This is a genomic window from Pseudanabaena cinerea FACHB-1277 (assembly GCF_014696345.1).
GTDB classification, from domain to species: domain Bacteria; phylum Cyanobacteriota; class Cyanobacteriia; order Pseudanabaenales; family Pseudanabaenaceae; genus Pseudanabaena; species Pseudanabaena cinerea.
Genome location: NZ_JACJPY010000001.1, coordinates 1 through 42,500 on the forward strand (window position 1 = coordinate 1; position 42,500 = coordinate 42,500).

The following is a 42,500-nucleotide window of genomic DNA, read 5'->3' on the forward strand; positions in this document are numbered from 1 at the left end:
TTCAATGCTTCTTTGATGGCTTTAAATCTGGCTAAGTTCGATGCTTGGCAATCTCATCTTGCCGCTCATCCTCACAAAACTTTTGTCTTTTCGATGGCGAGTTACAAACGCTTGGCTTTCAATCGCCTTCTCCTTGACCGCTTTATTTCCCTGTTAGATTTAGACCTTACTTCGATTAAATTACACCCTAATTTCCACAAGCTTTGCTCTTACGGCTCTATCTCTGACCAATTTTGTCCGTAGTATTGATCTAGGTAAAAGTGTTTAATATTTCCTCTAGACTCATAAGCTTCGGCATACTTTTTGTTTAGTCGAATTGCTCTTGTATAGTCATTAATTGCACCTTGATAATCTTTTATTATCGTCTTTGCCTCTCCTAAATTATAATAAGCTTCGTGTTTGTTAGGATTGAGACGAATTGATTCATTATAGTCAGCAATTGCTTTTCGATATTTCTCTAAATTGAAATTTGCATCCCCACGAAACAAATATACTTCAGAGCTATTTGGATTAAGTCGAATTGCCTCACTATAGTCAGAGACTGCACCCCTGTAATTACCTGCGTTATTCTTAGCGTGACCAGACATTACGTATGCATCAGTATCATTTGGATTAAGCCGAATTGCTTCACTATAATCATAGATAGCTCCTTGGTAATCTTCCAAATCAAATCGTGCTTCAGCGCGGTATAAATAGCCTCTAGCATGGTTTGGTTCAAGGCGAATAGCTTCACTATAGTCAGAAATCGCATCACGCTGTTCTCCTAAATCAGACTTCACGTTCCCTCGATTGAAATAGGCATCAGAATAATCAGGTTTGAGGCGGATGGCTTCGTTGTAGTCGGAGATCGCTCCTTGTTTGTCTCCTTTTTCTGCTTTTTCGTAGGCGCGATCAAAATATTCACTAGCTGACAAAGAACGCTGCGGCATTGGAGGAGGGCTTGAGGGCTTTGTTGGAACGGGACTAGATTGAGAAAACGAATCACCCTTCTTTCTTAAAACGAGAATTTGAGAAGCTTGATCGTTTGCCAAATCAAACTCGATCGCCACCTTACCACATTTAAGAGCACTTTCATAACCCTTCCCTGCCCCGATCGCATCGTAAAACCCCTGCGAAAACTTAATCGCCACATTATCCTTGACAACATCGCGCATCCCAATCGTAAAGGGAATATTTGCCGATATCGCATCACCCTGCACATCGGAATAACAAGCATTCAACACCACACATTCCAAATGGTCATCACAAAGCTGTAACAAATTTGCTAACGGCTTTGCAGGTACAAATTTAATTTCGTTACTATCAGTCGCACGCGATCGCACCTCTCCACCTTCCGAACGATAGATCGCACTTGCCGACTCATCACTTACAAATAACAGTCCCCGATCTCCCGCACCATGACCGCTAAAATGCACAACATGGGGTTCCACATCTAACAAAGCACGGCGCAATTCGGAAGGAGTAGCCGCCAGCCGATATTCCACTACAAAATTGTCACGTTTGCGCGATCGCCTTAACGCCTCTTGAATTGTTTTCACCTCATGATCGAGTTTCAAAGGTGATGAGCCTAAAGGGTTTGCTGCTACTACCAAAATCCTGACGCGATCGCCCGACTGTGCAAGCCTTTCGGCAATACCGACATTGAGGTTCTGCACATTCACAGTACCGCCCTGCACGTTAATACCAATTTTTTCAGTCAAGGGATCGGTCATAATGTTATCAATCGCGAACTATCACATTATCCTTAGATTTCGAGTAAATTACAAGTATTTGTATAATTGGCAAAAGTAAAATCTAATTGAGGCAGCGATCTTCAAATTTCAGTTTTATTCAAGCGATCAGATTTCAATCTCTTTTTCAAGAATATCTAAAAGATCTTGAATACTCAGCACATAACCAGAAACAACATTTTCCTCTGACTCAACATGAATATGATGCGGAAAATTAGGCAGATTTGGAAAATGCGGCACATTGTCCCAACGTTTGCGTAAATTAGCGCGATCGCTGTCCATCCACTGATAGCGATATCTTGTTGTTGTCACAACATTATTCGTAATTTTGAAATACTCAGCAACTTCCAAGAAATCATCATTACTGAGCGTCACCCTTGCCCGAAAATAACCGCGATCGCCTAGATCTAATTCTTCAATAATCGTAAATGCAGCGATCGCATTGCTGGCAATAAGCCTAGATTTGATATCTTCAAGATATTCATTAGCCTCCATAATCTCTACTCAATTTTTGGCTGCAAGACCTTTAAGCGCTCTTGAGTAGATAGCCAAAGCTCATACAGAACACTCCATTCAAAATAACCGATCTCATCGCCTAAATTCCCATCGTTAAATTTGGGATAGAAAACATCGGAAGTCATTTGATATTGAAGTTCGTATATCTGTAATTTTGATTGCAATTCTGAAGCTTGTTTGAGGGTATTTGCCTTTTCTAACTCGATAATTTTGTTGAGAGCGCGATCGATTAAGCTATTGCGATAGCCATTGAGATAGAGAGAATCAAGGATTTTGAGGGGTTCAGGAATTTGTACAATCATAATGTTATCAATCGCGAACTATCACATTATCCTTAGATTTTGAGTAAATTACAAGTATTTGGATAATTAGCAAACGCAAAATCTGATTGAAGCAGCGATCGCCATGCCATCAACAATTCTTTTTATTCAAGCGATCAAAGCTCACCCCCTTGCCCAAGAATAACTAAAAGCTCCTGAACAAATATTGCGTAAAAAATAGTAGGTAATGGCAACGTCAGTTATCCATTACCCACTAAATCTTGTTCAATGAAACAATTGAGACGCACACATAAGATCCCATGAAGCGAAATGGCTTTTCATCAGCTAAAGCGCTTATTTGAAATGCTTTCTGTATCAGCATTTTGGCTTGATCCATACCAGATTTTTTCGATGCGATCGCTGATTGCTAAGGCGGTGTCATAGGTGGGCGCACAGACAGTGACATGACCGAGCTTGCGTCCAAGGGATGATGATTTGCCGTACCAATGTATAAAAGTATTTGGGAAAGAGGCGATCGCCTTACGTTGATGGAGATAGTCGGGATCATTGTCTGCATAGCCTTCCGTGCCGAGCAGATTGATCATGATTGCCACAGGCACAGCCATAGAGACATCCCCCAAAGGCAACCCACTCACTACGCGCAATAGTTGCTCAAACTGGGAAGTGTGACAGCCCTCAATGGTGTAGTGACCTGAATTGTGGGTGCGCGGCGCAATTTCATTGACAGTTACCTCTGCCGATGCGGTTAGAAAAAATTCAATGCCAATCACGCCGATCGCATCTAAGCTGACCATGATTTGCTTAGCAATTCTCTCCACTTCAGCCGCGATCGCAGGACTAACCCTAGCAGGGGCGATCGTGCGGCGGCAAACTTGATCGATTTGCAAAGTCTCGACCACAGGATAAATCACTATGTCACCATGGAGCGTTCGTGCTGCAATTACCGCCAATTCTTGCTCAAAGGGAATAAAGGCTTCGGCGATCGCTGGTGCTTGGTGTATAGATGTCCAAGCGGTTTGTAATTCCTCTACATTTTTAATCACCCAAGTTCCTTTGCCATCGTAGCCATGTCTGCGCGATTTTAAAACCAAGGGATAGCCCAAATTTGCCGCCGCATTGATTAAATCTGACTCTTGATCGACTGCATAAAAAGTGGGCGTGGGAATCTGATGGTCGCGGAAATGTTGACGTTGTTTGAGCTTATCAACGGAAATTTCTAAAGTGGCTAGGCGGGGTAGAAATTTAAAATTATGGTAAGCATGATGGAAGCGATCACTATTTTCTAAAGTTTGCAATGCCTCAAGATCCACAAACTCATTCTCAAAGGTAATGACTGGACAATGTTCTGCTAGTTTGGCTGTCGCTTTCGCATCGCTAACTTTGCCATAAACCACACGATCGGCGATCGCCACCGCAGGCTCTTGATCGTTGGCAGCTTGCACCGATAACTCAATGCCAATTTTCTGAGCCGCGATCGCCATCATCCAAGCCAACTGTCCACCACCAATCACACCGACTTTTTGCTGATTCACAACTTTAATTCTCCCGCGCCACATAACTACGGGCGATCGCATCACAACGCTCATTGTCTGGATCACCAGAATGTCCTTCCACCCAATGCCAGCGTACATTGGACGCATTTAGTTGATCCAGCTTTTGCCAATATTCTTGATTTTTGACAGGCTTACGATCCTTAGTTTGCCAACCGTTCTTTTTCCAGCCCTTGATCCATTTGGTAATGCCATCTAAAACATATTTACTATCGGTATATAGATCGACGGGCTGCGATTGCGGTTGCACAGCCAAGAATTCTAAGGCAGCGATCGCCCCTTGCAACTCCATTTGATTATTAGTCGTATCGCGCATTCCGCCACCGATCTCCTTAATCGAGCCATCGGCAAAATGCACCACCACCCCCCAGCCCCCAGGTCCTGGATTTTTTGAGCAGGCTCCATCAGTATGAATGCTCACAATAGTCGAGGTCAAGGCGCGATCAGCAACCTTGGCGGACAGGGTGGGCGTGGGTTTTGGCACTTCCGCGATCGCCGCCTGTTTCGGTTCTGTCGTAATATTCAGAGCCGCCCCCGCAATGTCCTTTTCGCTAGACTTGTAGCTAGATTTATTGCTAGATTGATCGTTAGGCTGGTCGCTAAATTGGGATGGACGCGATCGCCTAATCTCCACTGCCACCGAGCCTTGAAAGTTCGGGATGGGCGGACGCTTGATTACCCGCAATTCCACTTGAGCAATTTGGGGATCTTCTAACAAACTGTCAGCGATCGCTCCCGCCAATCTTTCGATCAACTTATATTTCTGGGTTTGAATTAATTTCTCAATTTTCTGAATGCAGGACACATAATTAACCGTGTCCTCAATTGCATCACTATAAGTAGATTTTTCAAAATCCACCCATAGAGTTGCATCCACCTCAAACCACTGCCCCAATACATTCTCTTCAGGCAAGTATCCCACATAGCCATAGGCTCTCACGCCCTTCAAATAGATTTTATTCAATGCTTTTGTAACTTATTAAGTAGTTTTCCTGATTACATTTATCCATTCTATGATCAAAGCCGCATCGACAGGCACCTGAACCTATCCATAATTTTCTAAAAATAATTCTTAACATATCAACAAGTCACGCAAAGACAAGGTATTCTATACGCAAATATCGTTAATAACTTTACTCTCCAAAATCTAAGCTCAAAGCTTAACCACAACTTAAATAGCCAATTACTCTCAGAAATTCAAGCTAACCAACTCTATAAACTATTGAGACCATAAAACTTTTATTTTTGTTTCTGCCATAACAGCACAAAGTGCTGAACTGTTGAGGGGAAAACATTAAGGGATGTTTATTGATTTCAACTATTTAGTTGAGAATTAGTTAAGAAATAGCGATTTGCAGTCAACTTCATAAGATGCAACTAAAAACACATGAGAAGAACAGGGTTAGGTAGCCGAAAACCACCAGAGCCACCTGATTTTGGCAAAGGTGAAGATATTGTTGAGCCACCTTCGTCAAATTTGGGATTGCTGTTAATCATATCTATTGTCAGTTTGTTAGGGATCGGCTCGATCGCTTTTTTGGCGTTTAATGCTAGTTCCATTGATTTAATTTGTAAGCCTCTTGGTAATTGCAAAAGGTTTAGAGAAGCATCGGAACAGGCTGGGAAAGCGATTGAATTGGCTCAAAGTAAATTTGAGAGCGGTAAGTCTTTAGCAGATCTAAACAGTGCTAGCAAATTAGTTAATGATTCTAAAAATCAATTATCAAGTATTGATGAAAATGCCAAGGATTTACCTATATCTCTGGCGGAACAAAGGGCAAAGGTCGATGAGCTTGATAAAAAAATAGCCGTCTCGGTGGCGTTAGAGGAAAAGGCAGACCAATCACTTAAGGCAGCGATCGCCAAAATCAAACAGGCGGATGCGCTCAATCGCGACCCACAGGGAGCAAAGGAAGAGCCAAACAAGGCACGGGATCGACTCATGCAACCCAAGACAATCTACATTGAGGCGCAATCTTTACTAAAAACAATTCCCGACAAGTCTCTAGTCGCTGCCGAGCGACAAACTAACCTTGCTCTAGCCACCGACAAAATTAAGGATTTGGATAACAAGTTGAATGCGATCAAAGCCCTTGATCCTTGCGTGATTAATCCTGATGCCTGCAAGCCAGTTGATCCCTGTGTTGCTAATCCTGATGCCTGCCGCCCAACTGCTCCTGTCAATGAGCCAGAACCTTACAACCCACCTGCACCCGCGCCTGCTCGCCCGCCCCTATTTGGACCTGGTTCCTATTAATCTAGCTAAACTCACAGTCAAATTCATAAATTAATGCTTACAAAGAAACTGCGATCGCTTTTAGCCCTATTTGTGGCAGGTCTGTTTACATCCCTGATGTTTGCTAGTTCTGTATGGTCGCTCAATGTTGATGGGTTGCGATCAGGCGATCGCCATCCTCAGATCAAAGACAATATCATCGCCTTTGGCAAATCGAGATCCCGCCAAAACTATCTTCAACAATTAGAGATCGCCGATCGCTTCTATACGCAGGGCGCAATTTCTGAAGCCATCAAAATTCAAAAAGAAGTCAAAGCCGATTTTACCAATACTGGTACTGGTCGCCGCCGCGCCATTGATGATCCTGAGCAACTATCAGGAGGTGCAAGGAGCTATTACCGCAATGGCAAATCAGGGTTAGATGAAAACTTAATTACTAAAGCCTTGATCCCATTGCAACGCCTTTCCGAAGACTATCCCGAATTTATCCAAGGGCATATTATGCTTGCCCAAGCCGCCCGCAAATTTAGTGAAGAGGATGCCAAGATTGTTTTAGGCAAGACTAAGTTGGAGGTGGAGTTAGAGGCATTGGAAAGGGGCTCATCAATATTTCCTGAACGCAAGGATCTATTAGACGCAAGGCTTAATGCCTTTCTGACCTATGACAAATTTATCGAAGCCTCTGTCACTGCCCGTCAGTTTGCCACCCTATTTCCCGATGATCCCGATAGTAATAGCTATCTAAGAAAAGCAGATCTTTACCTTGATAAACATCGCAAAGAAATCGCCGATAAGCTCCTAGCATTGGGGTTAGTGGGTTCTATATTTGGCGGTAGGAGGGCTGAGGTAAGTATCGCTGCGATTTTATCGCGCAGTGAATCTGAGTATGGTGCTTTTTTAGCTGAAAACTACAAAGAACAACTAGAAATAGTTAACGATCCTGAAATTGTCAATTACGTTAACCGAGTGGGACAAAAAGTTGCTAAATCAATGGGGCGCAACGAATTTAACTATGAGTTTTATGTTTATAAAGATGATAGTGACATCAATGCTTTTGCATTGCCAGGGGGAAAAGTTTTTATAGCTTCAGGTATTTTAAATGCCATAGGCTCAGAAGCAGAATTAGCGGGGCTATTGGGGCATGAAGTGGGCCATGCAGTACTTTCTCATGGTTATCTCAAAACAATTGAGCGAATTGCAGCAAAGTCTCTTGGTGGCTTTTTTGGAATTTCAGATTTGTTAGCCATTCAACTAGCAGAAAATGCCCGATCAACCGAAAAACAATCGGATATTTTGGGTACTAGAGCAGCCGTTGCTTCTGGCTATTCTGCCGATGGTTTATGGAACATCACTCGTGTATTTCAGGCAGCTTCTGGCAACCGTAGGCAAAGCTACATGGATACCCATCCTGCACCTAGCGATCGCGTAGGTTATCTTGAAGACTTTATTACTCGCAACGCCCTTAATCGCTATGCCTATGAAGGGGTATCTAACTATCGCAATGTGATGGCGCGGCTCGGTGGTGGCAATAACAATGCGATCGCCAATAGTGGCAGAAATAACGACAGCACCGCCTTTAGTGGAGATGGCAATGGCAGACCTGAACGGGATAGCGATCGCCCCCGCCGCAATGATCAACGTGAAGCTGCCAACTCATCAAACGCTTGCCCTCGCGGTAAGGTGTCCTTAGTGGCAAGACAAGAGCGCGATCGCGTCATCGTCAGACTTGATGGCGGATTTGTGGCGACCAGTTGCTCGTCCTTTAGTGCCAAGGTGCTAATTACCAACAACAGCGATCGCCCATTTACCTTTGTCCCTGGCTTTGTCAAAGTCTTTAAAAATAATAGTGATGATCTCAAAGCAAGGCTAACCATGAAAAAAGGTGGTCAGCCATCAGTGGGTGTGGGCGAAACCGTTGAGGCAGAGATTCAAGTATTCAATCATCGCTGGACTAACCAAGCCAGCCAAGATCTAGTACTTGAGTTAAAGGAAGGCAGTTCCGTGGCGCGGGTATTTAGACTCGCATTCTAAGTATTTCCCAAATAGCCAGTGGCATAGCCATTGGCTGTTTGCTAGTAATTCAAAATTCATTTGCAAAATAGAGAGGATCATTAAACCGATGAATATCAAACAAATTTATATCGGTCTAGCACTCACTTCAGGATTCGCAATCACGCTAAACCTGTCCAACCCATCGCCCACGGTTGCCCAAACCCCACAGGAAATCCAAAAAATTGCCCGCGAAATTACAGTACGCATTGATGATAATTTTGAAGGCGGTTCGGGAGTAATTATTGCGAAACAGGGAAATACTTATTACGTAGCGACTGCGGCTCATGTACTCGAAAGAACTAAGTCTGGTAATTACACTGCCGTTACCCATGATGGTAAGCGCTATCCGATCAATTCCCTTACTATCAAAAAACTACAGAATGGCGCGGTTGATCTGGCTGTCGTTAGCTTTGTGAGCGATCGCAATTATCCAGTTGCCAAAATATCCCGCTATCTTGCCCAAACCTACGAACGCCGATCCTTCAATAATGGGGTTTTTGACGGAGCAGCGATCGCCAACCAACAACAGGCAATCTTCGTGTCAGGCTATCCCAACTTATACGATGAATCTAATCCTGATAATTTTGGTAAGACATACATATTTAACCCTGGGCAAATCATCGACACCTCTGGCTCTGCCATCTCCGATCCTACCAACCGCTCCCGTGGTTACTATCTCACCTACAGCAATCTCACCCACGAAGGCATGAGCGGTGGTGCTGTGCTTGATGCTAACGCAAGGCTAATTGCTATTCATGGTCGCAATGATGGAGTTAAAAGAGTTGGGGATCAAATTATTGCCAGAACTTTAGATGAATCCAAGAAAAACTTTAATATTAATTTTGGCAACAGCATTGGCATTCCCATTACTATTTTTTTAGAATTACTGCCCAGCACAGGTTTGCAACTGAATTTAGAAGTCGAAAATACCGCCCCCAGAACTATACCTATATCGGCATTAGATTCATGGATGCCACCAATCCTAGCCGATGATCGCGTAAATCCTGTCTATTGGATCAACCGAGGTAATCAGCTATGGCGCATTGGCAAAATCAAAGAAGCTCAAGATGCCTTTGATCGCGCCACCCAAATTAATGACAAGGTACTTGACCAAAGCATTGCATGGTATGCCAAGGGCTTTGTGTCAGGATTTAACCGCGACTTCCAAGGTGCGCTAAAAAGTTGTACTCGCGCCGTTGAGTTATCGCCAGAAACCTATGATGGCTGGCGATGTAAGGCAGGAGCCGAATATCGCACTGGTAAACTTTCACAAGCACTAATTTCTATTGATCGTGCCATTGAGCTAAACACAAAAGCTCGCCCAAAAACAGGAACGCTTTGGCGCGAAAACCCTACCGACTACACCGAACGGGGCGAGATTTTATTTGTATTAGATCGTAAAGCTGAGGCGATCGCCTCCTTTAGAAAAGCGATTGAACTTGATGATCGCATGGCAGGTGCATGGTCAAATATGGGCTTTGTACAGATGAAAATGGGCGACTTCGCTGCTGCTGAAACTTCCATTGATCGAGCGATCGCGATCGATCCTAAATTCGCACCTGCATGGGCTAATCGTGGGCGTTTATTCTATGAGCGCAAGCGCTATATAGAGAGCATTGCCGCCTATGATGAAGCCGCAAAACTCAACCCCCAAGATCCAGAAATTTGGACGAATCGCGGCGCAGTTCTTTACTTGGCTGGCAATAAAAATCAAGCATTGCAATCCATCGATCAAGCCCTATCCATCGATCCCAACTACAAACCCGCCCAAGAAATTCGCAGTCAAATTGGCTCTAATTAACCTCAGCGCTTGGCGCTGAAAACTAAAACTAAAAAAGAGAAGCATCGCTTCTCCTTTTTTTACCAAATATTGCGATTATTCCTTGGCGGCGTTTCCACACCAGTTTGCCGATTATTCGGCACAGGGATCACCGTAGAATTTTGCGAATTATTTTGCGGATTATTTTGTGTCGTCTTGGGATCAGTAGCAGGTGCAATCAACACATAGGGCTGACAAACCATCGGCAGGGTTTCCATAGGAGCCTTGCTCAAATGCTCTTGACAACGGATTTTTAAAGCTTGATCATAAGCCGCCACCGACTCCTGAAAACGATTCAGCCGATCCAACGCCCGCGCTCGTTCCACCCATATTTGTGCTATATCATTAGTCTGCAAATTGTCATTAACTCCCACCGATGACATCGAAGGCGATGCAACTGGCACAGCATTACTCGCCGACAATAACTTAACCGCTTGATCATAGGCAGTTAAAGCTTCGCGATCGCGCCCTAACTTTTTCAAACAATTGCCTAATAGCTGCCAAGCTAGAGGGTTATTAGGATTAGCATCGATCGCCATATTCACAAAACCCATCGACTTATCGTAATTGCCCTGATCAAAAAAGGTTTGCGCCTGCGAGAGATAGATTTGGGTTTTTGCCTTAACATCAGCATTCGCGTCCAAAACTACACCTTGCTGAGACTGAGCCAAAACAGGACTGACGCTAGCTGTCCCAAGCACAGCCGTAGCTAAAACCAACCCCATTAGTTTGGAGCATTGGTTTATTTTTAAAACCTGATAACTTTTAAACATATGCTTAGATTCCACTCAAGGTAATGATTATGGTTAGGGATTTTTTTTAGACTCGACTGTTTTCTTTGGCTCGACTGGTATTACCAGCGATCGCGGAATTAATTGAGGCACTGCTAATTGGGGCGCTGTTGATGGCGGCAATGCCACACAACCTAACGCTTGGCTCGCCCGACTTTGCAAAACATTGGGCATCATCTGACTGCCAATAAAAGGATTAAAATAAACCTGACCATTAAACGCTTGCTTCACCGTAGACAATGGCGTTGTCCTTAAATGAGTTATGGACTTAACCACCGTTTCCATAGGAATAGACCAACTCAAACTAGCTAAGGCATCCTGCATCGGCTCACAGGGTTTATTGCCATCAGCATAACGATAGACAGGCTTGCCCCATAGAGGATTAGCATGAACGCCATTAATGGCAATCACCCTACCATACATATCCATAACCGCCCCGCCACTCATACCCTTTTCCACATTACTGTTATAGCCAAAAGAATAGCCATACTGCAAAGGCTGCGGCGTTGATAATATATGCTGCCCTTCTGCAAACTTCCAAGCCTGCGATCGCTTAGGAAAGCCTGAAGCAAACACAAGATCCCCAACCTTTAAATCCTCAGATCTGCCTAAACGCGCAGTTTCGTAAGGCAATGTGCTTTTAAAAGCAATTAACTCTAAATCCAAATCTTTAAAATCAAAAGACTTAACCATCTCAGCAAGATGAACCTTGCCATCCATCGTCACTACCTGCATAGTCTTCACTTTTTCCAAGACATGACGATTGGTGATCACAAAATATACGCCTTTAGTCTTGTCAATAATTACCCCAGAAGCAGCATTGCGATCGGAAACCACTCTCACAGTTACATTCTTCGCACGCTGCTCTAACTGTTCAATGGAATAGGGCAGAAATGCTTCAACTGATGGACTAGGCTGAAAAGTAGATATTAAACCAGCTATAGGTAAAGTCCAAGCAAATCTATTCCTAACTGGACAGGGAATACCAAGTAAATAAGCAACTCCAAACGATTCTAAAAAGCACATTTAAAAAAAGCACATTTAATATTAGGAGTAATCAGAATTTAAAAAGGCTGGCTATGCCAACCTTTTTAAAGTTCGATAACTTTTCAACTTAGGCAATTACCACAAGCGAGGCTTGTTGGTAGAAGTTGGCGCTGCAACTGGAGTAGATGGGGCTACCTTCTTAACAAAACTAGCAGAACCCGACAACCTAGCTGCCCCTTTAGCGCAGCTTTCGTAAGCACCTTGGCTGCTACCAGCTTCGATCAAGCATTGAGTATTGACATAAGGTCGAGCTTCATTTTCCTCTAAAGCTGAACCTGCCTGCAATCTCACATTGATTAGCTCCTCTAGAGTCACGCGAGGGTTAACCCCAGGACGCACCGTAATCAGCAAACCTTCAGACTTGAGATCGCGACTACAATCGCCGCCTTCACTCCTAGTTACACAGATGACGCTCTGACCATTAATCCTGCCAATAGTCATGAAATCGATCTCCCGCAAGTCATTAAAGTATTGAAACCTTGAAGAGATCTCTTCACAACGTCTTTGGTTAGAAAATCCTGCACCTTCAAAAGCACCCGAACTATACCTGATAATTGGGGCTTCTGTACCATCAGGCATAACCGCAAGGGTAGCGGGTTTACCTTGATCAGTGCCACACACAAACTTTGTCTTTGATTGGGCATTAACTGACTGATCGGCAATTTGATTGCCCATTACCAAAGCCAAAGTCAAGAATCCAGTGTTTAAAACCTTAAAGCAAATCTTCATTAGTTTAGCCCAAAAATATTTACCCTATCCAACTTAAAATGTACCCTAATTTCAGCAATTAGTTACAACAATACCTGTAAATATCAAACAATTACTCCTTTGCCACCAGAGAATTATCCAGAGAATTATTAAAAGTAGCGTTTGGCACTGCCCTGAGTAAACTTGACAAATTTGTAAACTTTAAAAACCATTGTTCCCTGATATCAACAGCATCAAATGTTACATACCTAATGTAAAATAGTTTTCGGCTATTACTCAACCTGCAATGATCTCTAGTAACGATTTTCGACCCGGCGTAACAATTGAACTCGATGGCGAAGTCTGGCGTGTAGTTGAATTTTTACACGTTAAGCCTGGCAAGGGTTCCGCTTTCGTTCGCACTACCCTCAAAAGTGCGATGACAGGTAAAAACTTAGAAAGGACTTTTAGGGCTGGGGAAATGGTTCCTCAGGCGGTTTTAGAAAAAAGTTCGATGCAACACACCTACAAAGATGGTGATGGTTATGTCTTTATGGATATGCAAAGCTATGAAGAAGTAACCTTAACCACAAACCAAATTGGTAGTCGTGTTAAGTACATCAAAGAAGGCATGGAAGTTAATGTTGTCCGTTGGGGCGAGCGCGTGATTGATGTTGAGTTGCCAAACACGGTTGTGTTAGAAGTGATCGAAACTGATCCAGGACTCAAAGGTGACACCGCCACGGGTGGCACTAAGGCTGCCAAGGTGGAAACTGGCGCAAATATCAATGTGCCGTTGTTCGTGAACATTGGCGATCGCATCAAAATTGATACCCGTGAAGACACATATTTAGGGCGAGAAAATTAGGTGGAATTTAGCTTAGAGCAATTGCGGGAATTAGTGACGATTCTCAACAAGACAGACATCACCGAGCTAACTTTAGAATCGGGGGATCTGCGTTTGAGTATTCGTAAAAGTGAGACTAAGGTGGCAGCATTGCCAACCAATGTTTCAGCTTCTGCATTATCAGCACCAGTGATTGACACAGTTCAGCATAATGTACCGACACATAGCGCAACAATTGCCGACTCGTTGCCTGCAAAGAAACTCATCGAGATTACTTCGCCGATGGTTGGCACTTTTTATCGTTCTCCAGCTCCTGATGAGCCTCCCTTTATTGAGTTAGGGGATGTGGTCAAGAAAGGGAGTACTGTTTGCATCATCGAAGCGATGAAGTTGATGAATGAAATTGAATCAGAGTCTACTGGCAAAATTGTGGAGATTTTGGTAGAAAATACTCAGCCTGTAGAATATGGACAGGTTTTAATGCGGTTAGAGCCAATCTAAGACCTAATATTAATCAATTTAATCACTTAAAAATTATTTACACAAAGAAAGAATAGGGCAATGCCCTATTCTTTCTTTGTGACAACTCATACTTGTGAAGTATTGTGTCAAAATGTAAATATTTGTTAAGCTAGCGTCATAAAGTTTAGAACAAGTACAGAGCAACTAATGGAAACTAGGTTTAATTTCGATGGCGGAAGTTTATTCACACCGATCGCATTTCGCGAAGACTTTAACCAATTTGCCAGATTAAGCGCAACCCAAGCATGGTCTTTGTTTTTTACTGCCAGCCGTGAGGATAGTGCATTAGGGCTTAGCCGTGCCGCAGGTAGATTTTGGACTGGTCTGTTAGTTGCTACGGCGATCGAATCAATTGTGGGCGTAGTAATTTTCCAAGTTTTCTAGATGCAAACCCATTGCAGCAACTAAAGAGCAGAATTTCGTTGGCTCTCGATAATGTTTACGCGCCGCGAACGTTATTGAGCAGCCAGTTAAACTTTGCCTCCGCAAGCTCTAAATGACCGAGCATAGACTTGTCAAATCCACCAATATGTGACTCAAGATTGTCTCCCAAACCATAACCAAGACGAATCACCGTACCGCGCAAGCGATCAGAGAGACAAAGACAAATTGCACGATAGAAGCGAGAAGAAAAGCTAACATCCTGTTGTAATTTGTTTAGTAACTGTATCCTTGGGATGGATAAAACAACAGACTGCTCAATCGCTCTCACTGTAGCAAGGGGGAGACGGGTATCGATAAACGACACTTCACCAAGGATTTCTCCCGCAGATATTATGGCTAATTCTTTGTGATCCTGTGATTCGATCGCCACACTAAATGATCCATTAACAACAATATAAAGAGCATCACTGATCTGCCCTTCACGAATAAGGACGCGCTCTGGAGTGATTGTTTCCTTTTTGCCTTTCTGCACAAGCCAGTCAAGATCGCTATTATTCAGTTCACTAAAGAAAAGCAATATCTTCTTCACATTCAACCTCTGTATACTTTGTAGCGGCTACAAAATTAATAAATATAGCGTTTTGCTTTCAGCGCCTTGCACTTAAATCCAGACCAAAACTTTTATTTCGGCTTGTTAGTTCGGCGATTGCCGTAGGTCAAACATAATACCCCTACAATAGCGATCACTATGCAATAGTCTTAACAAAACAAATTGTTCCTGTAATAAGGTTTTGTAATTACAGTCTACTTAGGCTTTGAGGAATACAAAAACACCTTTAAGCATCGGCACAAAGCACCGATGCTTAAAAATATCTTTGGGTTTTAAGTTGGCGCAGAGCAAGGCAATCTCTCAACTTAGAAAAATTGAGATAAGCCATTAGGACGCAAATCTCTGTAGTCAAGAATTTTGCGAACTACATCAAAGGTTTGAGCATCATTTACAGATATCAATGGTGTGAGCTGACCTGGCAATATTTGCATCGCGGGCGGCATATCACGGGTAAAGACATTGATGGCACGATTGATCAGAGTCCGATTTCCTTTGATAAAAGCATTGGTGTATGTCAATCGATCAGGGACTGAAGGCAAGCCAGAAATATTAAATAAGTTAGTTGGAATACCTTGCGTAGTGGTTAGAAATCGCACAACAGTCTGAGTAATTGTGCTAGAAGTTTGAATCTGAGTAAAGTAATCGTAAACTCGCGCATTTTGATCGATCTTACCCAAGCGCTTAGAATCAATGCCAGAGACAGTGCGTAATGTACCGTAAGCAATAGGATCACTTGGTAAGATCAAGTTAATTGTTGCAAAGTCCTTTAACAATTGTACTTCGGTGTAGCCGAGGGGACGGTTTTGCAAGTCAAATAAACGCACAACGAGGCGATCGCCTGAATTAAGTCCTTTAACAAAAGAAGCGCGTTGATTAAGATTAAAGCGATAGTCGCCTAAAAATCGCTCGGCTAAAAATCCATTAGAACGCTTAGACTTCAACGATAAACGGGCGATTACTTGAGAAAATCTGGGCTGATTTTGACGAATCACTAAACTGAAATGTCCGCGATGAGGGTTAGCTTTTGACAGCTCAACCCCATCTGGAGTCTGCCGCCGCCGATTAGAACGCCGACGATCGCGATCTCGATCATCATCATCATCATCATCATCATCATCATCGTCATCGTCATATTCATCATCATCATCATCCTTTCGAGACACAACGACGGTATTGATAGGCTTCTGTGATGACTGTACAGTTGTGGTTTGGATCACCTGAGAGCTAGATGATTGTGTGGTAATTCCCAAGTCTTGATCGGACAGATTTGTGTCACTGGAGGAATTGTTAGAAGTATTGTTGGAGGTATTTGTAGAAGTATTTGTAGAAGTATTGTTGGAGGTGTTTGTAGAGGAATTGTTAGATGTGTTTGTAGAGGAATTGTTAGAAGTATTGTTGGAGGTATTTGTAGAGGTGTTTGTAGAAGTATTAGAGTAAACAGAGCTAATTCTGCCTGAAGTAATTTCCGTAGCACTCACCGTGACAATTGAACTAAATGCGCGAACTGAGTCAATCTCAAATCTAGCATCCTTTACGCCACCAGGTAAGTCATAACGAATGCTCGTAACAGCTCTCAATTCACCATTGTAAATATCATCAAGGGAAATGCGATTACGTAGCAAACTGATGGGAATCATCTCCACAAAGGTAGATTGGCGACCAGCACTGCGACTCAAGAGCCTTGCTCCCGAATTGGTATAGATTTCTTGCCATCCTTCAGGACGCTTGACATAGAGTTGATAAACCGCATTGGCATAGCTTGTCTGAGGTTTATTAACAACATTGAGCAAGATGCCAATGTTTGCAAGACTGCCAGAATTATCAACTACTCTTAATAGCTGTACCGCAGTTTGCCAGTCTTGCGAAGTTTGTGCCAACAGGGTAGTTGGCTGTTGCTGAGGGGCCGCGATCGCCTCGTTGATGGTCAGTAACGAAAGAACAGGGAATGTAGCAGAAAGCAGGCAAAGAGAAGTTCTTTGGAGGTTCTTACTCCATTGGGTGCGAAAGTTTTGACGAAAAACAGCCATTATGATTTGTCCCCAATTTGGTGAAGTTTATATGAATCACAGAATCATTAATAAACTCCAGCTATGACGCATTAGAGATGAACTAGTTCCAGACCTAATTTCATGCCTAATTTACTAAGGAAATCTTATAGCGCTTTGCGCCCAAGCCCAAACCCAAAAAAATATTGAGAAATTTGCTTAGCAAAGCTTCCACCAATGTTTCCCCTGTGATTCGTTTGCTCTAAAAAAATCTTGATAACTGAATCTGCGCCCAAAAATTTTGCAAGCGATCTCCGAAGCTAGGATGGGGAAAGTTAGTCTGTATTTGCCATTTTTCTAATAGTAAATGCCCCATAGGAGTCAAGCGGAAACTATCCGTAATTCCCTGACCATCCACTTCACGGCGCAATATCCCCACTTGAATTAGCCATAAGAGCGCATTCTCAACCACAATCAAATTACGGCTCTCGTGCAAATAGCCATTCTTTATCCCTTCATTCCCACAGATCCCCCGCAAACTTACCCCTTGCACTGCCATATCTGCAAACAACTTTACGGCAAACGGTGAACAGCGTAAAGCGATTTCAGCACGTTTAATATTCTGCGGCGTATGAGCAGATATACTTGCAGAACGGTCTTGAACCTGAGAATTTTCCAAGTCTTTACCCAACATCTAGGATTTTACGTAGGCTTTTAATCGTGGTAATTGACATACTTTTGAGAAGAGCCTATTGAGGCTTTGAGTGGTACAGAAATATTTTTGCAAGCGCCGCTTTCAAAAATATTTCTGGTTTTTAAATAATCGCAAAGCGCTGTAACAAGAATGATTGCAAGCAATAAAGGCTAGCCATCATTCCTGTTTAAGTAAATTTAAGCGTTAACTTTTCCGTAAAATACGCCACGGATAAGTACTTCCTTAGGTTCTACACCACCAAGATCATTATCAGAAGTTTGCTCACATTCAAACGTGCCAGCAATTTCGCCAGTGTCAGCATTTAGCTTCGCAACCTGTAGAGAGAAAGTACCCTTAGAGGTAGAGTCATCCTTAATGCTGCGATAGTCAAAGCTGTTACGCTTTGCAGGTAGAGCTTCAGCAGCATCATAACCGATCGCCAAACCTCGTCCCTTAGGATCGATAAATCCAGAACCGCGATAGGTAGGAACCTCAGTAGTACCAACAAAATCAACTGAGGTCGTAATGCCACCAACACCAGGAGCAGTAGTAGCTTTAAAGCTCTTGATAGTAAACAAAATCGCCACCAGCTCGCCACCAGGCATCTTTACCGTGATAGGTTGATAGTCTAAGCCATCGGTTTCCACCAAGCTTAAGCTACCGTCAGCATTACCAGTGACTGTTGCCTTCACAAAATCGAGACTAGAGGTTGAACGAGTCATCAATCTGCTAGCTACAAAGTCTGATTTTTTGCGCTTATTGTTAGATTCTTCTTTGACAAAAAATGCAGTTGGTTCTAGGCAAAGATCGGTAATCTGCACAGATCTGCCAACACCAACGGGGATAAAATTACGTCCACCACGAGATGAACTCAAAATGTCGCCACACTTATTAGCTAAGCCAGTGTTTACAATTTGATCATAGGTTAACCCTGGTGGTACAGCAGCGATCGCAGTACCTGTAAACATACCGCTTGCCAAAACCATACATAAGCTGATACACAATGTAAAAATTGCTTTCGTAAAAATACGAAATTTCATAAATAACCTCTTCTTATACAAACGGGTAGTACTTTAGACATAGTAAGACTTAGGTAGTTAGACTCGATTAGGTATAACCAGACTTGAGCTAGGTCTAATTTAGATCAATTAGATCTTTAAATAGATCGTTAAATTAGATCGATCATCAATATTATCGCGCACGAGGGCAATTAGCTTGGCACAAACTGAAATCCAATCACAGAGAGAATCGCAACAAGTCAGTGACTTATTGGCAATTGATGAACTGTGCGATCAGCTATGGCAGATTGCTCAAAACCATAAAGACAATCCCCATGAGCTTTTGAGTATTTTGCGTACCTTAGAAAAAGTCCACAAAGACATCAGGGATGATCTATTTCAACCCGCCTTACCAATCAGCCGTCACGAGTTGTTTAATTTACTTCGAGATATAGAAACCAACGGTGGATGGCCGCATATCTACCGCATGAAAATCAATGAAATTTGTCGTTATTTAGAACAAACAGAAGAAACATCTAAGCCCCAGTAACACCAAGCCCCGATTGACTGACAAATCTCGCCCGAAGGCGGGCAGGCTGTCCGCGCTACAGGGATTTTGAATTTGCAGGTCAGATATCTTGCCTGACGTTTACTGGATTATTTCCCAAACGAGTTTGCGGTGCATGGCGCAGCAAACTCGTTTGGGGCAAATATCTCACTAGACCCTGCGATATTGCTGATAAGCAGCAAAAAACAAACCGCCTAAAGTAATGAAGATAAGACCGAGGCAAATGCCTGACAAAATTGGTTCTACCATAAAAAAATTATTGAAACTATTGCAAAGGATGAAAATGGATACTGCCAATAGCTTACCAAAGAAACGGGTTAACTAACTCCATGCTTCTAAGTCAGACCTATGGCAGTTGCCGATCAAAAAACATAAGGTTGCCGCTAGGTTTTACACAAGAATACGGCATAGCCATTTCCTTGTTTGGGACGATTAGCTTAATGGGCGTTGGGGAGGCACAGCTTCAGGGTTTAGAGGGTTTGGCGCTGGTTGTACTAAAAATAGCTGTTCGAGATTGTCATAAAGCCGTTTTGCCACTAGATCATTAGCCACTTCAGTTAAATGAATGGGATCAATAAATGCCTGTTGCTTACTGTCTTGAAACAACTGATAGAAATTAAGAAATTTAGTCGCACCTAACTTGCCATTGAGCGACTGATTCGCCAATTGATAGGACGCGATCGCGCGATCGCGATAGTCATTCCCCAATGCTTGCAAGATATTTTCTTCATCAGTTGTCAAAGACTTCAGCTTACCCGTAATTTCTGGCTGCAAGACCAAGATCATAGGAATATTATTCGCCAGTTTTGCCATTTGCTGAACATTTACCAAATAACGATTAAGTCTGGCTTGAGATTCATTAGCATCCTTGCTTAGCTGATCAGCGCTAAAAACTTGATAGTCAGAACTAAATGTAGTCACACTGGCGGGCGCAACCCACTTTTGCCAAGCTTTGACTAAATACAAGGAGTTAAGCCAATTACTAAATTGCTGCCCTTGGTGCTGACGATATTGGGCAATGGGATCACGCAACAGTTGATCAATATTACCGATTTCTTTGGCAACCTGATTGCTAGGCGATCGCATATCTTCATAGCCATCCAAAACCACTAATGCATTAGGACTATAAGCCATGACGCGATGGGCAAGCAAAGCCAACTCATTGCCCGAAGCATAACCAGGCACCGCCGCCGCAATTACCCGATAGCTGCCATCCCGAATGCGCGGCGGCAAAGCTTGCATTGACTCAATTTGATCGGCAAAATAGGGGGTCTCCTTGGGCTTAAATCTTTCGGGGTTACTGTTTTGAGCGCGAACTCGATCATTTAGCAATTTTTCGATCTTAAATGCCAAAGCCTTTTGATTCTGCTCCGCCATATTCGTAAAGGCAGTTGATCCTCCCATCAAAAATACTCGAATCTCATTGGCAGGCTTATCCAATGGTACAGCCGAATCTTGACGGAACCCTTGAGCATTCACCTGCCAAAATTCACTATTCTGATCAGGCAATAGCTCATAGCCCAGCAAAGGGCTACGCCGCACCCGCAATTTGCCTGCATCGGGTAGCCCTGGATAATTATTACCATTGCTATCCTGCAATCTAAAGGCATAGGACTGGGCGATCGCAATAGTCTTGTTAGGAGTTAACTGATTGACTCCCCCTGTTGCCAATACCGCCCCTCGTGCAATCAACTCCGCCATCAGCACCAATAATGGCAAAGCAATTACAACAATTAACAAAGTATTTCGCAACCAAGATTTACGCTTGGCTTGCCAAGAGGGAGTATATCGGTATTTACGCATGACAGGACTATATTTGTGGGTTTTTACAGGAATAAATCAAGAAAAACAAGAAGGCTTGAAAAATTAGCTTCTTCAGCCAACTTAAATTTTTTCACTATTTTTAAGTTGAATTAATTCAATTTTGTAACCATCAGGATCTTCGACAAAAGCAATTTCCGTAGTACCATGCTTCATCGGACCTGGCTCACGACTAATCTTGCCACCTTTAGCACGGATTGCATCACAGGCAGCATAAATATTTTCCATACCTAAAGCAATATGCCCATAACCAGTACCGATTTCGTAAGCATCGGTATCCCAATTGTGGGTTAGCTCAATTACAGCTTGGCTCGATTCATCACCATATCCCACAAAAGCTAAAGTAAATCGCCCCGCAGGATAGTCCTTGCGCCGTAGCAACTGCATTCCCAGCACATTAGTATAAAAATCAAGCGATCGCTCTAGTTCTCCGACCCGCAGCATTGTATGTAAGATCCGCATATTTGACCTCCACCTATAAATTTCTTAGACATGATGCCTTTGCACCACACTTAACTATTATCGGTCATAGTCTTCATCATCCAAACTTTTTGGCTCCACTAACCAATCAGAATTTTGCCCACCAATAATTAGTTCATTAATAGCAACATACTCCCGATCAAACTGCCGCATCGCATTTACCAACGTATCAATGGCGATCGCATCCGATGTCCCCAAGTCCACCCAAATTCTTGCCCATTGATTCTCATACTCTATATCCGCCATATTGTGCATCACCGACATCATTTCATCTTCCGCCGCCTGATTGTCATAATCAAAATAGCTCACATCCACCCCCGTCTCCTGCACCTGCATATTGCAAGCATTAAAACCACCCAACTTACCCAGCAAAAACCAAGAATTAAATACCTCCTCCAACAATTGTTTCTCCGACTGCGAAGGAACCTCGCTAAACTCTATCCAAATCCACAGATCAAACCAGTCACATTCGCGAAATCTAACTTCCATGGGGCTTCTGACAAAATAGACATGAGTACAAAATCAATTTACAGCGCTTTGTAGTGAAATGCTAATAAATTTTGACAAAAACATAGACATTAAATCATCAATGCTCTAACATAGATGATCGCGACTTTTTTGGCATTCCTTATGAACGCTGTTGAAATCATCCGCTCCATTGAAGCTGAGTACATCAAAACGGATCTCCCCAAAATCTATGTGGGAGACACTGTGAAGGTTGGCGTTAGGATCAAAGAGGGCGGCAAAGAACGTACCCAGCCATACGAAGGCGTAATCATTGCTATGCGTGGTTCTGGCATTAACTCCGTCATTACCGTGCGTCGAGTATTTCAAGGAGTAGGAGTTGAGCGAGCCTTCTTGCTACATTCTCCGCAAATTGAGAGCATCAAAGTGATTCGTCGTGGCAAAGTACGTCGCTCCAAGCTCTATTATCTACGCGACCTAGTTGGTAAAGCAACTCGCCTCAAACAAAGATTTGATCGTCCTCTGTAAAGCCAATTTGTTTTATGGCCATTTTATGGTTATACTAAATGCTAAGCGGTATCAATTAATCATGACGAATGTTTAAACACATTCCAATATGTAGTTGATCCAAAATACAGGTTTGATTCAAAATCTTGTTTAGCCGCGTGCGTCCTTAGTTCAGTTGGTAGAACGCAGGTCTCCAAAACCTGATGTCGGAGGTTCGAGTCCTCCAGGGCGCGCTTCACCAAATCTAGAAATCTAGGTTTCACTTTACATTTACCGATAACCTAAAAGTAACTGCATTCACTATAGATCTGCAAAGGGATTGCAAGAGTTGCCACTATGACAAAGAACGAACTGAAAGAGCAACCAAAGGAAATAAACAAGTCTGAATCAGATCAAAAACCTGATTCGGCTGGAGTGACCAAGTTGCTTGCTGAATCCAAAGCTGAATTTGGCAAAATTGTCTGGCCCACCCGCCAACAATTAATTAGTGAATCGGCATCGGTGCTTTTGATGATTGTGGCTGTAGCTACCTTTGTGTATCTGATTGATGCTTTATTTAAGGCGATCGCATTGCAGGTGTTTCAATAATGTTTACCGATGATGACCAACTACTGAGCGATGAGCGATCGGAGGTACTATTTCAATGGTATGCCGTGCAAATTGCTTCAGGTTGTGAAAAAAAGGTTAAATCAAGCCTAGAACAACGCATCAAAACCCTTGATGTTGAGGACAGGATTAAGCAAATTGAGATACCTCAAACACCAACAGTAAAGCTTCGGAAAGACGGCACTAGGCTCAACTCTGAAGAAAAAATCTTTCCAGGCTATGTACTAATCCAGATTAAGACTGTCAGAAACGAAATCGGGCAGTTAGAGGTCGATGATGATGCTTGGTTAGCCGTGAAGAGTACTCCTCACGTCATTAACTTTGTAGGTACAGAGCAGAAGCGCCACTATGGTCGTGGTCGTGGTCACGTCAAGCCTCGTCCTCTATCTGAAAAAGAAGTTGAAAGGATCTTCCGTGTCACCATCGAACAGGAGCCAGTTTTAAAAATCAACATGGCTCAAGGCGATAAAATCAAGGTGTTAAACGGACCATTCAAGGACTTTGAGGGAGAAGTGGTCGAAGTTAGTCCAGAGCGTAGTAAGCTCAAGGCTTTGCTATCAATTTTTGGACGAGATACTCCCGTTGAGCTAGAGTTCAATCAAGTACAAAAGCAAAATTAAACTCAACTCAAAAACCTATGTGGTGAATGAGTTAAGCTTGAACATCAACGTAAATTGGTCATTAAAATTCGTAATTATTTCTGAGTAGCTATTAAAAATGGCTAGGTAAAACCATGGCTAAAAAAGTTACAGCAATTATTAAGTTAGCACTCAATGCTGGCAAGGCAACCCCAACCCCACCCGTTGGTCCCGCCCTCGGTCAGCATGGTGTAAACATCATGATGTTTTGTAAGGAATATAATGCCCGTACTGCTGACCAAGCTGGTATGGTCATTCCTGTAGAGATATCGGTATATGAAGATCGTAGTTTTACCTTCGTTCTTAAGACACCTCCTGCATCGGTTCTAATCCAAAAAGCGGCAGGTATTACTTCAGGTTCCGCAGAGCCGAACCGTAAGAAAGTTGGGTCAATTACTAGGGATCAGTTACGTCAGATTGCTGAAACCAAAATGCCTGATATCAATGCCAATGATATTGATGCGGCAATGAAGATTATTGAAGGTACAGCTAAGAACATGGGCGTGACTATCGCTGCTTAAGTTTTTAATGCAACTTCAAATAATTTCCCAGTAAATTCTGACAAATATCAAGCAAACTTCCAACAAACTTCCAACAAACTTTAATTTGGGGGAGGAAATAGTTTTTCCGATCGCACCCCATAGGAGTAATCATGGCTAAAAAAATATCAAAACGACTCAGAGAAGCACAAAGCAAGGTTGAAGAGCGTGCCTATGCTCCCCTTGAGGCTCTAGAGTTAGTAAAGGCAACGGCAACGGCTAAGTTTCCTGAATCCGTAGAAGCCCATGTTAGGCTGGGTATTGATCCTAAATATGCAGATCAACAGTTGCGGACGACTGTAACCCTACCTAAGGGGACTGGACAGACCATTCGCGTTGCTGTTATCGCCCGTGGTGAAAAGGTGGCTGAAGCAACTGCTGCTGGTGCAGACATTGCAGGTTCTGAGGAATTGATCGATGAAATCAGCAAAGGTCGCATGGACTTTGACTTGCTAATTGCGACTCCTGACATGATGCCCCAAGTGGCAAAGCTCGGTAAGTTGCTAGGACCTAGAGGCTTGATGCCTTCGCCCAAGGGTGGTACGGTAACTACTGATTTAGGTGGTGCAATTAATGAGTTCAAAGCTGGTAAGCTAGAATTCCGTGCTGATCGTACTGGGATCGTGCATATCCTATTTGGGAAAGCATCTTTTTCTGCCGATGACTTACTTGCTAACCTCAAAGCTTTGCAAGAAACCGTAGATCGTAACCGTCCATCGGGCGCTAAGGGTCGCTATTGGCGGTCAGTCTATGTATCTGCAACTATGGGACCCGCGATCGAGGTTGATGTAAACGCCTTACGCGATCTCAAGTTGACAGAAGCTTAGTCCCTCTTAGTTCATAAGTGGGCGGCACAAAGGTTTTAAAGTTCGTTTTTAAAAGCTAAGTTAGATGGTTGTAAGAGCCTAGAGAATCAAAATTTCCACAACTAAATAGCTCCAAAGACAGCAGGTGCTAATGGCTTAAATTCCTGCCGAGGTGACTTTCAAGAGATTTTCTTTTTTGAATATCTTTTATGCCTCGGTCTGTGAAAGAACGAGGCTTTTTTAATGACTTTAAAATTCGCAAATCTCGAAATCAGTCGAAGAAATTGCATCGACTGATTTCCAAAAAATAATCACTCTAATCACAGAGAGGTGAACAATATATGGGTAAGACCCTAGAGCAGAAAAAAGTATTAGTCGGAGAAATGGCTGAAGAGTTTCAAGGAACTCAGATGGTCATGGTGATCGATTACGCAACCTTGTCGGTGGCAGAGATCACGAAGCTCCGTCGATCGCTCCGTGCCTGCGGCGCGGTATGCAGAACTACCAAAAACACCTTGATGAAAAAGGCGATTGCCGATGTACCAGAATGGCAGCCCCTATCAGGCTTTCTCACTGGCCCATCAGCCTGCCTATTTGTCAAAGATGATATTGGCGGCGCATTGAAGGCTTATCAAGCTTTTCAAAAGGAATCTAAGAAGACCGAACTGCGCGGCGGTGTCCTAGAAGGTCGGGCTTTAAGCCCTCAAGACTTGCAGGCGATCGCCGACTTACCGCCTAAGGAAGTACTGATCGCCCAAATTGCGGGTGCAATCAATGCTGTCACCGCCAAAATTGCGATCGGCATCAAAGAAGTACCGCAGTCTATGGGACGCGCTATCAAGGCTGTTTCCGAAAAAGAAGCTGCTTAAGTTTGGGTTGTTAGCTACTAGCGTTTAGCTGTTAGCTATGCAACCTATGAAAGTCCAAAAAGCTAATAGCTAATCGCTAATAGCCAAAAGCTAAAGAACATCAACCACTAAATTAACTAAAGAGAAAAACTATGTCTGAAAAAATTGCTCAAATCATTGAATTGCTTAAAGCTTTGAGCCTTCTTGAAGCTTCTGAGTTGGTCAAGGCGATCGAAGAAACCTTTGGCGTTTCGGCTGCGGCTCCTGTGGGCGGAATGATGATGGCTGCTCCTGCTGGCGCTGCGGCGGCGGTTGAAGAAGTTGAAGAGAAGACTGCTTTCGACTTGGTGCTTGACGAAGTTCCTGCTGACAAGAAGATTGCCGTCTTGAAGATCGTTCGCGAAATCACTGGCTTGGGCTTGAAGGATGCGAAGGAAATGGTTGAATCTGCTCCTAAAACTGTCAAGGAAGGTATGCCTAAAGCTGATGCTGAAGCCGCCCAAAAACAAATCGCTGAAGCTGGTGGTAAGGCTTCTGTCAAGTAACTACTTAACGGTTGTCTAGCTCTAAACACTAAATAAACTTAGAAAAGGAAGGGGTAAATCTAATTAATGCTCCTTTCTTTTCTGTAAGGAAGGGGTAAATCTAATTAATGCTCCTTTCTTTTCTGTTTTGAGTATGCTTTGTTATTTTTTTCAGTGATCGCAGCGCTAACCATAGTTTTCACGGGGCTAATTTGTCCTAGTTACTAAGTTATACAAAACATAGAGATTATGGGTCAAAAAATAGAACGATCGCAATGGCAACAAATCATCCAACAACAAAAAGATCAGATTATATTGCCTTCAGATTTTCCGAACGATGCCGAGTTAAGGCATACTTATCAAGTTGCCCGTGCGCTTGATCCACTACTTCTAGACTATTTCAATAATGTAAGTTTTACAATCGACAAAGAACAGATCCAACAAGGAACTGAGTCCATACTAACTCGCTTCAAAGCAGAAATTTTAAAGGGTTTACACACAAAAACACTCTCAGATCAAACAGAAAAAAATGCTAAAAATCAGCGATTCAGTAATATTTTTGAATTCGCTGGATGTAGAAAACTTTATCTTTCAAGCATATACACTCGCGTTATTTCTGAGAATCTAGGGCATAAAATTGAAGAAATTGCAAATCTGAGTCCCTACATCTTTAACCCTGAATCCGAGCTAAGTATTTCCCTAAAAGGAATCGATTTCATTGTTTTTTGGCAGACAGACTTATATTATGGACAAATGAAGACGAAAAAAGATACACTAACTGGAAGCCAGGGATCTAGGAGTATTAATGAATTACGGATTCATCCTCGCTCTATGTTTATCGCTGCTTTGGATATGGGAGCAGGTACAAATCCAAGTAAGAAGAAAGCTGAAGCAGCAGGAATTCGGCTAGAAGTTGGTGAATCATTTTGGTCTAAAATTGGTATTGGTTATTCCGAGATGCTCAATAAAATTGCTGCCACCTTACGAGATATTGAGCAAGAACTCTATGATGAGTGATGATTGTACGCTTAAAGTAATACTTACGATCTTTGTGATTTGACTTTATGAAAGCAGTCAGTTTAGAAGTTGCGGCTAGTACATTGGGAGTAAAGCCCAGTGATATTTATACATGGGAAAAGAAGCAACTGATCAGGAGTTATCTAGGCGATTGTAATAAAAAACGTGTGTTTGATCTGGAAGAAATTAACGCTTTTTATCAACGGCAGCACGGTAAAATCTTTCAGAATTCTTACAAAATTCTCAAGGCTCCAACGCAAACAGCACTTAATGCCATTGAATTATTTGCGGGGGCGGGTGGACTAGCATTAGGGTTTGAAAATGCGGGTATTCAGCATCAGCTTTTAGTGGAATACGATTGTGCCTGTTTGGAGACTCTGAGAAAAAATCGTCCCCAGTGGCCAATTATTGGGGCAGATATAAAAACGATCGATTTCTCACCATTTTATCAAAAAATTGAGATTGTCGCGGGTGGCTTTCCCTGTCAATCTTTTAGTCATGCGGGCTATCGCCGTGGTTTGGAAGATACACGCGGCACGCTGTTTTTTGAGTTTGCTCGTTGTCTTCGAGAAGTCCAACCCAAGATAGCGATCGCGGAAAATGTGAAAGGATTATTGACTCATAACAAAGGAGAAACCCTTCAGATCATGTTAGATGTTCTTGAAGACCTAGGCTATCATACAGAGTATCAGGTAGTCAGAGCGCAATTTTTGGATGTACCACAAAAGCGAGAACGACTTTTTATTATTGCCACGCGCAAAGATTTAAACTTACAACCAATCTTTCCAACCGAAAATGATTATATAATTTCCCTTAGAGAAGCGTTAAAAAATTGCCCCGCTTCGTCAGGATTAATTTACAATAAGCGTAAATACACTATTATGAAACAGGTTCCGCCAGGGGGCAATTGGCGGGATTTACCGATTGAGGTACAAAAAGAATATATGAAAAACAGCTATTATCAAGGGGGGGGACGAACGGGTTTTGCCAAACGTTTATCATGGGATGAACCTGCTTTAACGGTAACTTGTAGCCCAGCACAAACCCAGACGGAGCGCTGTCATCCTGATGAAACTCGCCCATTAACGGTACGTGAATATGCAAGGATTCAAACATTTCCCGATGATTGGGAGTTTAGCAAAAATCTATCAAGCCAGTACAAGCAAATTGGTAATGCTGTTCCAGTCAATTTAGCCTATCATATCGGTCGTTGCGCGATTGCGACTTTAGAAAATAAAATACCTCTAAAATCACAACAGAAATCGCCTCTTATTCAATTAATAATTCCTGGTTTACAAACTTAAACAAGGTTACTCTGTAACTGTCAAGTGATTAAATTTAGTGATTAAATTTATTGTATTTTTTAAATAAACTTAGAAAAGGAAGGGGAAATCTGATTAATGCTTCTTTCTTTTCTGGTTTGAGTATGCTTTATTACTATAGTGGTTAAGAATACATTGATCACGAAAATATCAATAAATACTATGAAATGGCGAGTTGTGCTTGAACCCGATCCAGAAACCCATGATTGGGCAGTTTGGTGTCCAGAGTTGTCTGGCTGCATGTCTGCTGGTGTTACTCAAGAAGATGCTTTAAGAAATATTTGTGAAGCTATAGAACTTTATTTACAGACACAAAAGACACAAAACTCAATATGAATGATCCTTTATCAGAATTATTTGCGGTGATTGTCGATCGCCGCGAAAATCCGCAAGAAACTTCTTACACCTGCAAGCTATTTGCGGGTGGTGATAATAAGATTTTAAAAAAAATTGGTGAAGAGTCTGCCGAAGTGGTAATGGCTTGCAAGGATGATGATCCTGATGCGATCGCCTCTGAAGTCGCCGACTTGTTTTATCACACCCTTGTGGCGATCGCCCACCACCATGTTGATTTGCAATTGGTATATGACAAACTAGCCCAAAGGCGTTAGCTCCTCTTTTTTAGTTAGATTCGCTTAGGTTTCAGTCAAGTGAATGTAGCTGGCTAGATGCGAAATTCTGTTTAATGCAGTAAGATTACCAATTAGTTGTATAAAGGGTAGATTGCTGTGGCATCGAATAGTATAGAGCGCTCTGAATCGCTTACAGGCAGTATTATCAAAGGTACGCTCAAGGCTGTTAGTGGCACTTTGTTGGGCGTAATCATGATTGGTGGTGCAGCAGTGGCTGGTAGTCTAGTGGGCTTAGCCCTTAGCTTTCGCGATCTGCCTGATGTTAGAGTACTCAAAGGCTATGTACCTGTAGAAACTACTTACATTTATGATGTTAATGGTGGTCTGATTGCCCGACTGCATGGGGATGTTAATCGGGAGGTTGTTCCCCTTGATCGCATATCGCCACACCTCAAGCAATCGGTACTGGCAATGGAAGACGCATACTTCTATACCCACAAGGGTATTGATCCCAGTGGTATTGGTCGCGCAATTCTAGCAAATTATAGTGCTGGCGGAACCGTTGAAGGGGGCTCAACCTTAACTCAGCAACTAGTCAAAAATTTATTCCTATCCAACGAGCGCAGTCTTAACCGCAAAGTTGCTGAAGCAGTTTTAGCGATGCGGGTTGAGCAGGTTTTCTCGAAAGAGCAGATCTTAGAAATGTACCTCAATCAAGTATTTTGGGGCAGAAATACCAATGGCGCAGAAACAGCCTCGCAAAACTATTTCGGAAAATCGGCGGCAGATCTTAACCTAGCAGAGGCTGCCATGCTAGCAGGAACAATTCAAGCCCCATCTGTATTTAACCCTGCCGATAATTACACAGAAGCAAAAAAGCGCCAAGCTTTAGTTTTAGATCGATTGCTAGAACTAGGATGGTCTACGCCTGCGGAGGTCAAGGCGGCAAGGGCGCAAAAGCTAACTATCAAGAAACAGGGTATTTCCTATGAAGCTAGTCGCGTTCCCTATGTGTCACAGGCAGTAACTGCGGAGCTCGAAGAAAAATTTGGGCGTGAGGTCGTTTTGCAGGGCGGACTCAGGGTACACACCACGATCGATCTCAAACTTCAACGGATCGCCGAGGAAGAAGCGGCGGCGGGACATCAAGAATTAGTCGATCGCGGAGCCTATGCCGATCAGCTGTCATTGGTGGCAGTTGATCCCCGCAGTGGATTTGTGAAAGCTTTGGTGGGCGGTGTCGGTGACTTTGACAAAAATCAGTTTAACCGTGCTGTACTGGCAAGGCGGCAGTTAGGATCTTCTTTTAAACCTTTTGTTTACTATGCTGCCTTTGCCACTGGCAACTATACCCCTGATTCTAGTATTGATGATAGTCCCATGTCGATCCCCGATGGTGATGAGCCTTATATTCCTCGCAATTATGACAATAAATTTTCAGGGTCGATGACTATTCGGCAAGCGATCGCTGTCTCCCGCAATATTCCTGCAATCAAGCTAGGCCTAGAGGTGGGGAATGACAATGTGGTTGCCCTCTGTCGTAAATTAGGCATTAATAGCCCTCTGCTCCCTGTTGTCTCATTACCCCTAGGCTCTGCCGATGTTACACCTATGGAAGTCGCGGGGGCATATGCAGTGTTTGCTAGTGGCGGGTACAAATCTAAAACCACCTTGATCGCCCGTGTCACCCATCGCAATGGCAATTTAATTCTTGACAATACGCCTAAACCCGAATTAATCCTTGATCCAGTCGCAGTTTCCTATCTAACCGATGCCATGCGAAGCGTGGTTACCAGTGGCACAGCTACAGAAGCGCAACTGTCTGATGGTCGCCCTGCCGCAGGCAAAACAGGCACAACCTCTGACTTCCGTGATGCTTGGTTTGTGGGTTATGTGCCGCAGTTATCGGTGGCGATTTGGATCGGCAATGATGACTATTCGCCGATGGCAAATGGGGTTACGGGTGGTGTATATGTTGCACCGATTTGGCGGAAATTTATGGAAAGGGCATTGGCAGGGCAGCCGATTGAGCAGTTCCCTGTTCCAAGTGAAATCCAAGACAAAGAAAGCGGTAAGAAGAAAAGCTAGGTCAAGTCATGCAAGAGTCAAACCTATTACCTAGAATTGTTTATATTTTGCAATTGTTATTGTATTCGGCGATCGCCTCAGCAATTATTAAGTACATCATGCCGCGCTGGTCGTTGCTTGGTGGACTAGTTCTGGACAGTGCAGCCAATGCCGATGTGATCAATGTAACCGCCTTATATTTAATTACCCTACCTGTATTGCTGCTGGCTTTTATCCTGTGGTTAAAACGGTAGCAGCTTATTCTAGGTGGGTCTAGGAAAATTTTTGGTCATTACAAAACAGTTGCGCCCATCAACGTCTGATTCGTAGTTAATATGATCGGCTACAGTTTTAGCAATGTATAGACCTCTGCCGCCCGTGGGAATATCGTCAATGTTGAGATTGTCCTGAGAACGTTGCATTCGACAAGTCGCCTTTTCAACTTCAGCATTTAGATCAAATGATTGCCCACAGTCCCAAATTCTTAGCTCGATCATGCCGCTATCCTTAGATATAGGATGGATTTTAATTTCAATATCGATGGGTGTTTCTTGGGGCATTCCTTCGTGGGCATAGGATACAACATTGGTAAACACTTCAACCAAAACTAGATTGCATTGCATCCAAGTGATGTTTGGCAAGAAAGGTTTAAACTGCTGAAACCAAGCTTGTAGCTTAGTAAGCTCGTAAATATCACTATTAAGTTGAATATGATATTTGTATGACACTGAGGGTTTGTCTAAAAGTTTAAGATTAGCAGCGTAAATATGGTCAAATGCAGTCGATTATAGTCAAATATGGCTAAATTATTGACGGTTGTACCAACGCATGATTGCACCTGCAAGGCTATCTGAGTCATGACAAACAGTTGCGTTGCTTTTTTCTTTCATGACGTTGGCAGTCAGCACGGCACAGCCAATATTAATAAGGTTATCACGATCTAACTCAGTGAAGTGTGAACCAAAGGAAGCATAGTGATCTAATGAGCGCTGTGAGGGCAAATGTTTCTGCACTAGCACGACATCAAATAGGCGCAAGCCTGCAACTTCGTCTAATACTCGCACATAGTCAGATACTCGATAGCCATCGGTTTCGCCCACCTGACTCATAATATTACAGAGAAAGATTGACGGAACGCGGCGATCGCGCAGCGCTTGACGAATTTCAGGGACAAGCAGGTTAGGAATAATACTGGTGTAAAGGCTGCCAGGACCAATCACAATCAAGTCTGCTTCATAAATGTCAGCGATCGCCTGTGGTAAGCCCTTGGGATTCTCAGGTTGGCAACCAATATATTTAATGCGCCCTTTTGCTTTGGGGATATTGGACTCACCCTCGACATAACGCCCATCCTCCATCTCTGCCCATAGCACCATATGGTCAAGGGTGGCAGGCAAGACGCGCCCCCGCACCGCCAACACCTGAGAACTAGCGGCGATCGCCTTTTCCAGATCCCCCGTGACTTCGCTCATCGCGGTTAGAAATAAATTGCCAAAGCTATGCCCTGAGAGTCCTTCCCCATTTTGAAAGCGATATTGAAATAACTCTGTCACCAGTTTTTCTTCATCGGCGAGGGCTGCCAAACAATTACGAATATCTCCGGGAGGCAGCACGCCATGCTCGCGGCGCAACCTGCCTGAGGAGCCGCCATCATCAGCCACAGTGACGATCGCCGTAATATTGGCGCTATATTGCTTGAGACCGCGTAATAGGTTTGACATCCCCGTGCCGCCGCCGATGGTCACAATTTTGGGCCCTCGATTTAGCTTGCGATGGGAAACGAGTAAATCGAGTAACTCCCGATCTTGATTTGGCAAGAGAACTTGGGTAATTGAACCAAGGGCGCGTTTCTGCCCCACCCAAAGCAAAACAAACCCCGCAAGCAAGGCGATGGGCGCACTAAGATTGCGGGGCAGAATCGTCACTAAAGCATCAAGGACATTACCAATCAGGCGGGAGATAAATAAAACTGGGGTCAGCCTTGCGGAAATCGCAATGCCAAGCACGATCAAAATAACGCCAATAATGCTGACAAATAGCCATCGCTTCACCAATAGTCCTGGCAACAACCACTGTAATCCCCGTAGCCATTTTTTATGCCTAACCGTGGATTTGTCGATAGGGCGATAGCGCCTAGCTTGAGGTTTCTTTGTGGTTTTCATCTGTCACTATCTAGAAATGCGCCAATTATGGACAATGCTACCACTGGTGCAGTGATAGCCGATAACACCCGATCGCCTAGACTTACTGGCTCAAACCCTGCGGCGATCGCTTTTGCCTCTTCCCGTTCTGTCCAACCACCTTCACAACCTGTGGCGATCGCGATTTGTGAAAACGCTGTGCCACAATTATTTTGTAACCCTGTCCACAAATGCGGTACACCACTATGGGTGACACAAATATATTTAGGATATTTGGCGCGATCTGGAGATATTGCTGTGATTTGGGCTAACCACTGCTCAAAGCTCATGGGGATCATAATTTTCGGCACATGACTTCGTAATGAAAGTTCAGCCGTCTCCTCTGCGATACGTTGCCAGCGATCACGCTTTTGATGACCGATATCAGTACCCACCTTGATCACAGTGCGATCGCTAAATAATGGCACAATTTGCCTGACACCAAGCTCTGTGCCTTGACGCACCACCGACTCCATATTGTTCCCCTTGGGCATGGCAATACCAAGGGTAATTGGCACGGATAGTTCTGAGTTGTTTTCTAGTTGAGCAATAATGTCCGCCCGATCTAAATTATTAGTCAATTGGGCAAGCCACCACCCCCCCTGGCGATCAAGGGCAATAAATTCAGAATTAGGTTCTAGCCTCAGCACATTGCCCAGATAATGCCTTTGTTCTGGAGTTAAGGCGATCGCCTGACTAATGCCTAAACCAGACTCGACCTGCTGTGGTTGCAATGTCACCCTTTGCAGTCTTCGTTTTTGCGTTTTCTGTGTCATCCCTTAATCCTTATAATCAGTGATCTAGGCTTATTTCGGGCTAAATAACCAACCTTTTTTCCAGAAATAAAATAATAGTCCCCCTGACACCGCCAGAATTACGCACCAAAAGAAGTAGTAGCCCAAGGGCATTTTTAATTCAGGCATATTTCCTGGGATATCGGTATCAAAATTCATACCATAGACCCCAGAAATAAAGGTGAGGGGAATAAATACCGTTGAGATCACGGTCAAAAAGCGCATGATCTCGTTGGTGCTATTACTCAGAGATGACAGGTAAATATCCATTAAGTTGGCAGCGAGTTCGCGATAGGTTTCCACCATGTCGATCACCTGTACAGTGTGGTCATAGCAGTCCCGTAGAAATATCTGTACTTGGCGATCGATCAAAGGGCTTTCTTCACGAATTAGGGCATTAATGGCATCCCGTTGTGGCCAAATGGCACGGCGCAGTAGTAACAATTCCCGCTTGATTTTATGAATTTTATCAAGGGTTTGGCGAGTCGGATTTTCCACAACCTCATCTTGCAAATCCTCTAACCGCTCACCATAGTCTTCAAGCACAGGAAAAAAGCCATCCACGATCGCATCGATCAGGGCATAGGTCAAATAGTCAGCCTTTTGCGATCGGATCACCCCACGATTGCGATGAATGCGTTGGCGAATCGGCTCAAACACATCATTTTCAGGCTCTTCCTGCACCGTCAAAATATAGTTTTTACCTAAGATCAAGCTTACCTGTTCGTCATAAAATCCACGCCCATCATCACGGCTTGTCACCATATGCAAAATGATCAACTCTTGATCTGCAAAGCTCTCAACTTTGGGGCGTTGAGGAATATTCACAATATCCTCTAATACTAGTTCGTGAAGATTAAAAACTTTGCCAAGCCGCTTTAATACATCCTCAGAACCTAGCCCCTGCACATCCAGCCATGAGACTGATTGGCTATCGAGATAAGGAATACAGTCTTCGGGCGTACTAAGTTGCACCCCGATCGCCTCATCCGCGTTGTAATCAATCAAAAAGATGTTGGGAATGCTTGCGTCTTCGTCAATGATTAATGTCCCTGGAGGACTACCTGGCTCAGGCTCATTAAAATCATAAAATTCTAATTCTTCATCATTCTCTTCAAAGTCCTTTTCGATGGGACTGGGCTTAAATCTAGTGGGATTATGAAGCATGACACAGCGCCAAGATGATAGTTAATTGTTTCTGTTAGTTTGCCACATTAATCTTCGTTTGCCTTTGAAGTATTGCAGATAAATTTTGGCAATCGCTGCAAAGCCAAGCTTGCTAAAGTTTCTTTGGGGTTCACAGCAGCGATAAAATAGACAAACCAATTAACGTGATAAACCGTGATGATAAGAAGGAAATGGTTGCCGATCGCCACTTGTGCTTACATGGGTGCATATATGAGTATGCCGTTCAGCATAACGTTTGAGGCGATCGCGGGAGCGTTACCTGACAAAAATCTTTGGGGTAAGCCTAGCTGTGATGTCAACCAAGCTGAGATTTTACGGAAGCATGAATTACGGAAATTAGCTCTAGTCAAGGAGACAACAGACAACGCCAAAATTAAAGCCCAAGCCGATTACGCTGCTATTTTGCAAAAACACAAAGCTGACCTGCAATCTTGCCGCGATCGCCAACCCATTCAAACCCAAGCCACCTGGCTGCGCCTCTATGCCAATGATGCTAAAGCAGGGGTTCTCGAAGATGTATTCGATCGCATCGTCAATCGCGGCTATAACCAAGTTTTTATCGAAGTATTTTACGATGGGCGCGTATTACTACCCGTCAGTGATAATCCCACCCCTTGGCGATCGGTGATGGCAGAAGCGGTTAAGGAGGGATCTGTCTCTGCTGATTACGATCTATGGCAAAAAGCCGTAAAGTTAGGCAAAGAGCGGGGTATCAAAGTCTATGGCTGGGCTTTTACAATGAACTTTGGCTATGGCTATAGTGAGGTGCGGGGCAAGGCATCGGCTTTGGCATTAAACGGTAAAGGTGAAAATAGCATTGCCAATACTAATTTCAATCGTCAGCAAGTTGCCAACGGTCGCGCCTTCTATGAAGATGCCTATGAAGTCGACCATCTATTCATTGATCCCTACAGCCCGATCGCCCGCAATGATCTCATCTCTGCCGTCAAAGCCTTGATGCAGCGCAACCCTGACGGCATGGTATTTGACTATGTGCGTTACCCCACCAACGCCACAGGCGCTCTCATCGATGATGTTAAGCAGCTATGGATCTATGGTCAATCCTCACGCTCAACCTTACTCAATAGCATTGGCGATCGCCATGTCCGCGCCCTCATGGAGCTATATCTCGCAAACGGCGCAGTTACAGGTAGTGATGTTATTGCCACCGAACAAAAGCTTGCCGATGCCATGCGGGTCAAACCCAACCCGATCCCCAATCCTAGCCAAGTTGCCATCACCACCAATAATTTTCTCTGGAATATGGCAACTAACCATGCTTATCAAGGTGTGCTTAATTTTGTTAGTGCAGTTACCACACCGCTTCAGCAAAATAATATCCCCATTGGCACGGTCTTTTTTCCCCAAGGCAACGATCGCCAAGGCAATAAGGTCGCCCCGAAAATGCAGCCTTGGGAACGCTTTCCTAGTTTTATGGAGCGTCACCCCATGACCTATGCCCTTTGCGCCGATGGCAAGTGCGTTGCCGAGCAGGTTGCCGAAGTCTTACAGCAGTCAGCCCCCAATACTCTCGTTTGTCCAGTTTTAGCTGGCACTTGGGGACAAAGTTTTGATGGACATCCCAGCTATGAGATCCAAACCCAAGCGATCAAAGCGCGTAGTCCGCAAATTAACTGCATTAGTCATTTTGTCTATTCATGGATGGAGCCTGACAGCGATCGCCTCCGCAAAGCAGGTACAGCCACAGGTTTGGAAAGTCCCACATTACCCAATTAACCATTACCCAATTAACAAAAATAGCAAAACTTTTTGAAAGCGGCGCTTAGCATCGTTTTCAAAAAGTTTACGGGGTTTTCCCTCCAATTCAAAGCGCTGTATAATCCCAATATGATTGGCAAGTTACTAGACGGCAGATATCGCATCAAAGTGGAACTAGCAGAAGGCGGCTTCTCGCAAACCTATCTCGCCGAAGATACCCGTTTGCCTAAAAATCCTAAATGCGTAGTCAAACATCTCAATCCCACCATTGACGACCCCATCTTCACCCAAAAGGCACTAGAGCTATTTAAAGCCGAAGCTGAAACTTTACAGGAACTAGGAAAACACGATCGCATTCCCCAGCTTTACGCATACTTTCAAGAAAACAAAGAATTTTATTTAGTTCAAGAATATATTGCAGGGCATCCTCTCAGCACCGAAATGCATCCTGGCAGCCGTATGGCAGAAGCCAGAGTGGCAAAGATGATCCAAGAAATCTTAGAAGTCCTCAATTTTGTCCATAAATACAACGTTATTCATCGTGATATCAAACCTAGTAACGTGATTCGCCGCCATAGTGATGGCAAGCTTGTTTTAATTGATTTCGGCACAGTCAAGCAAGTACAAATAGAAGTTGCCAATGCCCACCATAAATCAAGGGTAACTTTACCCATTGGCACACCTGGCTATATGTCCTATGAGCAGGAGCGTGGTCAATCGGTGGCAAGTAGCGATATTTATTCCCTCGGCATGGTGGCACTTCAAGCGCTCACAGGCAAGCATCCTAGCCAATTTACCCGCGATCGCGACAATGAAATTGTCTGGCGCAACCATGCAGGGCGACAGGTGGGGCGCGAGTTTGCTGCCGTCCTTGATCGCATGACCCGATGCAATCCCCGCGATCGCTATCAAACCGTTGCCGAAGTGCTTAAAGACCTAGGTAGGTTGCCGAAATTAAGCACAGAATCCCCAAAGATTATTGATGATCGACAGCCCCAAAAAACTCAACACTCTCTACGCTTATCGATGCTCATCATCGTCTTCGCCGCCATCTTCGCCGCCATTGGCATTTATCAAGCTATTCATCAAACCAGCGATCGTCCCCTGTCATTCCAACCATCAACACCTCAAACGATACCAACAACTCAACCATCAAAACCCTCAACTAGCCTAGATCAAGATCCCATCAGTTTTGATCAATTACGCAAACAACTCCAAGATCAAGACTGGGAATCCGCAGATCAAACCACAAACCTAATCCTACTTCGTGCCGCAGGCAGTCAATCCTTTAAAGATGGCACTTTTCATCCTGACGAGCTTAATCGCATTAGTTGTGCCGAGATCATCCTCACTGATCAACTATGGACACAAGCCACTAACGGCAGACAAGGGCTAACTGCTCAAAAGAAAATCTATGAAAGCACATTCAAAGATATTCGCAAAACCTATGAAACCATCGGATGGCTAAAACCATCAGGCGAATTAGCCATCAACACTGTCTATAATCGACAAACATCGCGCTGGGAATATCTCGAAGGTAGGCAGCCAAACTTCAAAGCTCCTCCCACAGGTCATCTCCCATTTCTATTTCGCGAACTATCTACCAAAGCCCTAGACAACTACACCAGCAAAACCTCAGATCGACTAGTAAATTTATACAGGTGTTTCTAAAATTTAGAGCGCATTTTGTTCAAAATATTGTGCTAATCTATAAAGTAGGGAATAGATTAAAACAAAAAATTAAAATTCATGCGTCAAAGCTTCAAGCCCCGATTGAGATCAGACTTTCACTGACTCCACAAAAATACACAAAAAAATACACCCAAGAATACACAGAAGCACAAGCAAATAAGTTTATCTTGCGGAAATATCGCCATGTTGTAATCCTTGTACTTACAGCCAAAGTTTTTGCTGTAAATGCTCGCGCCGCAGCAACAATCGCGTTTATATTCAGCTCCGCAAGGACCATCAATGCCTCGAAATCATGCTCCCCCATGATCTATGAGGCAGGTTGTGAGGTATAGATATCCCTCGCTACATATTTAGATAACTATACCTCACTTTTCAATCGCCATCCACGGTAATACAGCGCATTGTGAGTGTATCTCACGAAAATTCAAAACAGTACAAAAGCAATATTAAAGAAATACCTATATTTAATCCGAATTTAGATAAGCAGTTTCACAATAAACCTTATCAAAATATTTGCCATCACCCAAAGAAGTAAGCCCATGGGAAAGCCAACAGGATTCATCGAATACAGCAGAGAAGCACCATCAGAGACTAACCCAAGCGATCGCATTAAAAATTGGGACGAGTTTCATTTACATATGCCCGAAGAAAACCTGCGTAATCAAAGCGCAAGGTGCATGGACTGCGGCACACCATTTTGCCACACAGGCAACCTGATCAGTGGCATGGCTAGCGGCTGTCCCATCAACAACCTCATCCCTGAATGGAATGATCTAGTGTATCGCGGACTATGGCGCGAAGCTCTGGATCGGCTCCACAAAACCAATAACTTCCCCGAATTTACTGGTCGCGTCTGTCCCGCCCCCTGCGAAGGCTCCTGTGTTTTGGGCATTACCAACCCGCCCGTAACCATCAAAAATATTGAATACTCCATCATCGACAAAGGCTGGCAAGAAGGCTGGATTGTACCAGAACCACCAACCAAACGCACAGGCAAAAAGATTGCCATCATTGGCTCAGGTCCCGCAGGACTAAGTGCGGCGGCACAGCTAAACAAAGCAGGACATTGGGTAACAGTCTATGAACGAGCCGATCGCCCTGGTGGCTTGCTCATGTATGGCATTCCTAATATGAAACTAGACAAGGAAAAGGTATTAATGCGCCGTCTGCATCTCCTTGAGCAGGAAGGAATCAAATTTGTTTGCAACACCGAAATTGGCAAAGACATCCCCCCCCAACAGCTACTCAATGATTTTGACGCGATCGTTTTATGTACAGGAGCCACTCAGCCTCGCGATCTGCAAATTGAAGGCAGAGAACTAAAGGGTATTCACTTTGCCATGGAGTTCCTGACCGCTAACACTCAAGCCCTACTTGATGGTCAACCCAATCAAAATTACATTTCCGCCCAAGGTAAAGATGTGGTGATCATTGGTGGCGGCGATACTGGCACTGATTGTGTAGGTACTTCCATTCGTCACGGCTGCAACAGCGTTGTCCAACTAGAGATCATGCCCAAACCCCCATTGACCCGCGCCAAGGACAACCCCTGGCCCGAATGGCCTAAAGTTTACAAAATGGACTATGGTCAAGAAGAGGCAAGTGCTAAGTTTGGTGACGACCCTAGAGCTTACATTACTACAGCCACTAAGATCGAAGGAGACGCGGACGGGCAGGTCAAAGCCGTTCATACTGTACAAGTGCAATGGGAACGCAACGAAAAAGGGCAGTTTATTCCTAAACAGGTAGCTGGCACAGAAAAGATTATCCCTGCTCAAGTGGTTTTGTTAGCAATGGGTTTCCTCAGCCCTGAACAGCCTTTGCTTGATGCCTTAGGTGTAAGCAAAGATGCTCGCAATAACGCTAAAGCCGATCATGGTAAATTTTTGACCAACGTTCCCAAAGTATTTGCCGCAGGTGACTGTCGCCGTGGTCAAAGCCTAGTAGTTTGGGCAATTAACGAAGGTCGTGGGGCAGCCCGTGAATGCGATCGCTACCTCATGGGTGACACAGATTTACCTGCCTAGCTATCTCAATTTTCGCAATGTTGAAGTAGCAATTACGTTAATACTTCAGCATTGCAGATCCAGTCAAATTTCATCAACAACTAATCATGGAAACAAATACTTTAGTATCCCCCCAAACTGTATTCGAGAATCTCAATCAACTTGATCAGGTTGATTTAACCACCAGTGCCGAATATCGAGAAATGGCTCAAGATGTTCTCGCCGATTCTCATATAGACTGCAACCTCCGCGAAGCGATTGCCGAACGACTCAACCAAGCCAATCAACAATTGATCAACAACACCGTCAACAAAACCGACAGTTACTAACAAGTTCTTGCAAAGTAACGACAGAGTTTTAGCGTAAATCAATAAAACTTTGTCAATAACCGCTATTCATTTTGGATATGACGGTGTATTGTTAATATCAAATTAATACACCCATAAATAACTATCTAAGGAGAAATTATATGAATCTTTCAGATACTCAGGTTTTCACAGCATTAGTAGTTGCCCTAGTTCCTGCCGTACTTGCTGCTTTACTGGGCTCCGCTCTTGCCGACTCTTAGTTAACTAAATCATTTACCTATCTTAACTTTTGAAACCTAGAGGTTGTAAATGGTTGCTAAGCGAAACATATATCCCAACTTCCCGCCACAAGTATCAAGGAAAGCCAATCAGCCAGCCCTTAGTATGCAGGGAGGGAAGCGGGTTGTGAGCGTGACTTCGCCCCGCAATCTTACAACCTCCCTAAACAACCAAGCTAATCCCAGAGAAATCAACGATTACAGCACAGCAGTTTCTCAAAATATCCAACGCAACCGAGATAAATACTGCCGCACCAAAGCAATTGAAGCAATGGTCGTCATTGCCGTAAACATCGCCCTATCAATGACAGCGATCGCCGCGATCGCCAAGCTTCTGCCGTATCACTCATCTCAGAAAGACCGACTCGATGAAATCAACACTGAAGTCAAGTCCGTAGAACAAAGGGTTAATAGTTTAAGAGACAAACTACCTCAAACCCTTAACTCTGGCAAATCGCAAGAGTTATTACTAAGAAATCAAGGATGGATCAAACACAATCAAATCACAATTAAGTTATTAGATCCATCAGAAGTAGCTTCTCCTAATACAGACGGAATAATAACTACGACCACTACCGCGCAAAAAATTAGTCCAAAACAAAAACCCTAAGCTGTCATGGCAAAAATTATTGATGGCAAGGCTCTTGCTAAAAAAATACAGGCAGAAATCTCCACGGAAATTGCCGCGCTAAAGCACCGATATGGTCGCGCTCCCGGACTTGCAGTATTAATGGTAGGTGATAACCCAGCCAGCGCCGCCTATGTTAAGAACAAAGAAACAGCTTGCCACAAAGTGGGCATTGCAT

At 43.6% G+C, this 42,500-nt stretch carries 46 protein-coding genes, 1 tRNA gene, 2 pseudogenes and 1 other annotated feature (1 of these 50 running past the window's edge); of the genes and pseudogenes, 29 read left to right on the forward strand and 20 right to left on the reverse strand.

Features of this window, described 5'->3' with window-relative positions:
• Positions 1-243, forward strand: a pseudogene (locus H6F44_RS22945) (transposase); the annotation flags it as partial.
• Here the strand turns inward: H6F44_RS22945 and H6F44_RS00005 are convergent.
• From H6F44_RS00005 to rnhA, 5 genes are all read right to left on the reverse strand, one after another.
• Entirely contained in the window at positions 210-1,712 is a 1,503-nt protein-coding gene (locus tag H6F44_RS00005; protein ID WP_190348869.1) for a CHAT domain-containing tetratricopeptide repeat protein, read from the reverse strand. The pseudogene H6F44_RS22945 and the gene H6F44_RS00005 sit on opposite strands and share 34 nt — an antisense overlap.
• 126 nt (positions 1,713-1,838) lie before the next feature.
• Complete coding sequence (locus H6F44_RS00010; protein ID WP_190348870.1) at positions 1,839-2,225, reverse strand: toxin-antitoxin system TumE family protein; 387 nt, start codon at positions 2,223-2,225, stop codon at positions 1,839-1,841.
• 5 nt (positions 2,226-2,230) lie between these two features.
• Positions 2,231-2,548, reverse strand: coding sequence for a hypothetical protein (locus tag H6F44_RS00015; protein WP_190348871.1), 318 nt, complete (start codon positions 2,546-2,548; stop codon positions 2,231-2,233).
• Positions 2,549-2,847: 299 nt separating this feature from the next.
• A complete protein-coding gene (locus H6F44_RS00020; protein WP_242016370.1) occupies positions 2,848-4,167 on the reverse strand; it encodes a 5-(carboxyamino)imidazole ribonucleotide synthase in 1,320 nt (439 codons plus the stop codon).
• Positions 4,064-5,041, reverse strand: a complete 978-nt coding sequence (gene rnhA, locus H6F44_RS00025) for a ribonuclease HI (protein WP_190348872.1) — start codon at positions 5,039-5,041, stop codon at positions 4,064-4,066. Before rnhA ends, H6F44_RS00020 begins: the two co-directional genes overlap by 104 nt.
• Positions 5,042-5,464: 423 nt before the next feature.
• Here rnhA and H6F44_RS00030 point away from each other — a divergent pair, with 423 nt between their 5' ends.
• From H6F44_RS00030 to H6F44_RS00040, 3 genes are all read left to right on the forward strand, one after another.
• On the forward strand, positions 5,465-6,334 hold the full coding sequence (locus H6F44_RS00030; RefSeq protein WP_190348873.1) for a hypothetical protein: 870 nt from the start codon (positions 5,465-5,467) through the stop codon (positions 6,332-6,334).
• Positions 6,335-6,367: 33 nt separating this feature from the next.
• Positions 6,368-8,344 (forward strand): M48 family metalloprotease, encoded by a 1,977-nt coding sequence (locus tag H6F44_RS00035; RefSeq protein ID WP_190348874.1) that lies wholly within the window; start codon positions 6,368-6,370, stop codon positions 8,342-8,344.
• Between the two features lie 88 nt (positions 8,345-8,432).
• Positions 8,433-10,166 (forward strand): tetratricopeptide repeat-containing S1 family peptidase, encoded by a 1,734-nt coding sequence (locus tag H6F44_RS00040; RefSeq protein WP_190348875.1) that lies wholly within the window; start codon positions 8,433-8,435, stop codon positions 10,164-10,166.
• 59 nt (positions 10,167-10,225) lie between these two features.
• Here H6F44_RS00040 and H6F44_RS00045 read toward each other — a convergent pair whose 3' ends face one another.
• The 3 genes from H6F44_RS00045 to H6F44_RS00055 form a co-directional block, all read right to left on the reverse strand.
• Complete coding sequence (locus H6F44_RS00045; protein ID WP_190348876.1) at positions 10,226-10,957, reverse strand: tetratricopeptide repeat protein; 732 nt, start codon at positions 10,955-10,957, stop codon at positions 10,226-10,228.
• A gap of 33 nt (positions 10,958-10,990) precedes the next feature.
• Entirely contained in the window at positions 10,991-12,001 is a 1,011-nt protein-coding gene (locus H6F44_RS00050) for a S1 family peptidase (RefSeq protein WP_190348877.1), read from the reverse strand.
• Positions 12,002-12,097: 96 nt separating this feature from the next.
• The gene (locus tag H6F44_RS00055; protein ID WP_190348878.1) at positions 12,098-12,751 is read right to left on the reverse strand and encodes a COP23 domain-containing protein; all 654 of its coding nucleotides are present in this window, start codon (positions 12,749-12,751) and stop codon (positions 12,098-12,100) included.
• Between the two features lie 265 nt (positions 12,752-13,016).
• Between H6F44_RS00055 and efp the strand changes: the two genes are divergently transcribed.
• From efp to H6F44_RS00070, 3 genes are all read left to right on the forward strand, one after another.
• Entirely contained in the window at positions 13,017-13,577 is a 561-nt protein-coding gene (efp, locus tag H6F44_RS00060; protein WP_190348879.1) for an elongation factor P, read from the forward strand.
• Positions 13,578-14,057 (forward strand): acetyl-CoA carboxylase biotin carboxyl carrier protein, encoded by a 480-nt coding sequence (gene accB, locus H6F44_RS00065; protein ID WP_190348880.1) that lies wholly within the window; start codon positions 13,578-13,580, stop codon positions 14,055-14,057.
• A gap of 168 nt (positions 14,058-14,225) precedes the next feature.
• On the forward strand, positions 14,226-14,462 hold the full coding sequence (locus H6F44_RS00070) for a hypothetical protein (RefSeq protein ID WP_190348881.1): 237 nt from the start codon (positions 14,226-14,228) through the stop codon (positions 14,460-14,462).
• Between the two features lie 55 nt (positions 14,463-14,517).
• Here H6F44_RS00070 and H6F44_RS00075 read toward each other — a convergent pair whose 3' ends face one another.
• The 4 genes from H6F44_RS00075 to psbO form a co-directional block, all read right to left on the reverse strand.
• Positions 14,518-15,051, reverse strand: coding sequence for a cyclic nucleotide-binding domain-containing protein (locus H6F44_RS00075; protein WP_190348882.1), 534 nt, complete (start codon positions 15,049-15,051; stop codon positions 14,518-14,520).
• Positions 15,052-15,377: 326 nt separating this feature from the next.
• A complete protein-coding gene (locus tag H6F44_RS00080) occupies positions 15,378-17,099 on the reverse strand; it encodes a hypothetical protein (RefSeq protein WP_190348883.1) in 1,722 nt (573 codons plus the stop codon).
• 220 nt (positions 17,100-17,319) lie between these two features.
• Positions 17,320-17,751 (reverse strand): Npun_F0494 family protein, encoded by a 432-nt coding sequence (locus tag H6F44_RS00085; protein WP_190348884.1) that lies wholly within the window; start codon positions 17,749-17,751, stop codon positions 17,320-17,322.
• Between the two features lie 197 nt (positions 17,752-17,948).
• Entirely contained in the window at positions 17,949-18,791 is an 843-nt protein-coding gene (psbO, locus tag H6F44_RS00090) for a photosystem II manganese-stabilizing polypeptide (protein ID WP_190348885.1), read from the reverse strand.
• A 175-nt stretch (positions 18,792-18,966) separates the two neighbouring features.
• On the opposite strand from psbO, the gene H6F44_RS00095 reads away from it, so the two are divergent.
• Positions 18,967-19,299: a hypothetical protein gene (locus H6F44_RS00095; RefSeq protein WP_190348886.1), complete on the forward strand. Its 333-nt coding sequence runs from the start codon at positions 18,967-18,969 to the stop codon at positions 19,297-19,299.
• Positions 19,300-19,467: 168 nt separating this feature from the next.
• Here the strand turns inward: H6F44_RS00095 and petG are convergent, their stop codons facing one another.
• From petG to H6F44_RS00115, 4 genes are all read right to left on the reverse strand, one after another.
• Positions 19,468-19,566, reverse strand: coding sequence for a cytochrome b6-f complex subunit V (gene petG / locus H6F44_RS00100; RefSeq protein ID WP_071590170.1), 99 nt, complete (start codon positions 19,564-19,566; stop codon positions 19,468-19,470).
• 183 nt (positions 19,567-19,749) lie between these two features.
• Positions 19,750-21,120 (reverse strand): SGNH/GDSL hydrolase family protein, encoded by a 1,371-nt coding sequence (locus tag H6F44_RS00105; protein ID WP_190348887.1) that lies wholly within the window; start codon positions 21,118-21,120, stop codon positions 19,750-19,752.
• 81 nt (positions 21,121-21,201) lie between these two features.
• Positions 21,202-21,600, reverse strand: coding sequence for a lactoylglutathione lyase (gene gloA / locus H6F44_RS00110; protein ID WP_190348888.1), 399 nt, complete (start codon positions 21,598-21,600; stop codon positions 21,202-21,204).
• 57 nt (positions 21,601-21,657) lie between these two features.
• Positions 21,658-22,107: a DUF3531 family protein gene (locus tag H6F44_RS00115; RefSeq protein WP_190348889.1), complete on the reverse strand. Its 450-nt coding sequence runs from the start codon at positions 22,105-22,107 to the stop codon at positions 21,658-21,660.
• A gap of 141 nt (positions 22,108-22,248) precedes the next feature.
• Here H6F44_RS00115 and rplS point away from each other — a divergent pair, with 141 nt between their 5' ends.
• The 14 genes and pseudogenes from rplS to H6F44_RS00185 all read left to right on the forward strand — a co-directional run bounded on the left by rplS (position 22,249) and on the right by H6F44_RS00185 (position 31,783).
• Positions 22,249-22,611, forward strand: coding sequence for a 50S ribosomal protein L19 (gene rplS / locus H6F44_RS00120; RefSeq protein ID WP_190348890.1), 363 nt, complete (start codon positions 22,249-22,251; stop codon positions 22,609-22,611).
• Positions 22,612-22,750: 139 nt separating this feature from the next.
• A tRNA-Trp gene (locus tag H6F44_RS00125) sits at positions 22,751-22,823 on the forward strand.
• 103 nt (positions 22,824-22,926) lie between these two features.
• The gene (gene secE, locus H6F44_RS00130; RefSeq protein WP_190348891.1) at positions 22,927-23,178 is read left to right on the forward strand and encodes a preprotein translocase subunit SecE; all 252 of its coding nucleotides are present in this window, start codon (positions 22,927-22,929) and stop codon (positions 23,176-23,178) included.
• On the forward strand, positions 23,178-23,816 hold the full coding sequence (gene nusG / locus H6F44_RS00135) for a transcription termination/antitermination protein NusG (protein ID WP_190348892.1): 639 nt from the start codon (positions 23,178-23,180) through the stop codon (positions 23,814-23,816). The genes secE and nusG overlap by 1 nt, the downstream gene beginning before the upstream one ends.
• A 113-nt stretch (positions 23,817-23,929) precedes the next feature.
• Complete coding sequence (rplK, locus tag H6F44_RS00140; RefSeq protein WP_190348893.1) at positions 23,930-24,355, forward strand: 50S ribosomal protein L11; 426 nt, start codon at positions 23,930-23,932, stop codon at positions 24,353-24,355.
• A 131-nt stretch (positions 24,356-24,486) separates the two neighbouring features.
• Positions 24,487-25,200 (forward strand): 50S ribosomal protein L1, encoded by a 714-nt coding sequence (gene rplA / locus H6F44_RS00145; protein ID WP_190348894.1) that lies wholly within the window; start codon positions 24,487-24,489, stop codon positions 25,198-25,200.
• Between the two features lie 93 nt (positions 25,201-25,293).
• Positions 25,294-25,430 (forward strand) — a sequence feature (ribosomal protein L10 leader region).
• 90 nt (positions 25,431-25,520) lie between these two features.
• Positions 25,521-26,048 (forward strand): 50S ribosomal protein L10, encoded by a 528-nt coding sequence (gene rplJ / locus H6F44_RS00150; RefSeq protein ID WP_190348895.1) that lies wholly within the window; start codon positions 25,521-25,523, stop codon positions 26,046-26,048.
• A gap of 131 nt (positions 26,049-26,179) precedes the next feature.
• On the forward strand, positions 26,180-26,572 hold the full coding sequence (gene rplL / locus H6F44_RS00155; protein WP_190348896.1) for a 50S ribosomal protein L7/L12: 393 nt from the start codon (positions 26,180-26,182) through the stop codon (positions 26,570-26,572).
• A gap of 228 nt (positions 26,573-26,800) precedes the next feature.
• Positions 26,801-27,568: a hypothetical protein gene (locus tag H6F44_RS00160; protein ID WP_190348897.1), complete on the forward strand. Its 768-nt coding sequence runs from the start codon at positions 26,801-26,803 to the stop codon at positions 27,566-27,568.
• Positions 27,569-27,615: 47 nt separating this feature from the next.
• Positions 27,616-28,872, forward strand: coding sequence for a DNA cytosine methyltransferase (locus H6F44_RS00165; RefSeq protein WP_190348898.1), 1,257 nt, complete (start codon positions 27,616-27,618; stop codon positions 28,870-28,872).
• A 180-nt stretch (positions 28,873-29,052) separates the two neighbouring features.
• A complete protein-coding gene (locus tag H6F44_RS00170; RefSeq protein WP_190348899.1) occupies positions 29,053-29,226 on the forward strand; it encodes a type II toxin-antitoxin system HicB family antitoxin in 174 nt (57 codons plus the stop codon).
• 2 nt (positions 29,227-29,228) lie between these two features.
• Positions 29,229-29,501: pseudogene (hisE, locus tag H6F44_RS00175) on the forward strand (phosphoribosyl-ATP diphosphatase); the annotation flags it as partial.
• 117 nt (positions 29,502-29,618) lie between these two features.
• Positions 29,619-31,550, forward strand: coding sequence for a transglycosylase domain-containing protein (locus H6F44_RS00180; protein ID WP_190348901.1), 1,932 nt, complete (start codon positions 29,619-29,621; stop codon positions 31,548-31,550).
• An 8-nt stretch (positions 31,551-31,558) separates the two neighbouring features.
• The gene (locus H6F44_RS00185; protein ID WP_190348902.1) at positions 31,559-31,783 is read left to right on the forward strand and encodes a hypothetical protein; all 225 of its coding nucleotides are present in this window, start codon (positions 31,559-31,561) and stop codon (positions 31,781-31,783) included.
• A 9-nt stretch (positions 31,784-31,792) separates the two neighbouring features.
• On the opposite strand, the gene H6F44_RS00190 is transcribed toward H6F44_RS00185, so the two are convergent.
• From H6F44_RS00190 to corA, 4 genes are all read right to left on the reverse strand, one after another.
• Positions 31,793-32,257, reverse strand: a complete 465-nt coding sequence (locus H6F44_RS00190) for an ATP-binding protein (RefSeq protein ID WP_190348903.1) — start codon at positions 32,255-32,257, stop codon at positions 31,793-31,795.
• A 78-nt stretch (positions 32,258-32,335) separates the two neighbouring features.
• Complete coding sequence (locus H6F44_RS00195) at positions 32,336-33,691, reverse strand: gluconeogenesis factor YvcK family protein (RefSeq protein ID WP_190348904.1); 1,356 nt, start codon at positions 33,689-33,691, stop codon at positions 32,336-32,338.
• On the reverse strand, positions 33,688-34,485 hold the full coding sequence (locus H6F44_RS00200) for an RsmE family RNA methyltransferase (RefSeq protein WP_190348905.1): 798 nt from the start codon (positions 34,483-34,485) through the stop codon (positions 33,688-33,690). The genes H6F44_RS00195 and H6F44_RS00200 overlap by 4 nt, the downstream gene beginning before the upstream one ends.
• Before the next feature lie 30 nt (positions 34,486-34,515).
• Positions 34,516-35,670 carry a magnesium/cobalt transporter CorA gene (corA, locus tag H6F44_RS00205; RefSeq protein WP_190348906.1) on the reverse strand — a complete coding sequence of 385 codons (1,155 nt, stop codon included), beginning with the start codon at positions 35,668-35,670 and terminating at the stop codon, positions 34,516-34,518.
• Between the two features lie 177 nt (positions 35,671-35,847).
• Here corA and H6F44_RS00210 point away from each other — a divergent pair, with 177 nt between their 5' ends.
• The 7 genes from H6F44_RS00210 to folD all read left to right on the forward strand — a co-directional run.
• On the forward strand, positions 35,848-37,428 hold the full coding sequence (locus H6F44_RS00210; protein WP_242016371.1) for a glycoside hydrolase family 10 protein: 1,581 nt from the start codon (positions 35,848-35,850) through the stop codon (positions 37,426-37,428).
• 111 nt (positions 37,429-37,539) lie between these two features.
• Positions 37,540-39,081, forward strand: coding sequence for a protein kinase domain-containing protein (locus tag H6F44_RS00215; protein WP_190348907.1), 1,542 nt, complete (start codon positions 37,540-37,542; stop codon positions 39,079-39,081).
• A gap of 560 nt (positions 39,082-39,641) precedes the next feature.
• Positions 39,642-41,129, forward strand: a complete 1,488-nt coding sequence (locus H6F44_RS00220) for a glutamate synthase subunit beta (protein ID WP_190348908.1) — start codon at positions 39,642-39,644, stop codon at positions 41,127-41,129.
• Between the two features lie 86 nt (positions 41,130-41,215).
• Entirely contained in the window at positions 41,216-41,437 is a 222-nt protein-coding gene (locus H6F44_RS00225; RefSeq protein WP_190348909.1) for a hypothetical protein, read from the forward strand.
• A gap of 140 nt (positions 41,438-41,577) precedes the next feature.
• Positions 41,578-41,676, forward strand: coding sequence for a photosystem I reaction center subunit XII (psaM, locus tag H6F44_RS00230; protein ID WP_190348910.1), 99 nt, complete (start codon positions 41,578-41,580; stop codon positions 41,674-41,676).
• Positions 41,677-41,725: 49 nt separating this feature from the next.
• Positions 41,726-42,304 (forward strand): slr1601 family putative cell division protein, encoded by a 579-nt coding sequence (locus H6F44_RS00235; RefSeq protein ID WP_190348911.1) that lies wholly within the window; start codon positions 41,726-41,728, stop codon positions 42,302-42,304.
• A gap of 6 nt (positions 42,305-42,310) precedes the next feature.
• Positions 42,311-42,500, forward strand: partial view of a bifunctional methylenetetrahydrofolate dehydrogenase/methenyltetrahydrofolate cyclohydrolase FolD gene (gene folD / locus H6F44_RS00240; RefSeq protein ID WP_190348912.1) — the beginning only. The gene runs 674 nt beyond the window's last position; only the first 190 of its 864 coding nucleotides appear in the window; its start codon is at positions 42,311-42,313; its stop codon lies beyond the right edge, outside the window.

Coding starts and splice junctions, on each gene's coding strand:
- H6F44_RS00045 (WP_190348876.1), bottom strand. CDS start 10,957: ATGTTTAAAAGTTATCAGGTTTTAAAAATAAACCAATGCTCCAAACTA.
- rplS (WP_190348890.1), top strand. CDS start 22,249: ATGAACGCTGTTGAAATCATCCGCTCCATTGAAGCTGAGTACATCAAA.
- H6F44_RS00170 (WP_190348899.1), top strand. CDS start 29,053: ATGAAATGGCGAGTTGTGCTTGAACCCGATCCAGAAACCCATGATTGG.
- petG (WP_071590170.1), bottom strand. CDS start 19,566: ATGGTAGAACCAATTTTGTCAGGCATTTGCCTCGGTCTTATCTTCATT.
- rplJ (WP_190348895.1), top strand. CDS start 25,521: ATGGGTAAGACCCTAGAGCAGAAAAAAGTATTAGTCGGAGAAATGGCT.
- H6F44_RS00105 (WP_190348887.1), bottom strand. CDS start 21,120: ATGCGTAAATACCGATATACTCCCTCTTGGCAAGCCAAGCGTAAATCT.
- rplK (WP_190348893.1), top strand. CDS start 23,930: ATGGCTAAAAAAGTTACAGCAATTATTAAGTTAGCACTCAATGCTGGC.
- H6F44_RS00070 (WP_190348881.1), top strand. CDS start 14,226: ATGGAAACTAGGTTTAATTTCGATGGCGGAAGTTTATTCACACCGATC.
- H6F44_RS00185 (WP_190348902.1), top strand. CDS start 31,559: ATGCAAGAGTCAAACCTATTACCTAGAATTGTTTATATTTTGCAATTG.
- H6F44_RS00225 (WP_190348909.1), top strand. CDS start 41,216: ATGGAAACAAATACTTTAGTATCCCCCCAAACTGTATTCGAGAATCTC.
- H6F44_RS00085 (WP_190348884.1), bottom strand. CDS start 17,751: ATGTTGGGTAAAGACTTGGAAAATTCTCAGGTTCAAGACCGTTCTGCA.
- H6F44_RS00195 (WP_190348904.1), bottom strand. CDS start 33,691: ATGAAAACCACAAAGAAACCTCAAGCTAGGCGCTATCGCCCTATCGAC.
- corA (WP_190348906.1), bottom strand. CDS start 35,670: ATGCTTCATAATCCCACTAGATTTAAGCCCAGTCCCATCGAAAAGGAC.
- H6F44_RS00050 (WP_190348877.1), bottom strand. CDS start 12,001: ATGTGCTTTTTAGAATCGTTTGGAGTTGCTTATTTACTTGGTATTCCC.
- H6F44_RS00210 (WP_242016371.1), top strand. CDS start 35,848: ATGATAAGAAGGAAATGGTTGCCGATCGCCACTTGTGCTTACATGGGT.
- gloA (WP_190348888.1), bottom strand. CDS start 21,600: ATGCGGATCTTACATACAATGCTGCGGGTCGGAGAACTAGAGCGATCG.
- H6F44_RS00220 (WP_190348908.1), top strand. CDS start 39,642: ATGGGAAAGCCAACAGGATTCATCGAATACAGCAGAGAAGCACCATCA.
- H6F44_RS00160 (WP_190348897.1), top strand. CDS start 26,801: ATGGGTCAAAAAATAGAACGATCGCAATGGCAACAAATCATCCAACAA.
- H6F44_RS00165 (WP_190348898.1), top strand. CDS start 27,616: ATGAAAGCAGTCAGTTTAGAAGTTGCGGCTAGTACATTGGGAGTAAAG.
- psbO (WP_190348885.1), bottom strand. CDS start 18,791: ATGAAATTTCGTATTTTTACGAAAGCAATTTTTACATTGTGTATCAGC.
- H6F44_RS00235 (WP_190348911.1), top strand. CDS start 41,726: ATGGTTGCTAAGCGAAACATATATCCCAACTTCCCGCCACAAGTATCA.
- H6F44_RS00200 (WP_190348905.1), bottom strand. CDS start 34,485: ATGACACAGAAAACGCAAAAACGAAGACTGCAAAGGGTGACATTGCAA.
- secE (WP_190348891.1), top strand. CDS start 22,927: ATGACAAAGAACGAACTGAAAGAGCAACCAAAGGAAATAAACAAGTCT.
- H6F44_RS00215 (WP_190348907.1), top strand. CDS start 37,540: ATGATTGGCAAGTTACTAGACGGCAGATATCGCATCAAAGTGGAACTA.
- H6F44_RS00005 (WP_190348869.1), bottom strand. CDS start 1,712: ATGACCGATCCCTTGACTGAAAAAATTGGTATTAACGTGCAGGGCGGT.
- nusG (WP_190348892.1), top strand. CDS start 23,178: ATGTTTACCGATGATGACCAACTACTGAGCGATGAGCGATCGGAGGTA.
- efp (WP_190348879.1), top strand. CDS start 13,017: ATGATCTCTAGTAACGATTTTCGACCCGGCGTAACAATTGAACTCGAT.
- H6F44_RS00035 (WP_190348874.1), top strand. CDS start 6,368: ATGCTTACAAAGAAACTGCGATCGCTTTTAGCCCTATTTGTGGCAGGT.
- rplL (WP_190348896.1), top strand. CDS start 26,180: ATGTCTGAAAAAATTGCTCAAATCATTGAATTGCTTAAAGCTTTGAGC.
- H6F44_RS00015 (WP_190348871.1), bottom strand. CDS start 2,548: ATGATTGTACAAATTCCTGAACCCCTCAAAATCCTTGATTCTCTCTAT.
- H6F44_RS00030 (WP_190348873.1), top strand. CDS start 5,465: ATGAGAAGAACAGGGTTAGGTAGCCGAAAACCACCAGAGCCACCTGAT.
- H6F44_RS00020 (WP_242016370.1), bottom strand. CDS start 4,167: ATGCGTCCAATGTACGCTGGCATTGGGTGGAAGGACATTCTGGTGATC.
- H6F44_RS00055 (WP_190348878.1), bottom strand. CDS start 12,751: ATGAAGATTTGCTTTAAGGTTTTAAACACTGGATTCTTGACTTTGGCT.
- rplA (WP_190348894.1), top strand. CDS start 24,487: ATGGCTAAAAAAATATCAAAACGACTCAGAGAAGCACAAAGCAAGGTT.
- H6F44_RS00115 (WP_190348889.1), bottom strand. CDS start 22,107: ATGGAAGTTAGATTTCGCGAATGTGACTGGTTTGATCTGTGGATTTGG.
- psaM (WP_190348910.1), top strand. CDS start 41,578: ATGAATCTTTCAGATACTCAGGTTTTCACAGCATTAGTAGTTGCCCTA.
- H6F44_RS00080 (WP_190348883.1), bottom strand. CDS start 17,099: ATGGCTGTTTTTCGTCAAAACTTTCGCACCCAATGGAGTAAGAACCTC.
- H6F44_RS00010 (WP_190348870.1), bottom strand. CDS start 2,225: ATGGAGGCTAATGAATATCTTGAAGATATCAAATCTAGGCTTATTGCC.
- H6F44_RS00040 (WP_190348875.1), top strand. CDS start 8,433: ATGAATATCAAACAAATTTATATCGGTCTAGCACTCACTTCAGGATTC.